60 protein-coding genes (1 of these 60 running past the window's edge) are annotated in these 56,318 nt (G+C 38.6%); 30 read left to right on the top strand and 30 right to left on the bottom strand.

Features of this window, described 5'->3' with window-relative positions:
* Positions 1-252, bottom strand: partial view of a flavin reductase family protein gene (locus LEP1GSC203_RS07000; RefSeq protein ID WP_002973351.1) — the beginning only. It extends 834 nt beyond the left edge of the window; 252 of the gene's 1,086 nt are visible here — the first part of the coding sequence; the start codon lies at positions 250-252; its stop codon lies beyond the left edge, outside the window.
* 150 nt (positions 253-402) lie between these two features.
* Between LEP1GSC203_RS07000 and LEP1GSC203_RS06995 the strand changes: the two genes are divergently transcribed.
* The gene (locus LEP1GSC203_RS06995) at positions 403-1,020 is read left to right on the top strand and encodes a TetR family transcriptional regulator (RefSeq protein ID WP_084764918.1); all 618 of its coding nucleotides are present in this window, start codon (positions 403-405) and stop codon (positions 1,018-1,020) included.
* Positions 1,021-1,058: 38 nt separating this feature from the next.
* Here the strand turns inward: LEP1GSC203_RS06995 and LEP1GSC203_RS06990 are convergent, their stop codons facing one another.
* Together LEP1GSC203_RS06990 and LEP1GSC203_RS06985 are read right to left on the bottom strand one after the other, a co-directional pair.
* Positions 1,059-2,873: a histidine kinase dimerization/phosphoacceptor domain -containing protein gene (locus LEP1GSC203_RS06990; protein ID WP_002973460.1), complete on the bottom strand. Its 1,815-nt coding sequence runs from the start codon at positions 2,871-2,873 to the stop codon at positions 1,059-1,061.
* A 324-nt stretch (positions 2,874-3,197) separates the two neighbouring features.
* The gene (locus LEP1GSC203_RS06985; protein ID WP_039937565.1) at positions 3,198-3,608 is read right to left on the bottom strand and encodes a 6-carboxytetrahydropterin synthase; all 411 of its coding nucleotides are present in this window, start codon (positions 3,606-3,608) and stop codon (positions 3,198-3,200) included.
* A 63-nt stretch (positions 3,609-3,671) separates the two neighbouring features.
* Between LEP1GSC203_RS06985 and LEP1GSC203_RS06980 the strand changes: the two genes are divergently transcribed.
* From LEP1GSC203_RS06980 to LEP1GSC203_RS06970, 3 genes are all read left to right on the top strand, one after another.
* Entirely contained in the window at positions 3,672-3,893 is a 222-nt protein-coding gene (locus LEP1GSC203_RS06980; RefSeq protein WP_002973441.1) for a DUF1858 domain-containing protein, read from the top strand.
* Between the two features lie 82 nt (positions 3,894-3,975).
* Positions 3,976-4,932, top strand: coding sequence for a fumarylacetoacetate hydrolase family protein (locus LEP1GSC203_RS06975; protein WP_002973377.1), 957 nt, complete (start codon positions 3,976-3,978; stop codon positions 4,930-4,932).
* 7 nt (positions 4,933-4,939) lie between these two features.
* A complete protein-coding gene (locus LEP1GSC203_RS06970; protein WP_002973304.1) occupies positions 4,940-5,341 on the top strand; it encodes a DUF2721 domain-containing protein in 402 nt (133 codons plus the stop codon).
* Between the two features lie 41 nt (positions 5,342-5,382).
* Here LEP1GSC203_RS06970 and LEP1GSC203_RS06965 read toward each other — a convergent pair whose 3' ends face one another.
* The 8 genes from LEP1GSC203_RS06965 to LEP1GSC203_RS19745 all read right to left on the bottom strand — a co-directional run bounded on the left by LEP1GSC203_RS06965 (position 5,383) and on the right by LEP1GSC203_RS19745 (position 12,832).
* Positions 5,383-6,393, bottom strand: coding sequence for a zinc-dependent alcohol dehydrogenase family protein (locus LEP1GSC203_RS06965; protein WP_002973206.1), 1,011 nt, complete (start codon positions 6,391-6,393; stop codon positions 5,383-5,385).
* 55 nt (positions 6,394-6,448) lie between these two features.
* Positions 6,449-6,880: a VOC family protein gene (locus LEP1GSC203_RS06960; RefSeq protein ID WP_002973542.1), complete on the bottom strand. Its 432-nt coding sequence runs from the start codon at positions 6,878-6,880 to the stop codon at positions 6,449-6,451.
* A gap of 176 nt (positions 6,881-7,056) precedes the next feature.
* A complete protein-coding gene (ccrA, locus tag LEP1GSC203_RS06955; protein WP_039937459.1) occupies positions 7,057-8,304 on the bottom strand; it encodes a crotonyl-CoA carboxylase/reductase in 1,248 nt (415 codons plus the stop codon).
* 64 nt (positions 8,305-8,368) lie between these two features.
* Positions 8,369-9,280 (bottom strand): LIC11086 family outer membrane transporter, encoded by a 912-nt coding sequence (locus LEP1GSC203_RS06950; RefSeq protein WP_002973477.1) that lies wholly within the window; start codon positions 9,278-9,280, stop codon positions 8,369-8,371.
* Positions 9,277-10,173, bottom strand: a complete 897-nt coding sequence (locus tag LEP1GSC203_RS06945; protein ID WP_039937458.1) for a hypothetical protein — start codon at positions 10,171-10,173, stop codon at positions 9,277-9,279. The genes LEP1GSC203_RS06950 and LEP1GSC203_RS06945 overlap by 4 nt, the downstream gene beginning before the upstream one ends.
* The gene (locus LEP1GSC203_RS06940; RefSeq protein WP_002973421.1) at positions 10,173-11,378 is read right to left on the bottom strand and encodes an MbnH family di-heme enzyme; all 1,206 of its coding nucleotides are present in this window, start codon (positions 11,376-11,378) and stop codon (positions 10,173-10,175) included. Before LEP1GSC203_RS06940 ends, LEP1GSC203_RS06945 begins: the two co-directional genes overlap by 1 nt.
* A 60-nt stretch (positions 11,379-11,438) precedes the next feature.
* On the bottom strand, positions 11,439-12,275 hold the full coding sequence (locus LEP1GSC203_RS06935; protein ID WP_002973471.1) for an MbnP family copper-binding protein: 837 nt from the start codon (positions 12,273-12,275) through the stop codon (positions 11,439-11,441).
* An 89-nt stretch (positions 12,276-12,364) separates the two neighbouring features.
* Positions 12,365-12,832 carry an LIC_11090 family protein gene (locus LEP1GSC203_RS19745; RefSeq protein ID WP_039937564.1) on the bottom strand — a complete coding sequence of 156 codons (468 nt, stop codon included), beginning with the start codon at positions 12,830-12,832 and terminating at the stop codon, positions 12,365-12,367.
* A gap of 124 nt (positions 12,833-12,956) precedes the next feature.
* Between LEP1GSC203_RS19745 and LEP1GSC203_RS06925 the strand changes: the two genes are divergently transcribed.
* Both LEP1GSC203_RS06925 and LEP1GSC203_RS06920 read left to right on the top strand, forming a co-directional pair.
* A complete protein-coding gene (locus LEP1GSC203_RS06925) occupies positions 12,957-13,283 on the top strand; it encodes an LB_289 family protein (RefSeq protein ID WP_002973354.1) in 327 nt (108 codons plus the stop codon).
* A 68-nt stretch (positions 13,284-13,351) separates the two neighbouring features.
* Positions 13,352-15,328, top strand: a complete 1,977-nt coding sequence (locus LEP1GSC203_RS06920) for a 7TM diverse intracellular signaling domain-containing protein (protein WP_002973393.1) — start codon at positions 13,352-13,354, stop codon at positions 15,326-15,328.
* Between the two features lie 13 nt (positions 15,329-15,341).
* Here the strand turns inward: LEP1GSC203_RS06920 and LEP1GSC203_RS06915 are convergent, their stop codons facing one another.
* Positions 15,342-17,018 carry a Na/Pi cotransporter family protein gene (locus LEP1GSC203_RS06915; protein ID WP_002973537.1) on the bottom strand — a complete coding sequence of 559 codons (1,677 nt, stop codon included), beginning with the start codon at positions 17,016-17,018 and terminating at the stop codon, positions 15,342-15,344.
* A 93-nt stretch (positions 17,019-17,111) separates the two neighbouring features.
* On the opposite strand from LEP1GSC203_RS06915, the gene LEP1GSC203_RS06910 reads away from it, so the two are divergent.
* Complete coding sequence (locus LEP1GSC203_RS06910; protein WP_002973280.1) at positions 17,112-17,603, top strand: FKBP-type peptidyl-prolyl cis-trans isomerase; 492 nt, start codon at positions 17,112-17,114, stop codon at positions 17,601-17,603.
* 256 nt (positions 17,604-17,859) lie between these two features.
* Positions 17,860-18,123 (top strand): RNA recognition motif domain-containing protein, encoded by a 264-nt coding sequence (locus LEP1GSC203_RS06905; RefSeq protein ID WP_012390051.1) that lies wholly within the window; start codon positions 17,860-17,862, stop codon positions 18,121-18,123.
* A 165-nt stretch (positions 18,124-18,288) separates the two neighbouring features.
* Here the strand turns inward: LEP1GSC203_RS06905 and LEP1GSC203_RS06900 are convergent, their stop codons facing one another.
* The 3 genes from LEP1GSC203_RS06900 to LEP1GSC203_RS06890 all read right to left on the bottom strand — a co-directional run bounded on the left by LEP1GSC203_RS06900 (position 18,289) and on the right by LEP1GSC203_RS06890 (position 20,435).
* The gene (locus LEP1GSC203_RS06900) at positions 18,289-19,275 is read right to left on the bottom strand and encodes a hypothetical protein (RefSeq protein WP_002973346.1); all 987 of its coding nucleotides are present in this window, start codon (positions 19,273-19,275) and stop codon (positions 18,289-18,291) included.
* Positions 19,265-19,768 (bottom strand): hypothetical protein, encoded by a 504-nt coding sequence (locus LEP1GSC203_RS06895; RefSeq protein WP_002973279.1) that lies wholly within the window; start codon positions 19,766-19,768, stop codon positions 19,265-19,267. Before LEP1GSC203_RS06895 ends, LEP1GSC203_RS06900 begins: the two co-directional genes overlap by 11 nt.
* A 214-nt stretch (positions 19,769-19,982) precedes the next feature.
* Entirely contained in the window at positions 19,983-20,435 is a 453-nt protein-coding gene (locus LEP1GSC203_RS06890; RefSeq protein WP_198008567.1) for an AAA family ATPase, read from the bottom strand.
* 136 nt (positions 20,436-20,571) lie between these two features.
* Here LEP1GSC203_RS06890 and LEP1GSC203_RS06885 point away from each other — a divergent pair, with 136 nt between their 5' ends.
* The gene (locus tag LEP1GSC203_RS06885; protein WP_051064148.1) at positions 20,572-20,904 is read left to right on the top strand and encodes a hypothetical protein; all 333 of its coding nucleotides are present in this window, start codon (positions 20,572-20,574) and stop codon (positions 20,902-20,904) included.
* A 126-nt stretch (positions 20,905-21,030) separates the two neighbouring features.
* Positions 21,031-22,410, top strand: coding sequence for a class II fumarate hydratase (gene fumC / locus LEP1GSC203_RS06880; RefSeq protein ID WP_002973328.1), 1,380 nt, complete (start codon positions 21,031-21,033; stop codon positions 22,408-22,410).
* Positions 22,411-22,447: 37 nt separating this feature from the next.
* Here fumC and LEP1GSC203_RS06875 read toward each other — a convergent pair whose 3' ends face one another.
* Both LEP1GSC203_RS06875 and LEP1GSC203_RS06870 read right to left on the bottom strand, forming a co-directional pair.
* Positions 22,448-22,870, bottom strand: a complete 423-nt coding sequence (locus LEP1GSC203_RS06875; protein ID WP_002973484.1) for an SRPBCC domain-containing protein — start codon at positions 22,868-22,870, stop codon at positions 22,448-22,450.
* A complete protein-coding gene (locus LEP1GSC203_RS06870; RefSeq protein WP_002973437.1) occupies positions 22,871-24,484 on the bottom strand; it encodes a fumarate hydratase in 1,614 nt (537 codons plus the stop codon). It abuts the gene before it with no gap.
* A 152-nt stretch (positions 24,485-24,636) separates the two neighbouring features.
* On the opposite strand from LEP1GSC203_RS06870, the gene LEP1GSC203_RS06865 reads away from it, so the two are divergent.
* From LEP1GSC203_RS06865 to LEP1GSC203_RS06855, 3 genes are all read left to right on the top strand, one after another.
* The gene (locus LEP1GSC203_RS06865) at positions 24,637-25,599 is read left to right on the top strand and encodes an LA_2444/LA_4059 family outer membrane protein (protein ID WP_002973498.1); all 963 of its coding nucleotides are present in this window, start codon (positions 24,637-24,639) and stop codon (positions 25,597-25,599) included.
* A 142-nt stretch (positions 25,600-25,741) separates the two neighbouring features.
* A complete protein-coding gene (locus tag LEP1GSC203_RS06860; RefSeq protein WP_002973450.1) occupies positions 25,742-26,221 on the top strand; it encodes a hypothetical protein in 480 nt (159 codons plus the stop codon).
* 144 nt (positions 26,222-26,365) lie between these two features.
* Positions 26,366-26,962, top strand: coding sequence for a class I SAM-dependent DNA methyltransferase (locus tag LEP1GSC203_RS06855; protein WP_002973400.1), 597 nt, complete (start codon positions 26,366-26,368; stop codon positions 26,960-26,962).
* 42 nt (positions 26,963-27,004) lie between these two features.
* Here LEP1GSC203_RS06855 and LEP1GSC203_RS06850 read toward each other — a convergent pair whose 3' ends face one another.
* The 3 genes from LEP1GSC203_RS06850 to loa22 form a co-directional block, all read right to left on the bottom strand.
* Positions 27,005-27,343 (bottom strand): DUF3147 family protein, encoded by a 339-nt coding sequence (locus LEP1GSC203_RS06850; protein WP_002973285.1) that lies wholly within the window; start codon positions 27,341-27,343, stop codon positions 27,005-27,007.
* Positions 27,344-27,391: 48 nt separating this feature from the next.
* The gene (locus LEP1GSC203_RS06845) at positions 27,392-27,886 is read right to left on the bottom strand and encodes a DUF1801 domain-containing protein (RefSeq protein WP_232225821.1); all 495 of its coding nucleotides are present in this window, start codon (positions 27,884-27,886) and stop codon (positions 27,392-27,394) included.
* A 320-nt stretch (positions 27,887-28,206) separates the two neighbouring features.
* Positions 28,207-28,776 (bottom strand): OmpA family outer membrane lipoprotein Loa22, encoded by a 570-nt coding sequence (loa22, locus tag LEP1GSC203_RS06840; protein ID WP_196795748.1) that lies wholly within the window; start codon positions 28,774-28,776, stop codon positions 28,207-28,209.
* A gap of 56 nt (positions 28,777-28,832) precedes the next feature.
* Between loa22 and LEP1GSC203_RS06835 the strand changes: the two genes are divergently transcribed.
* From LEP1GSC203_RS06835 to LEP1GSC203_RS06820, 4 genes are read left to right on the top strand one after another with little or no spacing between them, the layout of a single operon-like run.
* Positions 28,833-29,771: an RluA family pseudouridine synthase gene (locus LEP1GSC203_RS06835; protein WP_002973267.1), complete on the top strand. Its 939-nt coding sequence runs from the start codon at positions 28,833-28,835 to the stop codon at positions 29,769-29,771.
* Positions 29,772-29,808: 37 nt separating this feature from the next.
* A complete protein-coding gene (locus LEP1GSC203_RS06830) occupies positions 29,809-31,257 on the top strand; it encodes a hypothetical protein (RefSeq protein ID WP_002973295.1) in 1,449 nt (482 codons plus the stop codon).
* A gap of 55 nt (positions 31,258-31,312) precedes the next feature.
* Positions 31,313-32,032 carry a TerC family protein gene (locus LEP1GSC203_RS06825; protein WP_198008569.1) on the top strand — a complete coding sequence of 240 codons (720 nt, stop codon included), beginning with the start codon at positions 31,313-31,315 and terminating at the stop codon, positions 32,030-32,032.
* A gap of 13 nt (positions 32,033-32,045) precedes the next feature.
* A complete protein-coding gene (locus LEP1GSC203_RS06820; RefSeq protein ID WP_002973252.1) occupies positions 32,046-32,609 on the top strand; it encodes a DUF1569 domain-containing protein in 564 nt (187 codons plus the stop codon).
* Here the strand turns inward: LEP1GSC203_RS06820 and LEP1GSC203_RS06815 are convergent.
* Positions 32,601-35,033 carry a hybrid sensor histidine kinase/response regulator gene (locus LEP1GSC203_RS06815; RefSeq protein WP_002973539.1) on the bottom strand — a complete coding sequence of 811 codons (2,433 nt, stop codon included), beginning with the start codon at positions 35,031-35,033 and terminating at the stop codon, positions 32,601-32,603. The two genes, LEP1GSC203_RS06820 and LEP1GSC203_RS06815, sit on opposite strands and share 9 nt — an antisense overlap.
* 6 nt (positions 35,034-35,039) lie before the next feature.
* Between LEP1GSC203_RS06815 and LEP1GSC203_RS06810 the strand changes: the two genes are divergently transcribed.
* The 6 genes from LEP1GSC203_RS06810 (at position 35,040) to LEP1GSC203_RS06785 (ending at position 41,429) form a co-directional block, all read left to right on the top strand.
* The gene (locus LEP1GSC203_RS06810) at positions 35,040-35,636 is read left to right on the top strand and encodes a response regulator transcription factor (protein ID WP_002973494.1); all 597 of its coding nucleotides are present in this window, start codon (positions 35,040-35,042) and stop codon (positions 35,634-35,636) included.
* A 45-nt stretch (positions 35,637-35,681) separates the two neighbouring features.
* Complete coding sequence (locus LEP1GSC203_RS06805) at positions 35,682-36,194, top strand: SixA phosphatase family protein (RefSeq protein WP_002973413.1); 513 nt, start codon at positions 35,682-35,684, stop codon at positions 36,192-36,194.
* Complete coding sequence (hpt, locus tag LEP1GSC203_RS06800; RefSeq protein ID WP_002973293.1) at positions 36,191-36,703, top strand: hypoxanthine phosphoribosyltransferase; 513 nt, start codon at positions 36,191-36,193, stop codon at positions 36,701-36,703. Before LEP1GSC203_RS06805 ends, hpt begins: the two co-directional genes overlap by 4 nt.
* A complete protein-coding gene (locus tag LEP1GSC203_RS06795; RefSeq protein WP_002973217.1) occupies positions 36,700-38,190 on the top strand; it encodes an adenylate/guanylate cyclase domain-containing protein in 1,491 nt (496 codons plus the stop codon). The genes hpt and LEP1GSC203_RS06795 overlap by 4 nt, the downstream gene beginning before the upstream one ends.
* Positions 38,191-38,411: 221 nt before the next feature.
* Positions 38,412-39,857 carry an NHL repeat-containing protein gene (locus LEP1GSC203_RS06790; RefSeq protein WP_039937558.1) on the top strand — a complete coding sequence of 482 codons (1,446 nt, stop codon included), beginning with the start codon at positions 38,412-38,414 and terminating at the stop codon, positions 39,855-39,857.
* A gap of 54 nt (positions 39,858-39,911) precedes the next feature.
* Positions 39,912-41,429 (top strand): NHL repeat-containing protein, encoded by a 1,518-nt coding sequence (locus LEP1GSC203_RS06785; protein WP_002973396.1) that lies wholly within the window; start codon positions 39,912-39,914, stop codon positions 41,427-41,429.
* A 22-nt stretch (positions 41,430-41,451) separates the two neighbouring features.
* Here the strand turns inward: LEP1GSC203_RS06785 and LEP1GSC203_RS06780 are convergent, their stop codons facing one another.
* Entirely contained in the window at positions 41,452-42,363 is a 912-nt protein-coding gene (locus tag LEP1GSC203_RS06780; RefSeq protein ID WP_002973534.1) for a phosphate ABC transporter substrate-binding protein, read from the bottom strand.
* On the opposite strand from LEP1GSC203_RS06780, the gene LEP1GSC203_RS06775 reads away from it, so the two are divergent.
* Entirely contained in the window at positions 42,362-43,822 is a 1,461-nt protein-coding gene (locus LEP1GSC203_RS06775; RefSeq protein ID WP_002973401.1) for an OmpA family protein, read from the top strand. The genes LEP1GSC203_RS06780 and LEP1GSC203_RS06775 overlap by 2 nt on opposite strands.
* A 3-nt stretch (positions 43,823-43,825) precedes the next feature.
* Here the strand turns inward: LEP1GSC203_RS06775 and LEP1GSC203_RS06770 are convergent, their stop codons facing one another.
* Together LEP1GSC203_RS06770 and LEP1GSC203_RS06765 are read right to left on the bottom strand one after the other, a co-directional pair.
* Positions 43,826-45,094: a lysophospholipid acyltransferase family protein gene (locus tag LEP1GSC203_RS06770; RefSeq protein ID WP_002973333.1), complete on the bottom strand. Its 1,269-nt coding sequence runs from the start codon at positions 45,092-45,094 to the stop codon at positions 43,826-43,828.
* Between the two features lie 48 nt (positions 45,095-45,142).
* Positions 45,143-47,548 (bottom strand): sulfatase, encoded by a 2,406-nt coding sequence (locus LEP1GSC203_RS06765; RefSeq protein ID WP_039937555.1) that lies wholly within the window; start codon positions 47,546-47,548, stop codon positions 45,143-45,145.
* An 11-nt stretch (positions 47,549-47,559) separates the two neighbouring features.
* On the opposite strand from LEP1GSC203_RS06765, the gene LEP1GSC203_RS06760 reads away from it, so the two are divergent.
* The 4 genes from LEP1GSC203_RS06760 to LEP1GSC203_RS06745 all read left to right on the top strand — a co-directional run bounded on the left by LEP1GSC203_RS06760 (position 47,560) and on the right by LEP1GSC203_RS06745 (position 49,813).
* Positions 47,560-48,426 carry an alpha/beta hydrolase gene (locus LEP1GSC203_RS06760; protein WP_002973514.1) on the top strand — a complete coding sequence of 289 codons (867 nt, stop codon included), beginning with the start codon at positions 47,560-47,562 and terminating at the stop codon, positions 48,424-48,426.
* Positions 48,427-48,439: 13 nt separating this feature from the next.
* Complete coding sequence (locus tag LEP1GSC203_RS06755; protein WP_002973325.1) at positions 48,440-48,877, top strand: FAS1-like dehydratase domain-containing protein; 438 nt, start codon at positions 48,440-48,442, stop codon at positions 48,875-48,877.
* A 15-nt stretch (positions 48,878-48,892) separates the two neighbouring features.
* Positions 48,893-49,312 (top strand): MaoC/PaaZ C-terminal domain-containing protein, encoded by a 420-nt coding sequence (locus LEP1GSC203_RS06750; protein WP_002973246.1) that lies wholly within the window; start codon positions 48,893-48,895, stop codon positions 49,310-49,312.
* A 75-nt stretch (positions 49,313-49,387) separates the two neighbouring features.
* Positions 49,388-49,813 carry a PH domain-containing protein gene (locus LEP1GSC203_RS06745; protein WP_002973229.1) on the top strand — a complete coding sequence of 142 codons (426 nt, stop codon included), beginning with the start codon at positions 49,388-49,390 and terminating at the stop codon, positions 49,811-49,813.
* An 87-nt stretch (positions 49,814-49,900) separates the two neighbouring features.
* On the opposite strand, the gene LEP1GSC203_RS06740 is transcribed toward LEP1GSC203_RS06745, so the two are convergent.
* From LEP1GSC203_RS06740 to trxA, 5 genes are all read right to left on the bottom strand, one after another.
* Entirely contained in the window at positions 49,901-50,578 is a 678-nt protein-coding gene (locus tag LEP1GSC203_RS06740; RefSeq protein WP_002973502.1) for a M15 family metallopeptidase, read from the bottom strand.
* A gap of 13 nt (positions 50,579-50,591) precedes the next feature.
* Entirely contained in the window at positions 50,592-51,449 is an 858-nt protein-coding gene (locus LEP1GSC203_RS06735) for a VanW family protein (RefSeq protein WP_002973382.1), read from the bottom strand.
* On the bottom strand, positions 51,439-52,842 hold the full coding sequence (locus LEP1GSC203_RS06730; RefSeq protein WP_002973221.1) for a hypothetical protein: 1,404 nt from the start codon (positions 52,840-52,842) through the stop codon (positions 51,439-51,441). Before LEP1GSC203_RS06730 ends, LEP1GSC203_RS06735 begins: the two co-directional genes overlap by 11 nt.
* Positions 52,843-52,847: 5 nt before the next feature.
* A complete protein-coding gene (locus tag LEP1GSC203_RS06725) occupies positions 52,848-54,140 on the bottom strand; it encodes a discoidin domain-containing protein (protein WP_002973265.1) in 1,293 nt (430 codons plus the stop codon).
* A 70-nt stretch (positions 54,141-54,210) separates the two neighbouring features.
* Positions 54,211-54,525, bottom strand: a complete 315-nt coding sequence (trxA, locus tag LEP1GSC203_RS06720) for a thioredoxin (protein ID WP_002973487.1) — start codon at positions 54,523-54,525, stop codon at positions 54,211-54,213.
* Positions 54,526-54,691: 166 nt separating this feature from the next.
* Between trxA and LEP1GSC203_RS06715 the strand changes: the two genes are divergently transcribed.
* Positions 54,692-55,261, top strand: a complete 570-nt coding sequence (locus LEP1GSC203_RS06715; RefSeq protein WP_002973355.1) for a Crp/Fnr family transcriptional regulator — start codon at positions 54,692-54,694, stop codon at positions 55,259-55,261.
* On the opposite strand, the gene LEP1GSC203_RS06710 is transcribed toward LEP1GSC203_RS06715, so the two are convergent.
* Positions 55,227-55,664, bottom strand: coding sequence for a type 1 glutamine amidotransferase family protein (locus LEP1GSC203_RS06710; RefSeq protein WP_232225820.1), 438 nt, complete (start codon positions 55,662-55,664; stop codon positions 55,227-55,229). The two genes, LEP1GSC203_RS06715 and LEP1GSC203_RS06710, sit on opposite strands and share 35 nt — an antisense overlap.
* An 87-nt stretch (positions 55,665-55,751) precedes the next feature.
* On the opposite strand from LEP1GSC203_RS06710, the gene LEP1GSC203_RS06705 reads away from it, so the two are divergent.
* A partial coding sequence (locus LEP1GSC203_RS06705; protein WP_002973255.1) for a helix-turn-helix domain-containing protein occupies positions 55,752-56,318 on the top strand: 567 nt, incomplete at its 3' end.

Below are 56,318 nucleotides of genomic sequence, written 5' to 3'. Positions count from 1 at the left end.
TCGCCTTCCCGCAATTTCTACGGTGACAGGAACATGTTGACCTGCACTAAAACCCTTCCAAAGCCAATTGGGTTTCAATACTAACGTTTTTGCATCGGCCGTTTCTTCACAGACTGCGACAACCTTTGCCTTTATGGCAGTGACCGAGAATCTAGGATTGAATTCCCCCAGTAGAAAATCGGCCCAATCTTTGAGTTGCAGGAAACTCAGGAATTCCTTGGGTTCGTTAAAGATAAAAGGAAATGTTTTCATTTTCGCCTCGTATTTCGCATTTAAGTGAACACTTGTTCACGGAGATATTTAATAGTGTTAATTTACGTTGTTAGATACGTCAACCCCAAAACGGCATTTTAGTCCTTGCATTTCCAAAAAAAGTGAACAATCGTTTACTGAATTCATCCTATGAAGCTCAACAAACGGTATGCCCAGAAACTTCGTACCCACAGCAATCTGCTTGAGGGTGCATTACGCCTGATGGGAGAGGAAAAGGGACTGGGAGACCTCAGCCTTCGAGAAGTGGCTGGGGAGGCCGGAATTGTTCCTGCTGCCTTTTATCGGCATTTCAAGAATATGGAGGAGCTGGGTTTGTCCTTGGTGGATGACTGCGGAGGAAGAATCCAGGCCATTGTGGGTGATGCGAGAAACAAAGGGGCTTATAAATCTGCCCTAAGACTCACTATTGGATTTTTTTTCGATTACGTGGCAAACAACCGCTCCCTGTTTCGCTTCATTGCTCGGGAACGGACAGGGGGCAATCAGAAGATCCGAGAAAAAATCAGGGAATCCATGAAAGCCATTGCTACAGAACTGGCAAAAGACATGCGAATGCCAAAGATGATTCCTGTGGCCGATATCCAATTTGCGTCAGAACTCATAGTTAGCCTCTGTTTTCAAATGGCTTCTGATTTTTTAGATCTAGCAACGGATGCTCATACCGAAATGCGAAAATTAAAATTACAAACGATCAAACAAGTGCGGTTGGTTTTTATTGGAACCATTCGAGGTAGAAAACGAAGATAAAAAAATAAAAGAGATAAAAACTTAGCGAATAAAACTCTTTAAGTGCCTTTGTCATTGTTCTTTTGAGGAAAAGATATCATAATATTCAATCCCTCGCCTTTCTTAGAAACAGAAGAGAATACTCCTTTTAATTGGGATGTCAAACTGCGGATTAACTCATAACCGAAATGATTTCCTTTTTCAATATTCACTGAATCCGGCAATCCTTCTCCATCATCTCCAACAGATAAAATAATATTTTCATTCGAACGAGACAAGTGAATACGAATATCTCCACCTTTATCATTGGGATAGGCATACTTTAAAGCGTTAGTTAACAATTCATTGAGGATTAATCCAAGAGGCAATGTACGTTTTAAATCCAAACGAACATCCTCCAACTTCACATCAAAACGAATTTTTGTTGGATTGAGAACAAAGATATCGTGAAGGCTAAAAACCAAATCTTCGATGTATTTGCGGAGATCCACCGATTCCAAATCTTCTGATTGGTAAAGGTTTTCATAAACCTTAGACATTGACATGATACGAGATTGAGCATTCAAAAATGATTGTTTAGCAACTTCATTTTCAACCTTAAAAGATTCTAAATTCAAAAGACCAGAAATGATAGCGAGAGTATTTTTAACACGATGTTGTAATTCTTTTAGTAGCACATCTTTTTCTTCTAAAGACTTTGCCAATCGATCTTCCATATCTAAATTTTTAGTTATGTCTAAGTTGATCCACAAGATGAAACGTTCTCCTGCAATTTCAAAGGCTTGGCTAAACACAATTACATCGTATTTTTTTCCATCGGAATGAGCCACAGACATCCTTTCTCCAGACAATCTACCTTTTTCTTTATAGATTTTGTTTAGTCTTTCTATCTGTTCTGGGTTACTCCAAGCTTTAAATTCTTCTGTTTTTTTGCCGACTACCTTTGATTTATCAAATTGAAAGATAATTTCCATAGAAGAGTTTACATCCAAATAAGTACCATCTTTGACTGTTGAAATGGCCATTGCAATAGGACTGAGTTGGAAAACCTTTGCATAAAGACTTTCCCCATCTTTTGGAGGAACCATCACGGGAGTGTCTGGAGTTTCTCTAAAAACAATCACAACTCCGTTTAGATTTTTTTCTGTATCCAAAATGGGTGAAATTGTCTCAGTAACGTGCGTTTCACGACCTGTGCTAGAGACAACAATCAAATCGTTTTTTCTTTCAGTGTTTTTTAGAACATTGGAAGAATTTAAGAAAGGATAAGATACTCTTGTTCTTGTTTCTGCCTGAACTAAAAATAAATAAGAACTAAGATCCTTCTCTAATACTTCCGATTTTTGGTATCCCAACATATCTAATGCTTTATGATTAATTTCCCGAATTAAACCTTCTGGAGTGAGAACAATCACTCCGTCGCCCATTGCTTCAAAAGTAATCCGAAGTTCATTTTCGCGGAAAGCTAACTCTTGTTCTGCTTTGTAAAGTTGGAGTGCAGATCGAATCATACACTCGATAATATCTGGACTAGAAATTTTAGGAATAAAACCAAAGTGCTTCACTTTACAAACACGATCTAATATTTTATTATCTGAATATCCGCTAACAAAAAGTATTGGAATCTCACGATACAAAAGAATTTTTTCTGCAAGTTGGATCCCATCCATACCATCAGAAAGATTAATATCCATTAATATTAAATCAACTCTCTCGCCAGATGTTATATAGTCATAAGCATCACTTGTATTTGATACATACTGTACGGAATAACCTTTGTTTTTCAAAAATTCTGATTGCGAGATAGCCAATATAGCCTCATCTTCCACAAGTAGAATATGACCTAAACTATGTTTGATTTCCGTTAGTGGCATGGAGTGTTCTATCGATTTTCATAATTAGCCGGTAGAAAAGCAATCGATTAAGATGTAAAATTTTTATGAAAAAAAACTAAAACAAGTGCAATAAAAAAATAAGACAAATGTTGAACGTATGTCAGTCCATTATTTGTTGAGTACCATACGATTTTTGGATTATGTCGAATTTTAATCACAAACGTATGTTTGCTGACGTAATTTTCACGTCAGATTCTAAGCTACGGAATTAATCAGGACCCTTTGTTCTTTTTTGTATTTTTTTTTGCTCACTCACAAAAAAACTCAGGAGTAGTACCTAACCATTGTTACAAATTACTTAATTTACGGTTCTAAATTAGGTTCGAAGAAAGCAAGATTTTCGGGTCCTTCGTGGATGACAATACGGCGGATTCGCCCTTCTGAGGATTTTACATCCGCCTTCAAACCAAAGTAAAACCAACGAGCTACATTTTCTGACGTAGGATTGATCCCTTTAAAATCTGGATGGTCATTGATTAAAATATGGTCAATGGAATGCACCAGTTCTGTAAGGCGGGTCCGTGCTGTCAGGAAATCATAGGAAATGCCATCTGGCCGGAGGTTTGTATTCCCTTCCAAAAATACCTCTACCTTCCAGGAATGCCCGTGGATAGGCTCATCCGAGCCATCGGCAAAGTACTGGTAGAGGAAATGGGCCGATTCAAACCTTCCCTCAATCCTGACATAAAATTTCCCGTTTTCCTGGGTAAACATTCCATTGACGAATAGAGCATAGTCCAATATTTGTATAGTAATTTCCTTTCGAGGGTTCTCAAGATGACTGAAACGACAAAACCGCGCTTTTTTAAAGAAATGACTGTGGGCGAAGCAATCGCAATCCACCCAGAAGCAGGTCTAGTTTTCTCTAGCTACCACTTAGGTGGTTGTTCCCATTGTTCCATCAATGAAGTAGAAACCATTGAACAAGTTTGTATGGGTTACGGTGTAGAGGTAGACACTCTAATCGATTCACTCAACAACCTTTTCTCTGAAGAATAGACTTTTTACTTTCACTATCACAGGGCCTAATTTTGGCCCACGTGTTTTCAGCTCCCGCCCAAACTAATTTCGTAGGTCTACGATGGCAAAATACTTTGTACGTTTTCAGTATAAGAATCAAATCGATTGGGGTATGGTTGTAGGTGAAAACATCCTTCCTCTTCAATTTGGTGACAAAACCACCAAAGACGTATTAGCTGGTCTTCAGAAAAAAAGTATCAAACCAAATTCTAAATCGAAAAACTCAATCAGAAGAGAAGTGGTCAAAGTTCTATCACCAATTACTGCCCCCTGCCAAGTGATCTGCCAAGGTGCCAATTACAAAAAACATTCTTTGGAATCTGGACTCGATCCTAAATCCAAAACTTACAATTTATTTTTTACCAAATCCGACTTCTCCCTTACATCTGCAATCGGAGATGTAGTGCGACCAAAACATGTAGAACTTTTGGATTATGAAATTGAATTAGGTATTGTTTTTGGAAAGGATATTGCCACTCCTTTAAATGAAAAATCCTATAATCCAAGTGACTACATTGCAGCACTTTTTATTGCCAACGATATATCCGCAAGGGACATCCAACTTCCACAATTGCAATGGTATAAAGGAAAATCTTACCGCACCTTTTTCCCTACAGGTCCAATCCTTGCCGTTTTAGAACCTGAAGATTACAAATACATTGAATCCTTGGAGTTGAACCTTACTGTGAATGGAAAGATAAGACAATCCGCAAAGGCAAACCAAATGGTTTTCCCACCTAAGGAATCCATTGCTGAGTTATCTTCTTTTACAAATATTCGAGTGGGTGATGTTTTGTTGACCGGAACCCCCGCAGGCTGCGCACTCAAAGCACCAGGAAAACTAAAACAAATCTTTGCAAGTTTTTTCCCGGAACATAAAAAGTGGGAACTCTTTATCAAAGGACAAAAAAATCGAACTGAGTATTTACAACCAGGTGACACAATCAAAGCTACAATTCGTACATCCGATGGAAGGTTGGATTTAGGAGAACAAATTCTTCAGGTAAAACAGGGGTAAAAACCAATTGGACAACCTAACTTATAGTATACCGGGACTATTATTTCCTGCAATCTCTTTACTAATGTTAGCTTATACTAATCGCTTTTTTGGATTGGCAAAACTTTCGAGACAACTATTATCAGAATATGAAAATTCCAAATCGGCGATTTTAGAAAAACAAATTGGCAACTTAAGGTTTAGAATATCTTTGCTATTGTATTCTCAAAGTGCTGGAATCTTTAGTTTGATTTTATGCACATGCTCCATGGGTATGATCCCTTTTTACAACATAGTGGCTTGGGTTTTATTTGCTTCCTCGCTATTATTTATGGTGATCTCTCTCATCCTTGCTCTGATTGAAATCCATTTATCAGTGATTGCCTTGGATATCGAAAGAAAATCCATTTTGAATCCATCATCTAAATAAACTCAGTTCAATCGAATAGTAAACTTATTCAGATAAGTATCCTATATGCGAATGACGATTTTTCCAAAATGCGATCCTGATCGCAAGTATCGAATCGCCTCTGCAGATTCTCCCAAAGAAAAAACTTTATCAACTACGGGACGTAAACCAGAAACTTCGATTGCCTGGTTCATTTCCATAAAGGCTTTCCTTCCTCCAACTACAAGTCCTTGGATTTTTAAATGATTCATAACTGCGGGCAGTAAATTCAGTTCTCCCGATTTACCCGCAAGGATTCCAATCAAATGTATTACACCAAACGGACGACAGGCGGCAATGGATTGTTCTAATGTTCCTGCTCCCCCTACTTCAATGATATGGTCAGCTCCCACTTTTTCCGTGATTCTTCGGACTTCCTTTCCCCATTCCGGTGTTTCCTTATAGTTGAGCAAATAATCAGCACCTAACTCTTTTCCTCGTTCTAACTTTTCACTACTGGAAGAAGTAAGTATGACTTTGGCACCTACAAGTTTAGCAAACTGTAAAGCGAAGATAGATACACCGCCTGTTCCCTGTACAACGACAAATTCTCCAGGTTTTAGATTGCTAAATTGGAAAAGACCAGACCATGCAGTGAGTGCCGCACAAGGTAAGGTTGCCGCTTCTTCATAAGACAAATGGGAAGGAATTCGCACAAGGCCTGTTTCTGGAACTAAAGCTAACTCCCGTAAGGTACCAGGAAGTGGACCTCCAATGGTATGACGCATTTCAGCATGAGTTGCCTCTTTAGCGATCCACTTCGGTGCGAAGGTGAGAAGAACTCGATCTCCCACTGCCCATTCCGTCACTTGAGAGCCAATGTTTATCACTTCGCCTGCGCCATCACTACAAGGAACCAAAGGAAGGGGAAACTTTGGATTGTATTTACCTTCGACAACTAAAGAGTCACGGTAGTTTAAAGAAGCAGCTCGCAAACGAACCAACACTTCCGTTGGGCCTGGATCTTTAGGTTCGGGAACATCAACCACCTCTAGATGATCCAATCCAAAACGAGAGATCTGTGCTTGTTTCATAAATTTACCTTCGAGAATTTCATGGTTCTAAACAAAGCAACCATTCGATTTAAAATTATTTATTTAGGACGATTTCACCTTTTTGGTTTAAAGGGAAAAACGGGTTGTAAGCAACTTCAAAAATATGTCCGTCTGGATCCTGAAAATAAGCGCTATACCCTCCCCAAAAAACTTTTTGAGGTTCTTTGAGAATTTTTGCACCTAACTTACGAACTTTTTCAATCACCGAATCTACTTCAGCTTCACTTGTTAAATTTTGTGCCAAAGTAATTCCAGAAAACTCTTGGCGTTTTTGAAAGGGAATTCCAATGTCTTTAGCTAAATCCTCTTCACCAAACAAACCAAACACAACTGCACCAATTTGAAAAAAAGCAACGCTATCGTTACTTTCTTCTGAACGTTTCCAACCAAGGCCTTTTTCATAGAAGTCGATGGAACGTTGTAAATCGGAAACACCTAAGGTAATTAAATTGATTCTTGGAAACATATAGATTACTCCTTTGTCAAAACGTGAACTTTATAGAAAAAAAAATTAAGAAATCGAATACTTGGTTCACAAAACAAACGTTTCATGGTAGATGGAGCCATTGGGTGGCGGGTGGATAACCCCACCCAGTCTCAATAGGGCGGGGACATGTACTCTAAATACTCACCTGGAAAGAATTACTTCTTTCCAAGACCTGTAGTTTTTGCACCAACGAGGATTGACATGTTTCCTGATGGGTGTTTGTTTTCGCGCATCAACTGGTGGCATTCACCAGTTTGTTCGAAACTGTAAGTTTCTGCTAAAACTGGATCCACTTTTTTATCGATCACGAGTTGGTTTAGATCACGACAGTTGTCGTCATTTGCGAAGTGCGAACCTTGCAGACGTTTTTGTCTCATCCACAGATAACGTAAGTCAGCTGTTGCATTAAAACCTGTAGTTCCCGCACAAATCACAACCATACCACCTGTTTCACAAACAAATACGGAAGTAGGTAATGTTGTCTCGCCTGGATGTTCAAAAACGATTTGTGGGTTTTTGCCTTTCCCAGCAATGTCCCAAATGGCTTTTCCAAATTCGCGTGCTTGTTTGGTCCACTCCACAAAAGCTTCTGGTTTATTGATATCAGAAGTGAGTCCACCCCAGTGTTTGAACTTGTTACGGTTGATCACACCAGCAGCACCTAAGTTTTTACAAAAATCAATTTTGTCATCAGAGGAAACAACAGCGATTGGAATTCCACCAGCTGCTTTTACAATTTGGATTGCCATGGCACCAAGTCCACCGGCTCCACCCCAAATGAGCACTACATCACCAGGTTTTACATCATTTGGTTTCCAATGGTGTAACATTCTGTATGCGGTAGCGGCAACTAACATATAAGCAGCAGATGCTTCCCAAGTTAAGTGTTGTGGACGCGGAAGGCACTGATGGTCTTGTACTTTGCAGAACTGTGCAAAGGAACCCCAATTGGATTCATATCCCCAAATGATTTGGGAAGGTGCATACATTGGATCTTTTCCAGAAAGAATCCATGGATCTTTTGGATCCCACATCGCACAATGGACAACTACTTCATCACCCACTTTCACATTCTTAACTTCAGATCCAACTTTATAGACAATACCAGAGGCATCAGATCCACCGATGTGGAATTTTTCTGGTTCGCCTTTTTTATTACGAGCCGCAATCACATCCACAGGATACCCAAGTGCTGCCCAAACGTTGTTATAGTTGACTCCTGCAGCCATGGTCGCAACGAGAACTTCGTTCGGACCGATCTCCGGAACATCAATGACTTCTGATTGAAAAGAAGTTTTCGGTTCGCCGTAACGTTCCGGGCGAATGACCTGCGCGTGCATTTTTTTGGGCACAACTCCAATAGGTGGAAGTTCCCCTACTGGTACGATTTCTACGTTGCTCATAGATTACCTTTTACGAATAAAATTTATAGAGTTTCTTAGAACGTTTTAAAAAAGGCATCAATTGTCAATCGCTTCCCCACTCCATAGAGAAGGCAAATGTCCACGCAGATTGATAGAGTCGATACTCACGATCCCTTTGTAGTGGGTACCGATAGGCAAGACTCATATTATACTTCTCCGAAAAATTCCAAGAAAACCCAGCACTAGCTTCCGTAAAATATGAGGGATTGGCTTTATCTTTTTCTTTAGAATAATCCACGCCGTTATAAGGATTACGGTACAAGATACCCGTAAAAAGAGAAATCTCTGGCATTAAATAATACGTCACATAAGCGGATACAAGTGTGGTTTTTTTAAATTCATATTCTGGTTCTGGTGGTGAGGCCGAAGGTTTACGAAAGTAAAAAGGAATTCCATCATTGTCTTGTAAGTTGTTTGGTTGCGGACGAGAGAGTGGATTCAGTCCTCCCATTTTTGTGACAAAGGACCACTTCTCATACAAATAACCAAGTTTGATAAACCCGGTTCCAGTATAATAATTTCCACCGGTAAACCGGTCCGTGTCAGGACCACTCGGAAAACCAACTGAACCTTCAATCACAAAAAAGTAAGGTTTGTCCAAATCAAAGAACGGTTGGTATTTAAAACCAAGATAAGTTTTTCCAATCCTCGCTGCATCTTCTCTACTTCTCTGTTGGTAATAATTCCAAGGCACCGAAGCATTGAGTGCAAACCTTCCATCAAAAAAATTCATCTCTGCAAAGGCTGTGGTGGTAAACAGATGACTATTCTCCCGAGTGGATTGGTAATAATCTTGGGTCATTACCAAATAGTTCGTTGGTTTCTCTCGTTTCCCCGTAAAAGGATCTACAAATCTGGCCGTTGCATTGGGACTGTCCGACGAACCTGTGTGATGCGAATAGAGAGACTGAATGGAAAAGAGCAAAAAAATAAAAACTATAGAAATTTGTTTCATCGTTCCACTCCAGGAAAACATCCAGGGAAACTAAAAACGATATCTTCGGCTTGTAGATTTTGTTGGAGGATATTGTATAAAGGGATATTGGAAACTTTGGAGATGACAACTGTTCCAGGAAGTAATAAAGACAATTGCTGTAAAAATCGAACAGGTGTTCCAGAAACAGTTCTGTCTTTGAATAAAGAGGAAAGAGACATTAATATTTCAATATTACCACTACGTCCATTTTTGACTGGAATTTTACATTTAGGTGTAATCGACTTATTTCCTTGTGGAAGCAGGATCGTGATATCATTTCCCCCCACATCCATTCGAATATAAACCTCTTCCCAACTTACATTTGCCACCGCAACCACTCCCAGCGGCATATTAGAAATTCTAGTGCTAGGATAAAGGAAACTAGCTCCTGTTTCCATAGTACTATTGAATTGAGTTATGTTAGAAACAGTCGATGCTGATAAAAATGGATACGTTTTTCCATATAAATCATCTGCTGGTAAATCCAAGGGTACTGTATAGGGAGTATGTGTTTTCACTGTTGCCGTAGAACTCTTCTCCGAGGCAGTGGCAGAGACACCTAACGTCTGATTTGGTGGATTGATTCGATAGGTTCCCGTTTCCCATTGGATGTAGGAACTAGATTGGATTGTGATATTGTAACCTACGGCATTACTGGTTAAACTAAATTGGTTTAAGTTGTCATCCGCTTGGTCATCATAACTTCTAAGATTTGTTCCCACTGCTATGGTTTGGTTGTTATTAAAAAAAATTAAGTTCTGCAAGATCGTCAATTTATCCTTATTGCTATCACCCACCGAACCAAATGTGCAGTGGGAGAAAAGGAATGGGACAATAAGGATCAAAATCCATTTACGAATAGATTTTTTCATTAAAAGGGACTCGCAAACTTGGGATTGGTTAAGAACTCTTCATCCGTTAATGCCAAAAGAAAATTTACCATATCATCACGTTCTGAATTGGTAATCGCAAAAGCCCGGATCAGAGTTGCGTCTTTTGCTGAATGAGCTTGACCACCGGAACGGTAGTGGTCCACAACTTGTGTCAACGCATCTCTAGCACAATCCGCTTTTGTTTTCCCAGCACCAGCAGCTTTATCTGGATTGTTCGCATCCGCACACATAAATATCCCATCATGCATATAAGGATAGGTAACACCAATGTTTCGTAAGGAAGGTGCTCGAAATTTTCCAGTATCGGATGCAACACCAGTTAAATCAAATAATCCTCGTTTGTTACTTGGAACACCTGCATAGTATGCATCATCATGAATCCCATTACTATGATAAAAGAATTCTTCCTTTGCTCCACCATGAAAGGATGTATCAGTAAAATTGAACCCTCCATGACAATGAAAACATTCTGCATTTTCTCCATTAAATAAATTCAAGCCGCGAATTTCTGAAGCAGTTAAAGCGGATTTGTTATTTCTAAAAGTATACTGGTCATATCTTGAATTGCCCGATATCATCGATCTTTGAAAACTGGCAAGGGCAAATCGTACATTTTGTTCGGTAATTCCAGAACCACCGAAAGCCCGCTCAAACATTGGTGGGTAAATCGAATTAGATGCTAATTCATTTAAAAAATTATTATTTTGCAAACCAAGTTCGACAGGCGTTTCTCCAAACATGGGCGCACGTGCTTGAATCTCTAAACTAGACATTTTAGGATTACTCCAAGTAAGTCTTGGCATATAAGCAACATTTGAAAGATGTTGTGCATTTCTTGGATGTGGTTGGCTGGTAATCCCACTAGGAAAATCTTTTCCATCAGCAAAAGCTAAAGATTGGAAATGGCAACTGCTACATGCCATCGTACCATTGCCAGATAACTTTTTTTCATAAAACAAATGCCGACCAAGTTCCACCTTAGCTTTTGTCATTGGGTTGTCTGCCGGGACAGTTGGTATAGGAAATCCAGGAGGTAAATCCCAAACCCAGTCGGAAGCACTTGCCAAAATTCCAAGAGCTGCGAGTAACATATCCTGGTTGTTTTCTTTTTTCTGGAACGGCAACACATTACATCCCAAAAGAAAACTAAAAAGCGTGATGAGTGGAAAACTAAATGACTTCATAAAATATATCCTTAAAAAACTCGGCCGTTACGAAAAACGTAACAACCGATTATAAACAAATTATTTGAGACTAAACACTCGTTGTGTGATTGAATTATCAACTGACCCTGTAGTAATATTTAATCCAAAAGCTTGTACTAAGGTATCACAAGGTGCAGCAGTTCCAGGCATACACATTCCCATTGCCCCAAATGTATGTCCGTTCAACAACTTATCTACATCAAAAGAAACTTTTTGATTACTTGCAGAAATTTGCCCAGTAAGAGAAATCGAAGCGCGAAATTTTTTAGAACAATTACCGTAGTTAGGTGCACCACTACAAGTTGTAGAGCCAACATGTAAGCTAGTCCAATCCGTTCCATTATAAGTAAATTCAATTTTAGAATGTTTGTATCCACCTGTCCAAGACCAATACATAGCCCCATTGTTAAGCGGAGCAGTTTGCGAAGTTCGATCCAGATGATTTAATGCTTCAGGAACACCCACAGAAAACTGAACGCCAGTATAACTTCCTGCTGGTGCAGTACCTGTTACTTTTGTGTTTGTCTCTGAAGTTTGAGTCGTTTCTAAATCGACAAGAGCTACTCCATTGGATTGCCAAATATTATCAGTAGACAATGTCACATCTGCAGTGGAACCATCAGCTTTCACTAGTTTCACTTCAGAAATATACAAGCGAAAATCACGAAACTGGACTGTTCGACCATCCGCAGTAATATTAGAGCCAGTCACTAATGATTGCCCATTGGCGAGAGCCTCAAAATTTAGATTAACAGCCTGCGGCATTGCCAGAGCTAAAAGTGCTAATGTCTGATTGTCATCTGATTTGGAATTCGGATCACAGGAAACTATTCCTAATATCGAAAGAAAAATATAAAACTTCTTAAATATGTTCATAAATACCTAATATTCTAAAATACGATTGTTGTTCTGGATTGATAGATAAACGATTCGTCTACCAATATACAAGTTTGTAGTTTAAAAAACTAAATACGAGGTGGTCGGAGTAATGTGGGAATTCTTCCATCCTCTAAAGTGGATGGAGACTCATAAATAGTATAAAAAATAACGGAAGGAACAGCAAACCCAAAAGCAAAATTGGGTCTATCCATAGTTTGGTGGTGAGACCGTAAAGAAAGTGCGTCTTTTTTTTTCTTTTTGCAGGAACAAAGATGTGCTTCGCCATCTTTTGCTTCATGACAATTGGGCTTTAGGGCTAGTTCTTTAGTCGTTTGATGGTCAAACGAGTCTGCCGAAGTAACAGAAGTTCCATGGCCTTCGGCAAAAATTTTGTCTTCTGCATTCCCATGTTTTTCTTTTTTAGATCCATGGTTGCAATGGCAAATTTTGGAATTGGACTCCAGGCAATACCCAAGGAGCCCACTCCCCAAAAATAGGAATTGGGTGCAAAGGAATAAGGCCAAACTACCGGCAATCCACCGTTTGCAGAACATCTCCCCCATGGTTGGCCAACCCAAGCCAAAAATCGAGCCAATTTTTGGACAAATTTAGTGTCGCCCCTCCTGCCTTTTGAAAACATGGTCTTGGAACCAATGCAAACGAGCTAGAGGCCATCAGATGAAACGCACGGAACTAGAACGCAGGGAACGAGAACTGCGAAAAGCAGAAAAGAAAAAGATCCAACCTGGTGAAAAAGAAGCCATGAGCGTCGGCGACTATATCGATGCCCTTTTTGGAATGTTTCGCTATGATTCGGATGAGATTTTTAATGCTGCCGATGATGAAAACATTTTAGAACTTCTGGAAAACATGAAAATGGAACATCCGGAAAAACAGTGGGATGTAATCATCCGCAAAGCTGTGAACAAAACCAAAGTGGAACAAAAAGAAAAGGCTTACGACTCCCTTCGAATCCTTGCAGGAATTCCTGCCGTAACCGCTTAATTCCTTTTTTTCCTCTACAAACAGATTTACAAGGGAAGGTCTTCGTCTTATAGTTGTGACCTTCCTGTATGAAACAGACATTCACCTTCATCCTGTTATGTCTCCTTCATACCAATATATTTCCAAACTCTGAACCTTGCCCAAACACGCCAATCCTTCCGCTTTCCAGTACTTATGGAAGCACCTATGACCTTTCCCACCACTTAGCGTATTTCACGGCAAACCCTGCAATCCATTCAGTTGCTTCAGTTTCACACCAATTCCAAACAAATACGTTACAAAAATCAGAGGGAGTGATTCCCAATTTTGGAAACACAGAAAAACAATATTGGTTTTGTTTTGTCATTCATAACGATGAGAACCAATATAAACGAATCATAACTTATATCAAATACCCTTTGCTCGATGATGTTAAATTTTTCGCATTACGTGAGTCAGGTGAAATTAAAGAAAACCAACAAGGTAGACGTTTTCCTTTTGAAAATAGAGACCGAGACTACCGGGGATTTAGTTTTGCTTCAGATTTATTGCCGAGCGAAACGGTAACCTATTTTGTAGGTGTAAAAACAGATAGTTCCGTATCGGTTCCCTTAATGGTGGCAGAAGAAAAGAATTTTGACGCCTTTGCATCTTTGGATACCCTACTCCAAGGTATCTATTTTGGTATCGTCGGTGTTATGACAATATACAATCTATTTGTATATTTTATGGTTCGAGACAAAGCATATATATTTTATGTTTTGTATTTATTCATTTCAGCAATTTTATTCCAGTTTTCTCTCCAGGGTTTGTTGCCCGTTTTATTTTTTCCCAACTCACCTGAACTTGTATACAACGCACATAACTTCCTTTATTTTTTATTTTTAATCACTTGTTTCCCCATGAGTATCACCTTTATGAACTTAAAGGAAAATGCTCCCCGTATTTATAAATGGTTTTTGGGACTGACGATCATCCCTATCATTAGCATTTGCCTTCTTCCTTTTTTACCGTACCGGCTCATGAACCAAGCCGGAGATATTTTTTCCTTTTTACTCGCTTTCTTTGCATTATTTGTCTCTTATTACATTGCTTTCGTAATAAAATTTCCACCAGCAAGATTCTATTTTTCTGGATACTTGATGGTGATCGTGGGAGGGCTTGCCACCGTACTCAAATATATGGGTTTTTTTCCAGTCAACGCTTTCACAGAAAACGCCTTTCAAATTGGAATGGCGATCGAAGTTTTGCTAATGGCATTTGGATTGGGAGATAGAATTTCTGTTGTTCGTAAAGAAAAAGATAAAATCCAGATGAAAGCAGAAATCAACAAACAAAAGTTAATTGCTTATGGAAAAGAATTAAAACTAGCACAAAAGCTCCAAGAATCGACTCTCCCACAAATCCTTCCCAAATTTCCTGGTCTCATCATCAAAACTGGATACTTTCCTGCTTCGTTAGTAGGTGGTGATTTTTACGATTTAACTGTATATGGCAAACACCAGATTTGTGGTCTCATCGCTGACGTGACTGGACACGGTGTACCCGCAGCCATTGAAGCTGCTATGTTAAAGATAGCCTATATGCAAACCTTGGCTTTTGCAAACAAACCAGGGAAAGTTCTGGAAAGTATCAACGTTTCCCTTGCAGGAAATTACAAAAATCAATTTTTAACTGCCAGTGCTATTTTTATCGATTTGGAATTAAAACAACTAAAGGTCGCAAATGCAGGTCATCCCGCCTTATACAAGTTCAATGAACATTCAAAATCCATCGAAGTGATCCGCCCAAAAGGCAAACTCATTGGTTACTCAAAAGAAGTGTTATATCATGAAGAAGTTCATAAACTATCTCCTGGTGATAAGATTTTGCTATTTACTGATGGAATTTGGGACCTGTGGGAAAATGGTGATTCAGGCGAAGAAGAACTTCTGAACTGGTTACTCACTAGAAAAGCAGAGTCAGTAGAATCTTTATATGGTGGGATCGATGAACACATTCGTCTACGGAACAAAGAAGGTCCCGCAGACGATGACATAACATTGATTCTATTTGAAATTACGTAACAAAAAATGCGAACTAAACGTCCGCATAAATTGCCGCATTCAATAGTCTGGAAATATTGTCCAAGTTACGAGAAATATCTCGGTAAAGTAAAGCAGGCATCAAATTGTCTTTTTTCTGATACTTTTTCTTCTTCACTTTTGAATCGTTCTTTTTAACAGAACGAATCATTTGAAATCGATACTCACGGCTTTGGTTACGAATTTGCGGGTTACCAAGGATATCAAAAGTTTCACTTTGTTCCAAGTTCACAAGTAGTATGTCGTAGTGGTGTTTGAGTAAATCCATTTGTTCTTTTACGGAATTAGCAAAGGATTTATCCAATGATACTTTTTGGCGGTGTGATTTTCTCATCTTTCTTGCAATTGATGCAAAGTTATCACCCATCTCTTCCACAGCCTTCACTCTTTCCATAATTCCCAAAACATCTTTCGCATAGTTTCCAGTAATACCGGTCTCTTGAACTTGATTTAGGTAGGTAAGAACTTCGGATCGAACTTGGTCTAACTCTTCTTCTTTTTTTAATACCTGTAGGACACGAGAAGCATCGTACGGCTGTAACAAAATTTGTTCTGTCAAACGAAGGAAGTCATACGTATCTCGAATGATTTTTTTGGTGAACTCAATCAATTCTACCATAGCAAGTTCGGTAGTTTTCACTGCACCTGCTTGTAAAAGTCGAATGGAATCTTTATCTTTTCCAGTTTTGGAAGCAAGTCCATCTACAATGGCACTCACAACTTTGGTGATTGTATTCACAAACCAAATGAGGATGAGAGTGTTTGTGATGTTAAACATCGTATGGAAAAGAGAGATATGAAATCTTGTAGATTCTTTATCTGTCAGTGGATCTCCAGGAATCAAATCATCTACAATTCCTGTGAAAAACTTAAAGAAAAGAAGAGCCCATATCACACCAAACACATTGAATAGTGTGTGAGCAAGAGCTGCCTTTTTGGCATTTCGGTTCCCCGGAATGGCAGCAAGATTTGCAGTGATAGTAGTTCCAATGTTTTCCCCAAGAATCATACCATAAGCGGCATCAATTGGTATATAACCGGAGAATGCGAGTGTGATGGTAATCGTTGTGGAAGCAGAAGAAGATTGGATCACAATCGTTAACAAGGCTCCAATCAAAACGAACAACAATATGGTATTAAATCCCATATTTGTGTATTGTTGTAAGAAAAGAAAACTATCTGGATCCTTTGCACTGTCAGGAACGGATGTTTTTAAATAATCCAATCCTAAAAACAAAAATCCAAATCCGATTAGGAAACTTCCCCAACCGGATCTGCTTTCTTTTCTTGAAAAATTTAAGATCACACCTGCTGCAACCGCTGGCAAAGCAAACGATGCAATGTTAAACTTAAATCCTAAAAAAGATACAATCCATGCAGTGATGGTGGTACCAATATTGGCCCCCATGATGACACCGATGGCCTGGGCGAGTGAAATTAAACCAGCATTTACAAATCCAACCACAAGAACGGTGGTGGCCGAACTAGATTGTATTGTAGATGTAATAAAAAGTCCGCTAAAAACAGCGGACACTCTATTTCGCGTCATAGAAGAAAGAAAGGAACGAAGCCGATCTCCCGCTACACGTTGTAAGGACTCACTTAGTAATTTCATCCCGTAGATGAAAATCCCGAGTCCACCTAAAACTTGAATGAGTAGTGACCAATTCATAGATGTGATATTTCCAAGGTTCAATTTCTTCGATTACAATTTGGTACCAACCTTTTATTCGGTTGCAGTATTTTTTTCCATTGGTAAAGTGTAATGAATATGTCAAAAACCATCAGCAAAGGAATGGTTGTAGGATTTTCCTATCACCTAAAGAACGCCCAGGGAGAAACTCTGGACCAATCAGACGAACCGTTATTATACCTCCACGGCTGGCAAAATATCATTCCCGGTCTGGAAAAAGAACTAGAAGGATTAGTGAACGGCGATTCTAAAAATGTAACTGTACCACCTGAAGATGGTTATGGGACATATAACGAAGAACTTATTTTTCAGGTTCCCAAATCGGAACTTCCGCCAGAAGCCGAGTTAGAAGTAGGAATGGAATTCCAAACAGACACTCCCGAAGGTAGAATGGTTCTATACCTTCAAGAAGTTAGGGATGCAGAAGTCATATTGAACGGCAATCATCCGTTAGCTGGAGAAACCCTCCACTTTGCTGTAACAATTAAGTCCATTCGCGAAGCCACTGAAGAAGAATTACAACACGGTCACGTGCACGGTCCAGGCGGACACCACCACCACTAAGAATTTCTTTTTTCGTAATTTTCCCTCTGAGTCTTCTTTCCGATTGCTTTTTTTAGAAAGGGTAATTAGACTGACAGAAGATTCAGAGTATTGTTGATTTTCACCGCCGAAGTAGTCCTTTCAAGCTTGCACGCTGGTAGCTTTCCCAAGTTTTTCCCTGCATTTTTCTGGAGTTCTTACCCAAAATCCCGTTAAGGGTCCCGACGATTGTAAATCTAGAATTCCCGAGTCAACTTTAACAAACAGGACAAAAACTATGTCAGTAAACATTTACGTTGGCAACCTCTCTTACGATATGACTGAAGGTAAACTCAGTGAGCTTTTCGGAGCACACGGAGCAGTAACTTCTGCAAAAATCATCACTGACCAGTATTCTGGCCGTTCTAAAGGTTTCGGATTCATCGAAATGAAAGATGGAAAAGAAGCTGATAACGCGATCAAAGATCTTAACGGAAAAAACATCCTTAACCGTGAGATGAAAGTAAACATCGCAAAACCTAAAACTAACAACTGGAGATAATCTAGTTTGTCATAAATCCGTTGCTTAACATTCGTTTAAGTGACGGATTTTTTTTGCCTTTTTGGTTTTTGAATTAGACTATGATTTCCGGAGTCTGCCGGGAATTAAGTTATTCGATAAATAGAAAGATCCATTTAGAAATAAAAAAATCGTAAGATCAAAATTTTAATTCAAGATAAGCTTTAACTGCATGATGGCTAACTGTTCTTTTACTTTTTCTTTTAAGTAATAGTCGCTTGATTTGTTTTCATTCAGTTTTTTATGCAATTTCGCTAATTGGTTCCCAAAGTTGGCACTGCAGGAATGATCCCCAGGTTTCAACTGATTACAGTTATATTTTACTTCGCAAATGGAATCAAAATCTGACTCAACAGGACAATTCCTAAAAAGTGTTGGATCGGGATTCCTCCTACAAAAACAGCCGTGAGCAAAATTCTTTTCTTTGGTATTATATTTTTCTCTTAATTCCAATAGATCTGAGTTATGGTTATTTTTTTTCTTCTCTATTGGAATGGCAGCCTTTAACCTAAGTTGAATTGATTCATTCCTTCCACATTCATTTAGATCATATGAACATTCCCGGAAAACATTTCGAAACTTTTTTTCTAGAGGGATCGTTGGTTTGTTTTTTTCTATCGCATACAGTCTTTCCTGTTCTTCTACTTCCAGGATATGATTGAATACTTCTTCAAAAACTAAATCTTCATGGCTTGTACCAAAAAAATAATTAGGAATTAGAAAAATATACCAGGGTGAAATATTCTTACTGAGAACAATGGTTCCATAAGAGATAAATTTCTTTTTGACAACTTTAATTTGATAACCCGTGGATTCGGCAAGAGGTACAAGAAAAAGGCTGAAAACAAATGATCCATAATTTAAACTTTCATCGTCTTCAGTTCGTTCGATAGTAATATCAATTCGATCTTCCAAATGATTTTCACATTGGGTAATGGCGTCATTTACCCCTTTCTCTACACCAACACCTGCTCCTCCGTTCTTAGACTCAACATACTGCACGTTAAATCTTCCACCCCAACAAATGCTTTTTTTGAGTTGGCTTACTTTATAAGTATGGTCAGAACGAATCGTCATCAATTCGCAATTAAAAAAGAAGAAAGAGAATAAACTTAAAATAAAACTAATCTTCATAAATCTTTTCTCTATTTTCAAACTTCAAAATTGCATTTTTCATATGTTCATAGTAGATTGATTTTGCGTTTTCGGAATTTGCCTGAAAATTCCATCGAAATAAACTATAAAAAGGACTTCCGACTTTAAAAATTTTACGATGTACAACGAGGGACCGAAACTTATATAAATTATCAAATTTAATGTCTAATTCAGTATCAACAGCCAATGGCAAAACAAGAAATGTTCCAGTCACAAATGGTAATGATGTAAATACACGTGCCATCTGAGAGTTTTGGTTTGATTTATCTTCGAATGTTATCGTAACAATAACCGTTTTTTTACTTTTATCATCGGTGCATTCATCAATGGCTTCAAAAATTCCATCATTATAAATGTCAAATCTAGACTCTCTACCAATTCTAAAATCAGAATTATCTGAAAAAACGTATTTAAAATCCCCACATTTCTCTTGTTTTAATTTTTTTTTCGTTTCAATCCGGTTGGGTAGCATAACGATCCCGGCGCAGTGAATACTCATTATTGTAAGGATTAAGTAAAAAAATCTCATAGTCATTTAAAAATAACAATCTCGATACTGACACCTAACATATCCATGTAAATCAAATAACAGAAGTATGTCGGCATTTCAACAAAAAAGTTCTGCTTTTATTCTCACAACAAACTCCATCTAAAAATCAGATATATCGAACTAACTTTGTTAACCCCTACAAAAACACCTGATACTTCGCTTTCATCTTCTCGATTTGTTCTTCGGGAATCTGATGCACATTGTTTCCACCATGTCGGTTTTCCACTGTCACGATAAAGATCTTATATCCAAATTCTTTCGCTAAACTCACGTAAGGTTCCAACTCCCAATCCAGAGTAAATGTATTGTCCACGATAACAAACGGGATACCAAGTTCGAGAGCTTGTTTTGTTTTGGCCTCGCAGTCTTTGTAAGCTAAATGATTTTTTTGATAATCAAAATGATATTCACCGGCTTCATTTTCAAAATAGGAATCAATGGAAAAGATAGGTGCCCCATTAGTAACAGAAATAGCTTTTGCTAAACTTGTTTTTCCCGATCCAGGAATTCCTCTTAATGCCAGTAAAGTTTTTGTTGTTTCGTTTGCGGTGGAATTAGTTCCGAGGTCTTGCAATTTCTTCGATTCCATTCTCCAAATCCTAATTGTTTTTCCTCCCCTGAAAAGAGAAAAATCTCGCAAGGAATCGTTCTATCTGAAAGAATAGAGCAGAATCAAGGAGTCTTTTGTGTCATACGAAGCTTATAAACTCATCCATATTTTCGGAATGTATTTGTTATTTTTGTCCCTGGGAGGAGTTACCCTCTACACCATCAATGGTGGAAAAAAATCGGAAAACAAATTCAAAACTGTAGCAGCCATCACTCACGGTGTAGCTCTCATCCTTCTCTTAGTGGCAGGATTTGGACTCATGAAGTTTCGCGGAATCTCTCACTCGGCCCTGCCTGTTTGGGTCATTCTGAAAATTGTCATCTGGCTTGCGTTTGGTGGACTTTTGGCAATGGCCTCCAAAAAAGAGAAATTTGCAAAAATCCTATGGTTTGTGTTTCCTCTTTTGGGTCTTTTTGCGGCCTACCTCGCCTTCTATCAACCGTTCTAGTAAAAAAACTATCCTGTCCTCTTCCACTTCGGTAGGGGACAGGACAATTTCTTTTCTCCACTTTTTCTTTTTCTTTTCTATCAGCCTTTCAAAGTCTACATTAAGAAGAAGATTCTAGGGGGGATTGTGAAAACAAGAATTGAAACCGACTCTATGGGGGAAATCGAAGTGGAGGTATCTCGTTACTGGGGTGCACAAACGGAACGTTCTCTCCATCATTTCCACATTGGTACTGACAAGTTTCCCAGAGAAATGATTCGCGCACTTGGAATTTTAAAAAAATCGGCCGCGCTTACCAATCAAGAATTAGAAATCCTATCCTTAGAGAAAACCCAACTGATTGTCAAAGCGGCAGAAGAAGTCATTGCCGGATCTTTGGATGACCACTTTCCACTTGCTGTATGGCAAACGGGATCTGGGACTCAAACCAATATGAATGTAAATGAGGTCATATCCAACAGAGCCATCGAATTGGCTGGAGGTGTATTGGGATCGAAAATACCCATCCATCCGAATGACGATGTGAACAAGGCCCAAAGTTCCAATGATACATTTCCCACGGCCATGCACATTGCCTGTGCCGAACAATTAGTTCACAAACTCATTCCCGCCTTACAAACACTTCACGATTCTCTAAACAATAAATCCAAAGAGTTTGCAAAAATTATTAAAATAGGACGTACTCATTTACAAGACGCCACTCCACTCACACTCGGTCAGGAATTTTCTGGGTATGTCCAACAGCTAAAATATTCGATTGAGAGAATCGAACGGGTGTTACCTTCCGTGTATCGATTGGCACTTGGAGGAACCGCTGTGGGAACGGGACTGAATACCCATCCCGATTTTGCAGTGAAAGCTGCGGCAAAGATTGCTAAAGAAACCGGGCTCCCTTTTGTCACTGCGGAGAATAAATTTGAGGCATTGGCTGCACATGATTCACTTGTAGAAGTCAGTGGAGTTTTGAAAACCATTGCCTGCTCTCTCATGAAGATCGCAAATGATATCCGTTGGTTGGCCTCTGGTCCCCGCTCTGGAATTGGAGAAATTACCATTCCAGAAAACGAACCAGGTTCCTCCATTATGCCTGGAAAAGTCAATCCCACTCAGTCAGAAGCCATGACCATGGTGGCAGCTCAAGTGATTGGCAATGATGTGGCCGTAAATGTTGGTGGATCTTCGGGAAATTTTGAATTGAATGTTTTTAAACCACTGATCATTTTCAATGTGCTGAATTCCATACGGTTGTTAGCTGACGTTACAGTTTCCTTTGAAGAACATTGTGCACGGGGAATCGATGCAAACCAGGATACGATTAATCAAAATTTAAACCGTTCCCTCATGCTTGTGACAGCTCTGAACCCATACATTGGCTATGACAACGCAGCAAAGATTGCTAAACTCGCACACAAAGAAAAATCTACTTTAAAAGAAGCAGGAATTAAGTTAAGACTCTTAACCGCTGAACAGTTTGATGAGTGGGTGAAACCAGAAGAAATGATTTGAAATGTAACTAGATTCTAAAATAAAAACAGTGCGAAATTTATGATTTCGTTTGTTTGGGGTTATTTGGCAAAGTTCTGACAGCATTTCGAATCATTTCCCAATAGTTTCGGCGCCAACCTTCTTCTATATCAGGAATTAGTTCTTTAGGTACGCCACGGTGTGTTAATTTTAACTCAGTCCCACCTTCCGTGGTTTCTTTGAATGTAAAAGTAGCCATAGAAAAAATACCTTCTGGAAAATCAGACCTTCTCCACGCTTGTACAATTCGTTTCGAAGGTTCAAGGTCCACAATGATTCCCGATACCTTACCGGACATGGTGGAAAAGGTTCCACCAATCCGTTTGCTAATGATCGCAGTTTCCCCTGTGAGGGATGTGACATTCTTCGAATCAGCGATAAACTGATAGATTGTCTTTGGTGATGCTTTGAATTTTACTTTTTGATGAATTGTTTTACACATTCAATTCAACATCTGGAAAAAATCATTTCCTTTGTCATCGACTACTATAAAGGCAGGAAAGTTTTCTACCTCAATGGACCAAACAGCTTCCATACCTAACTCTGGAAAGTCGAGGACTTCTACTTTTTTGATATTTTCTTTCGCAAGTAAGGCGGCAGGACCACCAATAGATCCGAGATAGAATCCCCCATTTTTTTTGCAACTATCGGTGACCACTTTGGAACGATTCCCTTTCGCAAGAGAGATCATAGAGTAACCTTTTTCTTGGAAAAGAGGAACATAACTATCCATTCGACCTGCTGTTGTGGGTCCAAAGGAACCGGAAGGCATCCCTTCTGGAGTTTTGGCAGGGCCTGCATAATAAACCGGATGGTTTTTGAAATAATCAGGAAGTGGTTCACCCTTATCTAATTTTTCTTTGAGTTTGGCATGAGCAATATCACGAGCTACGACCAATCGTCCAGACAACATAACACGTGTTTTGACAGGGTATTTGTTTAGGATTCCCAAAATTTCTTTCATGGGTTGGTTTAAGTTGATATGGACGGTTTCACTTCCCGCATCTGATTCCGCAACGGTAGGTAAAAAACGAGCCGGATCATATTCGAGTTGTTCAAGATAAATTCCGTCTTTTGTAATTTTGGCTTTGATATTGCGATCCGCACTGCAACTAACACCAAGTCCGACTGGGCAAGAGGCACCATGCCTTGGCAAACGAATGATTCGAAAATCGTGAGCTAAGTACTTTCCACCAAACTGTGCTCCTATTCCCGATTTTTGTGCTGCCAGTAACATCTTCTCTTCTAGTTCGATATCACGGAAGGCAGTACCTTCTTTGGTTCCTTTGGTAGGCAAGTGGTCAAGATAACCAGCTGATGCTAGTTTTACGGTCTTTAGATTGGCCTCGGCAGAAGTTCCCCCAATTACTACCGCTATGTGGTAAGGTGGGCAAGCAGAAGTCCCAAGACTTGCCACTTTTTCTGAAATGAATTTTTCGAGTGAGGCCGGGTTGAGAAGAGCCTTTGTCTCTTGGTAGAGATAGGTTTTGTTCGCAGACCCACCGCCTTTTGCCATAAATAGAAAACTATACTTTTGTCCTGGAGTCGAATAAATATCCACTTGCGCAGGTAAGTTGGAGCCTGAGTTTGTTTCTTCATACATAGAAAGAGGAACTACTTGCGAATAACGCAAGTTACGCTGTACATATGTATTATAAATTCCTTTGGAGAGGGCTTCGGCGTCATCCCCACCGGTGATGACATATTCTCCCTTTTTAGCCATGACAATTCCTGTTCCCGTATCTTGGCAAGAAGGCAGTTGTTTGTCTGCGGCAATCACTGCATTTTTGAGAAGAGCCATCGCCACAAACCGATCATTTTTAGTGGCTTCTGGATCATCTAGAATTTTACGAACTTTTTCGAGATGGCCTGGACGGAGGTAGAAGGCAATGTCTTCCATGGCTTTTTCTGCAAGGAAGGTCAAACCTTCTGGTTCAATTTTTAATATTTCTTTATCACCGAATGGGACGGTGCTTACAAAGTCCTTAGTTAACAATTTGTAAGGAGTTGTATCTTCCCCGAGAGGGAAAGGATCGGAATAAAAGAATTCTGGCATGGAAACCTCTAAACTATCCTTCTATGTTGGGAAGAATCTCTTTCTAGTAAATGAATTTTTACAGAGACTTTGGGAAACGCTAGGCACAGAGTCCAATTCCAAGCGGGAAAATTTGTTTCTCTTTTTATAAAATCAGTCTATAACAAAAGAAAATGAAACAGAACCTCATTTATATTTTACTAGTGTTTTTCACTTCCATGTTATTTGCCGAGGAGACGGTAACAATCGAAAACGAGCCTAAAGAAAAAAGGAATCACTCAAGAACCAGTTTACTCTTAAAGAGACAAACCTACCAGTATCTGCCATACGAATACACAGCCCTAACCGATAAGAATGAAGCAATAGTCCCCACTCGTTCCAGTTCCGCATTGAAAGAAAATGGAAAAGTTCTTATTCCTTTTGTCTTCAATTATGAAAACCTAACCAAGGGTTTTAAATTGGAACTTTCCTACTTTGAAATTGAAATTGTCAATGCCAACACTCTTCTCTACCAACAAACAGCGCTCGGGGCAAATATCTCTCGGTTTTATCTATCACCAATGGCTCGTTCCGAGTTTGAATTCAATGTTTACAAAACTTTCACACCCGGTCTGGACTGGAAACTCTATCTAGGAGGAGGGATACGAAACATAAATCGTTACCAGTATGGAAATTATTTAGGGCAGGGAACTTTCAAAGAATATTTTTTCACTTACGGCCCGCAAGTTTCTCTCCAAAGTATTTACCAACTTCCCTTTGACTTAGCATTCCACCTAACGATGGATTTGTTCTACACACAAGGCACTCGTTTTTTCAAACAACCGAATCTTATGGAAGATCGGTTTCAGTATTCCTTATCTACCGCCGGAACGGAAGGAATCTTTCGAGGATACGAATTGGATGGTTCACTCTCCTACTCTTTTCATCCCAACATGAAATTCTTTGTGGGTTACAATCTGATTGTCTCAAAATTTTCCTACTACCATTATAACGAAATTCAATTGAGTCGCAGCACAGAAAATTTGGGATCCGCAAATCCCACCGTCACAGGAGCCTGGGAGATCAACCTTCCCAAAAAATCAGAAAACTTTGATAGTTTGCGAGGAATTTACGTAGGGGCGATGGTAAGTTTTTAAGATACCTTTAAGGGATGCAGACAAACTACCAGTGACCATATCCTGCCAAAGCCTCTATAAACCTGGCTTTGGATGTGACTAAAATAGATTGAGTATGACGGTTCACTAGTGTTGGTATAATTTACAAAAATATCGAAGAAATATGACAATTCCAAAAAGAACGGTAAAAACAATGGATCTGATTAAAAAAATAAAAGCATTATCAATTTTCTTAATCCTTATCTCTCTGAATTCAATATACAGTATCAACTTTCAAAAGCCAAAAACTAATTTAAATTGTAAGTTAAAGAACGGATATTACACTCAATCCATTGCGATTGGAGAAAATATTCTGATTATACATATTGAAATCACAGATGAATCTGCTAACTTCCATAGAGTGATTAATAAATATTATGTAAAAAATAAAATCAACTGGATATCTGATTGTCAATTTGAACTGATCACACAAGAAATTACAGATCCCATTCTTGTTGATGTTGACTGGATTGGAAACACAACATACTATAAAGTCGCAGCAATAGATAAGAATTTATATAGCTATATTAAAATAGAAAAGAATGAAACGCCGCAACAGTTAAAATACCAAGGAACTTCCTTTCCGCATGAAACGAATGATTGAAAATTAATTCTGGGATTTGAACTCTATGATTCAGTTTCCTTTGCAACTAAAGGCATTGACACAATAGAAACTTTGTGACTATAAATATTCGAATCCAAAAATTATCCTTTGAAGTTTTCCATCGCAGTCTAACATAAAACCAATATGGAACCAAATGTTTTTGACCAAATGGCAAATGTGTATGATACAACGGAACGAAAAGAATTAGCTCATATCATTTCGAACACAATCCAAACTGAATGTAAGGAAAGCCAATCAAAAACACTATTTGATTACGGTTGTGGCACGGGCCTTGTTGGTTTTAGCTTAGTTTCGTTAGTTGGTAGGATTGTCTTTATCGATTCTTCTGAACCAATGTTAGACATTGTTCGAGAAAAAATCAAAAAAATGAATGTATCCAATGCGGAAGTGATCCATTCCAACTTTCTCCAAAATACAAAAACCAAAAAAGCAGATTTAATCCTCGTCTCACTGGTTCTACTGCACATTCCTGATACAAAAAGAATTTTGAATTTTTTTTATGATATTCTAAATCCCAATGGGAAACTAATGGTTGTTGACTTCGATAAAAATGAAAAAGTAAACCACCCCAAAGTCCACAATGGATTTACAAATGAAGAAATTAGGACTTTATTTACCGAAGTTGGATTCAAAGATATAGAAATTAAAACGTTCCACCATGGAAAAAATATTTTTATGAAAGAAGATGCTTCTCTTTTTTTAGCAACAGGGGAAAAATAAATTTAATTTTTAATGATTAAATTCCTAAAGAGTGATTTTACTCTAGAACAATCGAATCAAAACTAGCTGATACAAATAAAACAATACAGTTGTAAAAGCGATACTACATAACATTGCAACCCAGAACCCGCAGGTGGCATTTAACTTTGGGAAAATCAAAAACATGGGAAGTGTAGGAATCACAAACCAAAATGTATAATAGGCATGGTTTGAAATTTTTTCTTCACCTGCATTTTCAAATTTTAACCAAAACAAAGTAAGAATGGTGACTAACGGAAGAGAAGCAATAAGACTACCCATCCGATCATTCCTTCTTGCGATTTCCGAAATGATGACAACAAGAGCTGCCGTGACTAAATATTTTAAGAGAAGATATACCATAATTGAATTATTATCTTTGATTGTGTTTTTTTTCTTCTATTCTTAAATTCACTTTTTGGAAGAATTCTTTTTATTTAATTTCGATTCTTGTAAATTTTTTTCATAAAGTGCAATCCAATCCTTAGGACTCATTTTTTTTGATAAATCACCAATCAAGGCCCAAGGAATCTCTTCTAGTTTTTTAAACCGAATACAACTTTTGCCCATATCCAATTTCGTTTTGCAATGTTTGGGATATTCTGTTTGGAACCATTTCAAAAGTTTTAGATCAGAATAGATTCCCATATGATAGAGTGCCAGTCCATTCTTTTGGGAAGCGATATGGATGAAGGGAAGTGCAAGTTCAGGAGTTACATGGTAACCGGCAGGATAGGTTTTTTTGGGTACAACATAACCAATCATGTTGTACTGAATGGTTTCTTCAAAACCTTTGGGGAGATTTTTTTTGACGGTTTCTCGTAGTTTCGAAAATGGTTCTTTTCGGTCTTTTGGTAACGATTGGATGTATTCTTCTACAGTGGTGGGCATAGACAAACGATTCAATCCTCACTTCAAAAAGAAAAGTTTTTTACAGAATTGTTGTTGGTTTCAAATTTGAAAACTTAACTTCCTTTCATTCTGTCATTGTTAGGCAAAAACCCCGCGCCAGCGATAGAAGCGGAAATCCTTTCCGTTAGGAAAGATTGGAGCGGATAGCGCGGTCGTTATAGAATCAAATTTTGATTCGCATAACCAATGCGAGGTGTCCAAATCGATCCAAAAAGAACACATCTATTTATAAAAAATGGAATGGGTATAAAAAAACCCACCAAAGGGTGGGTTTTCATTTAGAGAAAAATCTCTAGTTAAGAAAGCAAACTTTCTTATTTAGAAACGACTTGGAAAGTCACTCGACGGTTGATCGCGTCTTTTTCATCAAAACCAGAAATTGGTTTAGAAGAACCAGAAGCTTTGGTTACGATTCTGTCTGCAGGGATCCCTTGTTTTACAAGAGCATCTTTCACTGCGTCAGAACGAATTTGTGAATAGTATCCGTTTCCTTTTTTAGCACCTTCTGCTTCTTCTGGACCGGAAGCGTCTGCGTGACCAGTCACTTCAAGTGCATAACCTTCAGGAAGTTTTGCAAGAGCATCTTTGATGTAAGATACATTGTCTTTTGCCCAAGTTTTAAAATCTTCTGCTTGGATGTCCGCTTGTTTGTAGCTAAAACCTCTGCGACGAACGCCGTCTGGATAACGGTAGTCTTTGAGTGCTACATTGATTTCGTCCAAAAGAGCTGCATTCAGATCTCTGGAAGAAACAGTGGATGTTGTTCCCGTTGTGGAAGTTGTGTCTTTGGGAGTTTCTTTTTCTTCAGAAGACGAACAATTCGTTAATGAAAGCGAAAGACCTGCGAGGAGGATGAGGCTTAAAAAAAATCCTTTTTTCATCAGTTGACCTACCTTAATGTTTCCATAGTTTAGTTCTTTTCATTAGATAACAACCGAAAATGCAAATATTTCTAACCGTTTCCGAAGATTATGACCAAAGTCGCCTGGATGTCTTTCTAAAAGACAATGCCGGAGACGATCTCAGCCGTTCTACCGTTCAAAAGTGGATTGATTCGGGATTTGTGACCAACAAAACCAAAGAACAATTGGCCCATAAAAACGGGTATAAGGTGACACTTGGTGAAGAGTACGTCGTGGATGTGATCGCAAGACCGCCTTCTCGTCTGGAACCCATCGCCATGGACATTCCTGTCCTCTATGACGAAGACGAATTTATGGTTATCCATAAGAAAGCAGGGATTGCCTGCCATAGTGGACCAGGGGATGACCAACCATCACTTGTCAATGGACTCCTCCACCAATTCAAAAACCTATCAGCCACAGGCGGTGAACGTCGTCCAGGGATTGTGCATCGATTGGACAAACCGACCGAAGGGGTTCTCATCATTGCCAAAACTGACAGAGCCCATGCGGCCCTTTCCAAAATGTTCCAAGAGAGACAGGTAGAAAAAACTTACTATGCCTGGGTACTCCAAGCCCCAGTGGAAGGGGAAGGCACTGTGAACTTACCCATTGGACGCCATCCCGTGGAACGGGTGAAGATGTGTGTCAGAGAAGATGGTAGAATGGCCATCACTCATTACAAAACTGAAAAAATTGTCCAAACACAAACAGGTCGTAAATTTAGTTTGATGAAACTAGGTTTGGAAACCGGTCGTACCCACCAAATCCGTGTTCATATGGCAAAGTTGGGATGTCCCGTTGTGGGGGACAGTTTGTACTCTCGTTCGGCAAAGGATTACACCCAATACGGCCTACTTCTTTTTGCTAAACGATTGGAGTTTCCTCATCCTTTTATTCCCGACAAACGGATCTTAGTGGAGCTAGAATTTCCAGAGAGGTTCAAAACCTTTGAAAGAAAATGCCCTAGTTACTAGGGTATTGGTACTCAAAACTTAGATTTTTGATTTTGTGATGAAATTTCGAAACCTAAAACCGATACTGATCCTTCTCGTTCTATTTGGCACCTTTCATTTGTTCTACGATGCCATTTATGAAAATCATTTAGGTGAGGGAACTGATAGTGATGTTTTGTATCCCTATTTGTTTGCCAGGGATTTTTGGACTGGGGTTGGAATTCGTGGTTGGAACCTCCCCCCGAGTTCTAGTCTATTTCCAGAAGTAGTCCTTGCGATCCTTGTTTATCCTATATTTTCCTCTGTAGGTTCGTTTCATTTTGCCTTTGGATTTTTCTTTTTTACCATTCCATTTTATCTGGCAAAGGCTCTCGGGATCAAAAACCAAAAAGCCTATCTCTTTTCCTTAGGTTTTTTATCAATGGCAGGGGTTTTGCCCAATAGTCTCGGACAGTTTTTTTACCCAAGTTTTCACGCGATCACCTTATTATTTGCAGCTTACATTCTCTATGAAATCCACCGATGGGATTCCAAAAATCGATTCCAAATCGTTCGTTTTCTATTGGTTTTTTCTTTTCTTTGGATTTCTGAATATTGGTTCTTTGTAAACATAGCACCTTTCCTTCTCGTGTATGCGGTGGTTCGTTTACAACGAAAATCAATTGAACCGATAGGTCTTGTCCTTCTAGGGTTTGGTTTGGGAAAGGTTTGGCAATTGGGTTTAAAAAACTTAGGGATAGGAATTTTTACCCCCAAAGAACTTCCTACGATGGACCGAATCCATTCTGCTTTCGATTTGTTTTCTAAAGATGCAAACGTTTGGATTGCTGGAGTGATTGAATCTATCACCAAACATCCATTACTTGCGGACTGGTTTTATATATATTTAGTATTATGTATGCTCTATATTTTATTTTTATTTCTTCGTTTAGAATTAAAAAACCGATTCTTGGATTTGGCGTTACTGATCTCGCCTTTTCTTTCCGTAATAGCTTTATTTATTTTTCAGATAGAACCTAACTTTCGCTATTTATACTTTTTACCGTTTTGTATTTTGTTTCTTATCTTCCGAATGGTAGCGATGTTTCCTTTACTTCGATCGGTTGCCACCTTGGTGTTTTTTTTGGGGATTGTCTTCTATTATAATGAAAGGTATCCCCTCTTGGCAAAGGCCATTCAAGAGGGCCAGGCCAAACGAGCCCATAGAATGGAATGCCTTTCCGAATTTGACTCTGCCATTCCTGGATCTTCCACTTACTGGCCGGTCAAATACAGTTATGCCTATTCAGACAAAAAATGGACCTTGGTTCCCTTTACAAAAGAAGGAATTTATTACCCTTGGGTATCCAATCGCACTTGGGATAAGGGACTCGGACAAAAACCTTTCGAAACGTTTCCATGGGGAATTACAGAAACGAAAGAACATTTGGATCTATGGAAGGATGTCCATTTAGTCAAAGAATGTGAAGGTTGGTATTTTTACCGGCGCCAATCCCAGGCTTTTTGAAACAAAGATTTGGATTGATTCCTTTTTTCTTTTTACGACTTTAGGATACGATATGATAGAAATTCTCTCCGATCCCTCGGTATGGCTTGCCCTCTTTACATTGACTGCTTTGGAAATTGTCCTAGGTATTGACAACATCATCTTTATTTCCATACTTTCTTCTCGGTTGCCAAAAACAAAACAAAAGTCTGCTCGCCAAATCGGACTGATGTTAGCCATGGTCACGCGGATTCTTTTGTTATTCTCTCTTTCATTAATCATGAAACTCACAGCACCAATTTTTACAATTATAGACCATTCCATCAGTGGCCGTGATATTATTTTGATTATCGGGGGACTCTTTCTCATCGCCAAGTCAACCACAGAGATCCATCATAAACTAGAAGGAGAATCTGAGTTAGGTGAAGAATCCTCAAAAAGAGTTTCTTTTACCAAAACCATCATTCAAATCATGATTTTGGATATAGTCTTTTCTTTAGATTCAGTTATCACTGCAGTGGGAATGACAGACCAGTTAGGTGTTATGGTTACTGCAGTTGTTTTGTCAGTTGGATTTATGTTGCTATCAAGTGGGAGTATTTCCGATTTCGTAGATAGACACCCTACTATCAAAATTTTAGCTCTTAGTTTTTTGATTTTGATTGGAGTGGCCTTACTTGGAGAAGGATTAGAATTACACATTCCGAAAGGTTACATTTACTTTGCGATGTGTTTCTCTGTGATTGTTGAGTTCTTAAATATGAAACTTCGTTCCAAACCAGAAACCAAACATTAAAAGGAGAATTCTAATGAAACGAAAAGAGTTCTTACAAAAAACAGCTTTGTCTTATGGAATTTTGAATTTACCCCTTCGCAGTGAAGGGAAAGTAGAAGAAGAAACAAAAACAGAAATCGAATCCCCTTGGTTAGAAGCCGAAGATCTTACTGACCTTAGGACACTACTTGTTCAATTACAATCCGATTCCAAAGAATTTAAACTTACTGGCAACTGGAGTCCAGGAAAGGTATTTGCTCATTGTGCACAAAGCATAGAGTATTCTTTGAAAGGATATCCAGAAATGAAATCATCTTTCTTTCGAGGTTCTGTTGGGAAGGTTGCCTTTTCTATTTTTGCTTTCAAAAATAAAATGAATCATGGATTGGAAGAACCCATTCCTGGTGCCGAAGACATTTCCAATGAAACCGAACTCAAAGTCGGAATCAAAAAACTCATCCAAGCCATTGATGATTTTTCCAAAGCCAAAGAATCTTCACTTAGACCTCATTTTGCTTATGGAGAGCTCACCAAGGAAGAATACGATGTGGCCCATAGCCTACACATAAAAAATCACATGGAACGAGTGTTAGTCTAAAGTTGACTCTATTTGTTGGCAGAGATCCTCTGCCTTATACATTTTAGAAAAATAAGCAGATACAATGGTTTCCAGACCTTCGTCTTCCAAAAATTTATCACCACCAGAAAGAGGAGCGTCCGAACTAATCAGAATGATGGGGATTTTTTGGTTTTGGTGTCGACGACCCTCCCATTCATGAACTAAAGAAATTCCATTCATTCCTGGCATATGTAAATCAGTAATAATTAGAGTTGGTGTAATCCGAGATAAATGAGATAATGCTTCTTCTCCATTTCCTGCTTCAATCACAATCCATTGATTTCTTCGCATAACTTCCGCTAAATCCGATCTGAAGTTTCCAGAATCATCTACAAGAAGTACTGACTTTGTACTCTTAGATAAAGAAATTTCAAAAGAGGAACCAACTCCGAGTACAGATTTGATTCTTAGTTTTCCGAAGTGGGCTTCCAGAATATTTGTACATAATTGTAATCCGAGCCCCGTTCCTCTTTCTCCAGCCGTTCCTGGCATACTTTTTATATTTTCTTCGCCGCTTAGTTTGTGGATTTGTTCTTCGCTCATTCCCAATCCGCGATCACGAATTTCCACAGAAAGCCATTTCCCCTTATAGGAAACGCTGACCCATACTTCAGAATTGAGATAAGAATATTTGATAGAATTGGTGAGGATATTTTTAAACACTTCTCCAATCAAAGTACGGTCTGCAATGATTTCTGCTTGTATAGGAGTATCTTTTTCAATTCGAATTCCTTTGAGTGTTGCAAGAGGTTCTACTGATTCAATAATTTCATTGAGAAGATCATTCACTGAAAATCTCGTTTGAATGAGTTTCGTTCCAAAGGCATCAAACCGACTCACATCGAGTAACTGTTCTAACATCCGAAGAGATTGCGTGACCCCAGTTTTACAAATTTCTAAAAACTTCTTTTTTTCATCCTCGGTGGTTTCACTAAAACTAAAATCAATCACATCTAAAATTTGATTCACACTATTAAGAGGAGATCGTAAGTCATGTGAGATAAGAGAAACAAAGTTTGCCTTCCAGCGATTTGCTTTTTCTAATTCCAATGTACGAGCTTTGACTTTTTTTTCTAGAGCTTCTTTTCTTTTGTACAATTCTTTAGATAAAGATTCGGACCTTTTGTAAACACGAACCAGTCCCAAAGTAACACCTAAGGTCTGAGGGAAAATAAACAAATACAAGGATATTAAACCCATTGGTCTATAACCAAAATTTGGATTGGCGACTAAAAATAAATCGATAAGCCCACCGATGATTGCCATAAACAAACTAAAGAAATACAATCTACTTTCTTTTCTTTGAAAGTATAAAGCAAGTGAGACAGACAAAAGTCCCAAAGCCACAAAAATAACAGACATAAATTCGAAGTAAAATAATATCTTAGATAAATAAGGAACCGGTGTAAATAGAGATACAAAAAGAAAACTGAAAGCATATAGTTTCAATAAAAACAAAATTCTTTTAAAGAAACGCATTTGGGCCATATTGAGTACAATATAACCTCCAAAGTATAAAACCAAAACAAACCCCACTCGGGAAAATCGAAACAATGGGATACAATAATCATCGGAAAAAAGGTTAAAGAGAATTCTTGTCTCTATTAACGTAGAGGATAAAATCAGAATTCCTAAATAAACAAATGCCATTCGAAGTGCATTTCGTTCAGAGCGATTAATAAAATAAACTAACGCATGATATATTGCCAAAAATATCATAAAGATCATAATGATCCAAGAGACCGTAAAATTTACATTCCATGTATGGATGATATTTTGAAGTTTCCCAAACCGGATGAGCCCATGAATGCCGGCATATTTATGTGAAAAATTAGAAATATGTACAACTAAATCTAATTTTTTGGAATCTGATTTCAGTGGAATGATTTTGGAATGAAAGGAAGGCCGGTGTTTTTCTGCGGTTTTTGCTAAAGTTCCATTTTCTGCAACCAACTCACCATTCGCATAAATTCTATAGGCACTATGCAAAACAGGAACCAAAAGAGCATATGATTCTTTCTCATAAGTAGATTCTGGCAAAAGAACCGTTAGGCGGTAAGTCCCGAATCCAAAACTAGGGTATCCTTCCCCATCCTCATTTTCCTGAGAAAACCAAGGAACTCCCACTTTTAGGTAAGATTTGTGTTCAGGAGACTCTCCCCTTGGATCCAAAAACTCATTCCAATAGAATTCCCATTTCCCAGTGAGGTTTATGGTTTCCCCTGAGAAATCAACGTTCTGGACATCCAAAACACCATCTTTCGCGAGTAAGGTTGGGTAGGCATCAAACCGGCAGGAGGTGGTGCCGAGTAGGATGAAGATCAAAATTAAGGGATAACTACAAAAAATAAGTAAGTCTGAAAAATATTTTTGGATGGATGAGAAGAATACTCTGAGAATCATAAGGCTGTGGAATCCGTTAAAATTGCCATCTTAGAAGACCATTCCGTTGTCACTGAAGGAATCATATCTATCCTGAAATCCAATCCTTTCTTTTCTCTTGCCGGAGAATTTCGAACTGCAGCCGATTTGTTTCATTTTTTAGAATCTAGTCCCATCGATCTTTTGGTTTTGGACATCGACTTGCCGGATAGAAATGGCATCGATGTATTGCGTGAGATTAAAGAAAAACACCAACCCACAAAAGTCATTATCTTTTCCTTACATGGAAGTCGAGTGTATGTGGAAGATGCTCTCAAAGCTAAGGCCGATGGGTACATGTTAAAATCAGATCCTATTTCCAAACTTCCCGAAGTCATCGAACTTGTGATGAAAGGTGGGTCTTTTGTCTCGGACGGAGTGAGTAAAGTACAACTTCCTTTTTCTGCTTTCCAAATGGAAATTCTGAATTTACTCGTGCAAGGGTTGTCTCAAAACGAAGTGGCGGATCGAATTCAAAAATCAAGAAAAACAGTGGAATACCACCTCAACCAAATGAGGACTAAATTTTCTTGTAAGAACAACAACGAACTCATTTCCAAGTACGAAAAAGAAATACAAAAATAGCAGTTTCGTGATTTCCTATTCGTTTGTTTCGACTAATCTATTAGTATGAAACAAATTTATCTACTTCGCCATGCCAAATCAGAATGGGATGAACCTTATGACACTGATTTGGAACGGTCTCTTTCTCGTCGAGGGAAGGAACAATCCAAAGCACTACGCGATTATCTAAAAGAAAGCCGTTTTGAATTTGACCAATGTTATGTTTCGCCTGCCGAACGAACTTTAAAAACCTATGCCACTCTTCGTAAAGAGATCTTACGGTTCCCAAAACCTGAATTAAGAGAATCAATTTACGACTCGGATAAAGAAGATCTCCTCTTTTTATTGCAGGGACTCTCGCCAAGTGTTCGTTCTGTCTGCCTAGTCGGCCACAATCCTGGGTTAGAAGATTTGGCAAGTTCCCTCCTCTTTGGAGAAACGGAGTTTTCCCGCTTTCAGAAATTTCCCACGGCCTCATTTCTCGGCTTGAGTTTTTCGGAAGATTCGTGGAAAAATCTTAGCTGGGGAAGTTGCCAACTGGCAGTATTCTGGATCCCTGGGCAAATAGGAAAAGAATGAAACCTTTATATTCAGAAGAACGAATCCACCACCGTGTAGAAGAACTGGCAAGGGAGATCTCTCGAGATTTCCTTAGCAAAGACTTAGTTGTGATTGGGATCCTCAATGGTGGGTTTATCTTCACTGCAGATCTTTGTCGTAGCATTGCCATCCCACACGAGGTGGACTTTATGGCTGCCTCTTCTTATGGAGACGGAACCACTTCTGGAAATTTAAAAATCACGAAAGAACTTAAAAAATCTGTGAAAAACAAATCGGTTCTCCTTGTGGAAGACATTGTTGATACAGGAAAAACGTTAGAATACCTTTTAGAGGAAGTGGGAAAACAAAATCCCAAAGATTTAAGAGTGGCTGCACTATTTTGGAAACAAAACAAAGCAAATCCACATATACCTGTTCATTATCCAGGTTTCATTATCGAAGATGAATTTTTAGTAGGTTATGGTTTAGATTACAAAGGACAGTATCGTAACTTGCCTTATGTGGCAAAATTGGAAGGTACGGAGTGAAAGATTCCATACTCAAACAAAAATTTGAAACCCTTCGATCATTTCCAATTTTAAAACCAGAAGTAATTCAAATTGCGGAAGGTTTCATAAAAAAATCAGATGATTGGAAACTACTTCGTGTTAATCCACTAAAATTTGCAGAGGAATATTTGTTAGATGAAAATCACTCTGTAGATTTTTTTGTCCATGCGACAAAGGTTGGATTATTCGATTTTGCTTATAATCTGATTTGTCCCATGTGCGGCGGAATTGTTCGAAGCCACCATAAATTAGATGAAATACAAGGAAACGAATTTCATTGTGTATCTTGTAATATTGTAGTGCCAACCTTACTGGATGACCAAGTCGAAGTTGCCTTTCAAATTCATCCTTCTTTGCAAACTAATTCTTTGGAACCTTTTAAAGACGTAGAAAATTACTTTCGATTCTTTTTTTCTGAAAATTTCAATAAATCACCGGAACTTAAATCTTGGATCCAATCCACCATTCGAGGATATTCCCAACTCCTGCCGGATGAATCTTATGAAATCGAACTCATTGCAAAAACCGGTGATTTACAAGGCGATCTCATTCAATTTGTTAGTATCGATCGTAATACAATGAGTCTTTTTTCTGTAGATCCTACACTACCTCCATCAAACCAAGTATATACGATTGATTTTATGGAAAATGGGATGATGCCTTTAGAATTAAAAATTCCCAGCGGAAAACATAAATTTTTTATACACAATCGAACACGGTTTCGAGTGGGAATTAATGTCCTTACTCCCAATCCATTAGAAATTGAACGAATTGTTGGCAATCATCCAACCATTCGAAGTGCTTTTTTGACTGCAAAGATGTTACTTAATAACCAATCCTTTCGTGATTTATTTCGAATTCAAAAATTATCTCCTGATTTAAATCTGAATGTAAAATCACTAACCATTATGTTTACCGACTTAAAAGGTTCTACGGAAATGTATGACACGGCAGGAGATATATTTGCTTATCGTTTGGTACAAGAACACTTTCGTATCCTAACAGAGATTGTGCGAAAATACAAAGGAGCCATAGTGAAAACAATGGGTGACGCCATCATGGCTACCTTTTCGACTCCCACTGAGGGTTTACTTGCTTCCTTAGAAATGATGGATCGCATTGATTCCATGAATCTGGATTGGAAAAAAGAAGGTTACCAAATTGGATTAAAAGTTGGGTTGAATGAAGGTTCTGCATTGGCCGTTGTGAATGATGAAAGGCTGGATTATTTTGGACAATCAGTGAACATTGCAGCGCGTGTCCAAGGACTTGCAAAATCAGGCGAAGTATGGCTCAGTGAAACAGTTTGGAATGCCACAGGTTCCGAAGACCTAGTGAAAAACCATGGTTATTTTTTTCGTAAACAACATGCGACTCTAAAAGGAGTAGGAAGACCAGTTCCAGTTTTTCAACTAAGTAGAAAAAAAATTAAAGATATTTCTAAGTGGAGAAAAATGTTCTCCTGAAATTTTTCCACTGTTGACAAAAGACAATATATCTTTTTTGAACATAATACTTGTTTGGAGGTAAATTAGGGGCGGCTAGAAAATCCTTTGAAAGCTATTTCCAATAGCACTCGGTAAAAAACATATTGCCAAAATCCTTCCTTTTGAATCCTTTTCTTATATAGATGAATGTTCGTTTGATTTTCGTTTCATTGGTTTTGTTTTTTTCACAAAACTGCCAAATGGCATCTTTATCCAATCCTTGCGACAGTAAGTCAAAAGACTTCTTCCCCCAACTAATTGTTTCAGCAAGTATCGAAAGTGGTTTTTGCCAATTCCAAGTTATCAATACTGGTGATTTATACCGTTTCACTGAATTTACTTTTTATAAATCTATTCCCATTTCCGTATTACCAAAATTAGGTTCTAAATCGGATGTGATGATTCGCCCAAACCTTCCTGAAGGATTGTATATTGATCCGAATACAGGAGCCCTTTTAGGAATGCCGACATCTGCTGTTGAACGTCAAAATTATACAGTTTTTCGAAAGGGTGTGGCACTCGGCCAAATATCGATTCAAGTTCGTGATTTGGCAGCCACTATGGTATATGGACAACTTGGAAATCTGAACTGTGGCCTTCCCTATTTAACTGCAAGCGATTGTTCCTCTGGAGGACCTGTCACGGCCGACAATTTGTCTGGACCCAATGCAGTCATCACTGACAATGCAGGTGGAGTTTACATCTCCAGTGGGAGTCGAATTTTGTATTATCCATCAGGCCAAACAACTGCTACGCGAGTGTATGGACAACATGGTTTGTTTACTTGCGACATTGCCAACGCTAATACAAATCAATCTTGTAATCCACTTGGAGCTCTTGCAGCAACCACTTTGAATAATCCTCGAGGAATTGTACTTGATGCTGCAAACAATCTTTTTGTCGCAGATACAAATGTGAATCGTAGATTGTTAGTTTATGCAAATCAAAACACAGTTCCCTTTCGTGCCATCGGAGTTCCTGACTTTGTCACACCTGGTGGTGGTGTTGCTTCGGAATCAAATTTCTATTCTCCAATTGGTTTGAATTTAGATAGTAAAGGAGGTATCTATGTTTCTGATTCCGGGAATAGTCGTGTGCTTTATTTTCCAAAAGATTCAAACATAGCTACGGAAGTATATGGACAACCAGATTTTGTAAGTAATGGTGCTACTACCTCGGCCAGTGGACTCAATTCAAACCAGGGAGTGGTTTCCGATTCCGAAGGTGGAATTTATATAGCGGATACTTCAAACAATCGAGTGGTGTATTATCCCAAAGGTTCTAACGTAGCTACAAAAGTTTATGGCCAACCAAACTTTACTTCGAATACAGCTGCCACTACAAGTAACGGCCTAAACAATCCTGTTGCAGTGGCATTAGACCAAAGTGAAAATCTATTTGTGGCAGACCTCAATGGGCACCGTGTCCTTATTTATCCCAAAACAAATATAACTTCAGGAATGACAGCCACTGCAGTTGTTGGCCAATTCGGAAATCTAAATTGTGGTGCAGACAACAATAACGGCTCGTGTGGGATTGGAACACCCACAGCTCAAAATTTATATAGACCGACCTATACTCATTTTGACAAACAAGGTCGGTTGTACATTACCGATTATAGTAATAATCGGGTTTTAGTTTATTAACTAAACATAACTGAAAACACTTTAGGCATTGGCTTTGAAGGTAAAAAACCAAGTATGAAACTAAACTTTAGTAACCTAACTATAATTCTTCTCTTCCTACTTTTGTTTTTTATCAATTGCAAACCTGAATTTCTAAACAACCAATGCGACATTAAATCCGATTCTTTTTATCCCACGTTAATTTTTCAATCGGTAACGACAGCTGTATCTCAACACTGCGGATACAATCTAGTGAACATTCCGCCCTTTGGTTATAAATTCCCAAGTTACCGATTGTATTTGAATTTTCCGGTTTCCATCATTCCTCGTAACCCAATGAACTCTAGTTATTCGATCCAAGGTAATCTTCCGCAAGGATTGACATTTGATGGAGCTACTGGAGAAATCCGAGGAATTCCAACAACGATCTCACCTGCAAGCCAAGTCACGATTACAAAAAGTAGCCCAGGTTTTGGAATCACTTCTATTTTAATTCAAGTGGTTGACACAAGTCCCACTACTGTTTATGGACAGTATGGGTTTTATACCTGTTCGAATACTTACAATAATGGATCTTGCACTCCAGGATCTGCTACTAACCAAAACTTTAGTTTTCCTTATGGAGTCATTGCCGATTCTTCGGGAGGAGTTTATATTTCGGGAGTCAATCGAATCCAATACTATCCACCTAATACCACAGCTTCGACGAAGGTATATGGTCAATTTGGAGTTTTTACATGCGATATTGCCAATGTGGTATCCGCAGGGTCCTGCGCAGGAACTGCGGTAACAGCAAATTCCTTAAATGGTGTTCGTGGATTGGCATTAGATTCCAATGATGGACTTTATGCAGTAGATACGGCGAACCATCGTGTCTTACATTATCCAAAGGATAGTTTTGTTCCTACTGTTGCATATGGTCAAACTGGATTTTCTAGTGCTTTGACTGGAGCTCCGACTGCAACTTCAATGAATACTCCGCTTGCAACTGCTTACGCAGCTGACGGCGGAATTTATGTTTCAGAATCCGCCAACCACCGAATTCTATACTTTCCACCAGGTTCTACAACAGCCAGTCGTGTCTACGGGCAAACTAACTTTGTTTCCAATTCCACCGGAATCGCAGCAGATAAAATGAGTAGTCCTTATGGAATCAGTCTGGATTCAGAAGGTGGGATGTATGTTGCTGATTCTGGAAATAGTCGTGTACTCTATTTTCCTGCAGGATCTACTTCTGCTACGAGGGTTTATGGCCAACCTGATTTTGGCACTAATGGAGGTGGACCCGGTGCCACTGGTCTGTCTGGAGCAACTTGGGTAGCTCTTGACCAAAGTGATAACTTATTTGTAGCTGATACAGGTAACAACCGTGTGGTGATGTATCCAAGAACCACTCAAACAGCGGGGATTGCCGCCATTGCAGTTTTTGGTCAGTTTAATGATTTGAATTGTTCCGTGACTAACAATGGCGGAACCTGTAATGCCGGAGTTCTTGGACCAAAAAGTCTATCTACACCAACGGGAATTTTTTTCAACCAACTCGGCCAACTATACATTGCTGACCGAGGAAATAACCGAGTGTTAATGTATTAATCAAACAAAATTGCGAAAGCCCCTACTTCACAGGCTCTGCAGACACTTCCACTTCAGGAAGAGATGCTCTTAAATAACCCGATTGTAGCACAGCCACCTGCCCCTGTTCGCTGGTTAAATAAGTTACAAAAGCATCGATTTTATCACCTTGGTCTGTTTTGTAGATCATAAAGAGTTCCCGAGCTAATCTATACTTTCTATCATAAACATTTCTAACTGATGGAGATACATAAGGATCTTTATCGGTTCTAGCATAATCTAGCGCTTTTAGTTTATCTTTGTTTTCCACAAGGGCAGAACCCATTCCCATATAACCGATGCTATTCGGATTTCCCTGGATGAATTTTGACATCTCTGAATTGTCTTTAACAATTTTAGCGTCTGCAGCAAATGCATTTGCCTTGTATTGGTTAAACTCATTTAGACCCAAATCCTTTCTTTTGAGGATGTGGTTTTGAAAGTAGTCTTGAGTTCCTGATTTATCATTGCGAATGACAATGGAGATAGGAGCATCCACTCCCCCAACTTCGTTCCAGTTTTTAATTTTACCAGAAAAGATATCTGAAGTTTGGGCCAAGTTGAGTTTTGAAACAGTGTTCTTTTGATTTACTACGAGAGCCACACCATCATAGGCGAGTCTTACTTTTTCTAAGTTACCAGTTTTTCGAAGGTCATCAAATTCTGCCTGGTTTAAGTCACGAGAAGAAACTGCCATATCAATTTCGCCTTTTCTTAACCTGTCAATTCCTGATTCAGAACCTCCACCTTCGACTGTTACACGAACATTAGAATTTACCTTTTCGTATTCGGCCCCTAAGTATCGCATCATACTGTTCATGGTTTCAGAACCCGCCACTTTCAGGGTTTGTTTGTCCTTACAAGCGACAAAGTTAATTGTAATCAAAATGTAAAAAAGCAGGGAAAGGTTTTTCATGGTAATTCAGGTAAAGCCAAAAATCCATCCTTCGTCAATCGCAAAAACCGCTAGTTTTTTCCATTTCCCCTATCAGTTTTTCAAAAAAATCCCCGATCTTTGCAATGTGAAGACTCTCCCCCGATTGCTACTATTTTGTTTTGTAACAATTCTTCCCTTGGTCGGTTCTACCTCAGTTCCCCCAGGAAAAACCACTTTCCAATGGAAATGGAAAGAAAACCAAGTTTTAGAACTAAACGAATACCATGATGTTTTCTTTCGGGTCGGTGCCAAAACGGTCGAAAGAGAAGACAAAAACAGAGTGGTGATGAAACCAAAAAAGTGCTCAACTGATTCTTGTTTGGTGAACGCTTGGTTTGATACGTACATTCGGTATGGAAAAACATCAGGTCCTTTTTGGAAGGACAAAGAGTTTGTATCAGATTTTACACTCTTTCGCAATGGAAGGTATGAGGTTCCAAATGAATTCGTTATGCCTAACCTACGCAGTTTTCCAAGTTTTCCTGAGGAAGCAGTTTCTGTTTCCGATGTATGGAAACTTCCAGCGGAAGAGTCCTTTGATTTTAGTGCAGAACGAATTCGTGTGAAAGTAGTTCCTGAATATACCTTCCAAGGCATTGCCCCTTGGTCAGAAGGAAATTATAAAGGAAATTGTGAAAAGATTACTTACACCTATCCTATTTTTTACAACAAACCAGAAGGGGAAAAGATGGTACCGAATGTACCTTATAAAATTTTTGGGTTTGCATCGGGCACTGTCTTCTTTAATGCAATAAAAGGGGTTCCCGAGTTCAAAGAAGTAAAACTATCCTATACCTTTATTTATCCCAATGGAACAGTTCAGGAAGCAAACTTCCATATCAAAGGAATTTATTTTCTTCGGAACCAAGTGAATGCCAAAGACAAAGAATCGATTCGTGAAGATATCCTTGGTGACTTGATTGTGGGTTATACGGGAGATCCTAAAACTTTAAAAATGGGAGAACCAACCAAAGGAAAAGAACCAACGGGAGAAAACTTAGGACGAATTACTGATACCGGGGACGTTCCTTCGCCAGAAAAAAATTCTCTTCCTGAAAAACTTCCCATCACGGTTCGGACTTCCGAAGATGGAATCGTATTTTCTTTAGATTCAATTCTTTTCGATTTTAACGACAGCAAACTAAAACCAGATGCCGAAACCGCAGTGGCAAAAATTGCAGAGATCTTAAAAAAATATCCGGATAGAGAAATTCGAGTCTCTGGACATACAGACAATATTGGAAAAAAAGAATACAACCAAAAACTCTCAGAAGACAGAGCTAAATCAGTATTACATTCATTAGTTGATAATTACAAAATGGATGAAAAACATATTTCCTTTAAAGGTTATGCAGACGAGGCTCCCATTGCCCCCAATGATAGCGAAGAAAACCGACACAAAAACCGTAGGGTGGAAATTACTTTAGTTTTGGATTAAACATTAACCAATTTGTAAATCGAGTCCTACCGAATACGGCGGAACAATAGGTTCACTTTCCTTTTTTCCACGTTCCAATAGGATTTCCATTTCTTTACGCATTTCGGTAAGCAAACTTTGTATGGCTTCTTTTTTGTTGGAACCATAGGTTTTATAATAAGGTGCAACAGAAAAAGCAGGTGCTACCACCACATGGGCTTTCCTTGCTCTTGCTTCTGTTTTTCCAAAAATATGTTTTTCAAAACTGCAAATCCATTCCATCAAACGTTCCGCAGACGGCCATTGGATTAGGTTCTTTGGTTTCGTAATGATAAAAGCATAGGCAGTATCCACTAATTGTTTGGCACGGCGAATATTTTGATCCGTGAGATTCTTAGGTGTGGAAGAAAGGGGAGAACCTGCTTCTAAACTATCCAAGGACATAAAAAGAAGTCTAAGTTTTTGAATGGCATTGTCTGATTCATGAAACTTTACATTGAGAATCGAAGCAGCTAAATTAAGAGCTGTGTGCCTTGCTCTTCCCAAACGATAGTCAAAATCTTTTCCTTCGGTTTCCGATCTGGGGATACCCAATTCAAATTCCGTTTCTTCCAACATCACACGCCCTACAGTTAGGAATCTTCGTAATAAGGTGCGCCCACCGGGATAAAGTTTGAGTTTATGTTCAATTCTTGAAAGAGAGGTTTCAATGTCGGCAAGGATCGAGTCACGAGACCCAGATATTTTATATTTCACAAAACTAGGTTGGATCCACAATTCCGCATTGGAATCCTTTTCTAAAGCTGCTTCTAATCCCCAAAAAGAAACCTGTGCCACACCTGGCATAAACGATGCTAAATTATCATTTTCCCCAGACACCATCCCTTCTGGATACATGACTAATTTTCCATCTTTTTCAGCTAATATTTGTTTTGCGGTTTTGATTGCTTTTCGGTTTAACCTTCCAGTGATCACTGAAAATGCACCCACTCGTTTGATCACTTCCCCAACCAAACCAAATCCCCAATTAAAAATACTTCGGGAGGCCATAAAATGAAACCTAGTTCCAATTTTATTTGCTACATAATAGGCAATGATGGGTTCCAAATCACTTGGTTGGTTGGATAAATACAAAACTCTTTTGTTTTTAATTTCTTTTAAACGAAGTTCATCTTCTTTTGAAATCTCCACTCCATCGATGTTGAAAAGGAGTTTGGAAAGAATGGGAAAACTTAAATCCAATCCTATGGCAAAGGGGATTTCAAAACGTGGCGCAATAAACAAATCTTTCATACAATAGTCTAGTTAGAATAAGACGAATCCTATTGCCAATACGAGCAATTATTCGTGGATGTATCCCCAGGTTTCTAATATTTTTTTCACTTCTTTGCCCATCTCACGTTGTACTTCTGATTCCCTGGTTCCACTGAAGGCTCCATCGTTATACACCCAAGGTAAGGAAGAAGATGGAAATCCTTCGGGTTGTCTTTCGGATACAATTAAGTCTTCTGAGTTTGTAAAGGACCTCTGGAATTCCAATCCATACCTACCAAAACGAACAGGAATCGTTTTTCCATTCCGCGTAAAACTAAAGAAGGCACCCAGTTCTGGATTGACTGTTTTGAGGATCACTTCTTCCCCAAGAGTTCTGTTTGTCGCTTTAGATTCCTTTAGTAAAGAAACTGTTTTTGCTGAACCAGAACTGAGTTGGATAGAATCAGAAACCTCCCAATCATAAATGGACCCTTGCACATTTAAGGAAAGAAAGTCTCGGCAAATGGATTCCGAACAAGGGGGAATCAAAATTCGTAGGTGATTGCGTTTCAAAAAATTTTCCCGACGAAAATCCCCCCTGGCCATTTGCAAAAGGTTTTCGCCTTCAGGTAAAGGGCTTAGATTATTTTTTTCTTCCGTGTCTTTTTTTAGGTCATACAATTCTTCTGCCATTGTATGCGGCTCACCTGCTGCAGTTCGCCTAACTGTAGTAAAACCAGGATATCTTCGAATGTATTTATAATTTTCTGTCCGAACTGATTCAGACATCCTTCCTTCCGTATAAATAAAATTTTCAGTCGGGCAAACATTAGTTTGGCGAATACAAGTAGAATAATCGACACCTTTGTATGTGGACTCTTTGGGTAACAAATCTAAAAACCCGAGGATAGTTGGTGCCAGAGATAACAAAGAAGATTGGCCAGGAATTCGAATGGGACCACCATTCGCCTTTTTGGCAAGTTCAGACTTTAAATTGTTTTGGATAGATTTTGGAAGTTTGATCCAGTAAGGAACGTTGATTTCTTCATCATAATGGGTTTCTCCATGACCAAACCGAGTTTGCATAATGAAATGATAACTATAATCATGGTGAGAACTAAAAAGTTCCCCATGGTCACCCGTCACAATGATCATCGTATCGTCATAGGTTCCTTGTTTTTTCAGAGCCTCTACAAGCCTTCCAATTTCCCGATCCGTATAATGCATCTCACCTAAGTAACGCTGCACAGGGGATTCATAGCGGTAAAAAACTTCTGCGGGAACCACGGAACGAACAGCCGCCATATCTTCTGGTGGTGGGGAGTAGGATGCATGAGGAGTGTTCAAATTAAAATGTAAAAAATAAGGTTTGTCCTTGTATTCGTTTACAAATTGGATCGCGTGGTTTGTCAAAACTTCTGTATCCACAATGTCCATTCCCACTTGGAATGAATTGTGAAATCCTAAATCCAAACCTACTGTTGTATAATCCAAAAAGAATACATTATTCATGATGGTTTTGGAAAAATAACCTGCTTCCCGAAATGTTTTGGCAAGGTTGTCTCTTTTTTTTCCATAATATACTTTTCTCTGGTAGGGTTTTGTGGAAAACCATGAATTCCCCAAACCAAGGTTAGACGAATATTCAGAATGAAAAAAAGACATCATGGATGGTTTGGTCCAATTCCCATTGGCAAATGGATTTTCAAAGAATACAGATTCTTTTGCCATTTGGTCCATCACTGGTGTGACAGAATACGGGTAACCATAGGATCCAAAAAAATCTTTTCTTGCCGAATCAATGACTATAAGAATTACGGACTTAGGTTTCCCTGCACTTACAAACGAAGATAATGTTTCTTTTGAGTATAACAATGGTTCACCGACAAAAAGATAACTATCTTTACTTTCCCAAACCATCCGAAGAGACCCTGATTCTCCAATTTCCAAAGTTTCCTTTTTGGAGGCCCAACGTTCTTTTACTGATCCTGAAAGATTCCAGTCCCTAAGGAGAGAACTACCTGAATAGATTTTAAAATTTCCTGAAATTTGAGGCTGAAATTCTGTTCCACCTAACAATCCAATGAGTGAAGAAAATTCATACTGACCTTGCGGAATTTTGAATTCATACTCTTGCCCTGGTGGAAAAAAAAGGGAATCAAGAGAATGATTTAAAAAAATTTCTTTATCTGTATTAAATGTGATCTGTGTATTTTCCCATTTGCGAGAAAGAGGAAGGCCACTTTGGCGCCCTGGATTTTTTTTCCAATGGTAAGAGAGTAAATCTCTGGAAATCGAAATTTTAGATTTGGCATTTCGTAACTCCAATACCAAGTCCACGGGGAAACGTCTTTCCGATTTGTTCAAACAGCTTAAGAGACAAAAACAGATCGTTAGGGCGAAAGGAACAGTCGCTCGCATATGGAACCAGTTTGGAAAACAGGTTTCCGACGAACAGGAAAAGTTCTTTCTTTTTAGGTTTCCATCGTCCATCGTTGACATCTATGAGTACCTGGGAACAAGCCTACTCCCGTGAGGAGTCTACCTTTCAAAACAAAGACGGCGGAAAGATTTATTATCAAATCTACCGACCTAAGTCTGGTGTAAAACGTGTGCTCGTTGTCCACCACGGCATCGGAGAACATGGTGGTCGATACAACTTTTTGTTGGAAGCCATGGCGGAACGCAATTACGCCATTTACCTCATTGACTGCCGCGGTCATGGCAAATCGGATGGTAGGCGTGGAGTCATCACACACTTCTCCGATTTTTTTGCTGACCTCAAAGAACTCATCGATATCGCCAAACGCAATGAAGGTGTAAGTAAGGTTACCTTACTTGGTCATTCCATGGGAGCTGCTATTACCTTTTTGTATACTGCTACTGACAACTACCAAAACGATTTGGATGCATACATTTGTAGTGCTCTTCCAATCAAAGTTAAAACGGACATCGTGATGGATATCAAAAAAGGTGCTGGTGGTTTTTTAGCAAAATTTGTTCCTACTCTTACTGTTCCAACGGGACTCGATGTCAATATGATTTCTCATGATAAGTCAGTTGTCGAAGCCTACGTAAAAGATCCGTTAGTGCATGGTAACGTAGGAGCTTACTTAGGAGATTATTTGTTAAACTGTTATGCTCTCGCATTAGAATCGGCAACAAAAATCAATGTACCAATTTATATGTTCCATGGAAAGGAAGACCAGATCGCCCTTGTCCAAGGAACTTTGGAAGCCTTCGAAAAGGTAAATTCCAAAGACAAAACAATGAAAATTTTTGACGGATTATACCACGAGACCATGAACGAACTTCCTAAAGACAGAGCGATCGTCTTTAAAGAATTAGTTTCTTGGATCGATAAACACTAAGGAGACAATGCCAATGGCAATAACAAAGGATATAGTTGGAAAAAAACTAGATCGTTTTGATTTCACAGTGGAACGAGGAAAGATCAAAGAATTCTGCCTCGCCATCAACGAAAAAAACCCAATCTATTTTGATGTAGAAGAAGCAAAGAAAGCAGGATACTCTGATGTTCCCGCTCCCCCTACTTTCCCTACGGTCATTATGTTTTGGGGATACCCAAAGATTTGGAACGATATGGCTGAACTCGGTATCGACCTTTCCAAAATCCTTCATTTAAAAGAAGAGTATACGTACCACAAAATTCTGTATCCGGGCAAAGTGTACGCACAGTCCGAAATTGCCGATGTAAAAGTGGGTAGAGCAGAAATCGTAACTTTCAGAACAACCATCTATGATGAAAAAAATGATCCTATCCTCTCTGCAGAGATGGCGATCTTCATTCGTAAGGATTAATTAAGGAGGCAAACAATGGCAAAAATCGAATTTGATAAAGTAGAAGTTGGTCAAACTCTTCCTCCACTAGACGTTCCAGTCATCGAACATGCAAATTTAGTTCGTTATGCGGGAGCATCTGGAGATTTTAACCCCATCCACAACGATCCTGATTTCGCAAGAAAAGCAGGACTTGATGGAACAATATCTCACGGTATGTATGTAATGGCACAAGTAGGAAGACTTTGTACTTCTTGGGCTGAACAAAAAGACATCGCTTACTTTGGTGTGACTTTCAAAGCCATGACAAAGTTAGGTGAAAAACTTACCATCGTTGGAACCATCAAAAAGAAATTTGAAAAAGATGGGAAAAAAACGGTAACTGTTCTAGTAGAAGCCAAAAACGAAGCCGGCGAAGTGAAAGCTGGTGGAGATTTAGTCGTCAACGCAGTATAAAATAAAATCCCTCTCCCTTTAAATGAGATCGTTCCATCATTTGAAGGGAGATACCCACCAAACAAGGAACAAACCATGTTATCCAATGAAACTATCGTTTCCCAAATCAAAGCCCTACTTTCCAATCATCCTCATATAAACTTAGATATTTTATTTCTATATGTACCCGAATTTCAAATCCTTCATGACCTCATCGAAGATGATGAAATCATCCAAGGGTATTGTATCGGATTACTCGAAGGATCCAAAGAAAAACTGAGCCCTGCCAAATGGCTTGTTGTGTTAACGAACAAAAGATTTCACTTTGTTCAGAATTCAATCTTGAGGTCTAGTTTCGAACATATCCCATTAGAATTTTCGAATATTACAAAAATTACCACAAAACTAGGTTGGTTCTTTGGACAAATTCAATTTATTTCAAAAGACCAAACACTCAAACTATTACAGATCGGAAGAAAAGATTATGGTTTCTTTTTGCCGTGTTTGAAAAAATATTTATAGAGAAAGAAAACAAGAAGTCGAGAAACCATTTCCACTTTTATTTTCCAAAACAGATGTTATCTGTGTAGAAGTATAATACTTTCCTATTTATTCTAACTCCTCAAAGGGAATATCCAAAACTTCAAAACCAGCACATCCTTGGTAATCGAAATGCCACCATTCTGATTTGTTAACTTTAAATCCAGAATTACTCAGGACTTGAATCAAAGTGGTTCGGTTCTTTAAAATTTCGGGATCTGAAACTGGCGCTTCTGCCCATGCCTCTTTACGAAAGGAATCATATTCCGTTGGCATAGGAAGTTCCTTCTTTGTTTTTGTATCCACCAATGTTAGGTCAATCGCACAACCTTTGTTATGCCTTGATCCTGTTTTGGGAGATGCCACATACCGAGTATCTCCAATGATTTCAAAAAATTTGACTGTGGCAGAATAGGGTCTGTAGGCATCAAAGATCTTGATGGAATATCCTAGTTTCAAAAATTCATTTTGGGCTCGAGTTAATGCTTCCGCAACAGGTATTCTTGCAAACGCTTTGGCTTCCTGATAGATTACTTGTTTAGTAAAGTTTTTCGGAGTGGCATACTTGATATCTAAAATAACACTCGGAATATTCTGTTCTAAGTTAATCAGTTTTTTATTCGGTACTTTTTTTACGGAAAGTTCATAAGCCGTGCGATCTAATACATTCAGTTTATTTTCAATCGTTTGGGAAACTAAAGCAAAAAGTGGGATTCCGAGTATCATTGCAAATTTGATTTGTTTCATAAGGTTCCCCTCGTTATCTCGATTCTAAAAGAGGTTCGTACATCATCCAAGCGACATTTTCCGTCACCAGTTGGTCTTCCAAAATTTCCTTTGTGGATTTTAAGATTTTTTTTCTGCGGATGGTGTTTCTTCTGGTATATCCCCCCCAAGGTTCCGCATGAAATCCGTGATAGGATTCATAAACTTGGTAGAGGAAAGGTATTTCTACTTCGGAGCGCCATTCCCCTTTTAGAAATCCTTCTTCAATCCATAGATGTAATACAAACGGTTGTTTGGTTGTATTTTTTATTTGTAAGTCGATGTAATTGTAGGACAAAGTAGCACCTGAACCAAAAGGTAGGGTTCTTTCAGAATCAGGAAAGATATCGAAACTATGCCGCCACCGTTCTTTGACTTCTAAGGGAGAATGTAAAGTCATCCAATAGATGAGATTTGCCATTTGGCAAAGACCGCCTCCCGTGCGTTCCACAAACCCTCCATTTCGCAGTTGCATTCCAGGTAAATATCCTTTGCTTTTTGTTGGTTTGCCCACAAGATACCAAAACGAAAATACTTGGCATGGATTTAAAACAATCCCATCTAACTGAGAAATGGCGATTTCCAAGTTTACTTTTTTATTCTCTTGGAGGTACATAGGTACATCTTTGAGTTTACGATAGATCGGTGAATTATGTTGGAAAATTGAAACAGGAAAATTTTGGCTTAACTCTTTTAAGGAAACTCTTTCTGTGGCAAAAGTTTTTTTTTCCAGAAACCAAACCAAGTAACGTTTCCATTGGAAATAAATCTTTCCTAGAAATAAACGAAGATTTCCTCGATTGACCTTTCGATTCATTCCTGGAACGGATTTTTTTTTGAAACTAAATCCCATAGGTTTGTTTTCTCTTTAAAAAGTTTGGCCGTTTACGGTAAGGATTTTTCCATGATTTGGCCACAGTAAGTAATTTTGAATTTTTGTTTTCTAACCACAAGCAGTAACGAATCCAATCACTTTCCAATACCAATTGGTATTCTCCTAAAGGTTCTAAGAAAGTAAATAGCGGAGATTTTGAATCATCTTTACTTCTTTGAAGGGTTTCATAACTAATTCCATAAACCAATCGATAGATTTTGGTTCCATTCGGAAGTTCAGCGATCGCTTTTTCATCTGGTTCCCAGGATAAACAATCCTTTCGGAATTGAAAATGGTAAAATTCGCAAAATCCGTGGTGAGCGACAAGTAATCCATTGTTAGGAATAAGTGCGGCCTTTTCACCTGGATCCCACATTTGTTCATAAGGGTATCGAAATAAATTCGAATGATTGTACAAAGTGTACGTCCATAAAAGAATACTGACTCCAGTAATTAGAGATTGTTTAAAATTTGTTTTGGAAAAAATTTCCTTTAAAAGAAGGACCGAAAGAAGAATCCGGTATTGGATATCTGCAAAATGAAACAAAGGTAATGCGAGTAACAAACCGAGAAAGGCTATCGTTTTTCGAATGGGTAAAAAGGATTTCGGAACATTCTTTCCAAATACTAAAAAAAACCAATCCCATAGAATTCCCATACCAGCGATCCCCCAAGCAGCGCTTATGGGAAAAACTTGCGTATCAATAGAAAATCTTCCCCCAAGATTTGTGGGAAGGAACAAAGGAATGAAGAACACCAAAAGAAAAAGAACAGGATAAAACTTTTTTGGCAATTGGTAGACCATCCAAAGCCCAAGTCCTAAACAACCCACCATCGTATGGAACCAAATGGCAAAACTAAAACTGATTCCTATAAAAATCCATTTCCATCGAAAGAGCTTTGTAAAATAGAAACTGATAGAGAGAAGTAGAAAACCCAAGGCCCAACTTTGTTTTGGATAAAGAAAACTCAATACAAAGACGATGACACCTGGAATGGCAAATGTTTGTAATGGAAAATACCAACGCGGATTTGTCTTGGTATCGGCAATTGTCGTTGTGGCTAAGTAACTATTCGCATCAAGATTACTTTTTGCATCGAGTGCGGTTGTGCTTATCGTATCAGAATATAAACTTAAGTTTTGTTTTAACAAAGATCCAAAAAGGATACTTCTGGCAACGAATAGACAAAAAAGTAACCAAACAGACGTTAATACTTGAAATACAAATAAAGATTCATCACTAATTCCCAAAATTTGGAAGAGAAAGGCAACGATATAAAAAACGGGAGAATGGTCAGGTGAATGCAATTTCCCTGTTTCTAAAAGGGAAATTGCTTGGACACCATACCAATAGATATCCTTACCAAACAAGGGAATCAGTTGGAGATTTGGACTTTTTTACCAATCATCTGCAATCCATTTCCAGATTTTTTAACTGTGAGTGTATCACTAAAGATCAGGGTAGATTTTTCTTCTGTGGTTTCTGCATAAGGGCTATTTGAATCCAAACTTTGTGTGACCACTTTGTGATCTCTTCCAAAAATTTTGATTTTAGCTTCTGTGGGAGTTGCTTCTACAAAAACCCAGTTACCATCTAATACTCGTTTTTCTGCTGGATCTTCTTTCCAAATGACAAAGGAACCATTGGAACGAAATACATAATCCAAACGACCATCGGAAACATCCCCGAAAACTGCTTTGTTAACAACGCTGGAGAGGATTGTATTTTTTGCTTTGGAAAGAATGGATTTTTTGAATTCATCAGCATTTTTATCGACTACTGTAAACCGTTTCCCTTTTTCTCCGAGCAAAATGATTTCTGCAATGACTGTATCTTTCCAAGTTTTTCCAGGACGAACTTTCTGAATTGTAAAAGTAAATTTTTTTCCTGTTAGCGTTTTTGGGAAAAAAATCCTTTGTCCCCCTTGTTTGTCTGCAACTTGGATAACAAATGAGTCAGAATCATTCGATACAAGTAATTCGGTCACCGATCCATTTTTATGAAACAAGGCATCTAACCTTTGGTAACCATTGAAAATCTCTATACCGGAAAAATCGATTTCGTCTTCTAATTCAATTTGGAATGATTCCCCTACTCCATCGGATTTATTTCCTTCTACCCAAGCGAAATCAATACTTCCATCAAACAATCCATAAGCGGGATAATTGGGGAGTGTGCTACTTGCAGTGACTTGTCCCAAAACTGGTTCAGGGTATAACACATCCAATTTTTTTCCATTTTGAGAAAAAGAAACAGTTTTGATTCCATTCCCGGAGTCTGGCAATAAATAGATGACATGCACTCCATTGGACCTTATTTTTTGTGGCGTTTCCTTCGCACAATCAAAGTTAGTCGCATAACTTCCATCTTTGTAGAAGGCAACATAACCCTTTTTCTCTTGGCATTCGATAGAAATTTCATTAAAAAAAGCGCGGCCGTCTGTTTTTCCTTTTTGATTCCATTTTGAGGCATTGGAGAAAAAAATCGTAATCCCATCCAAGCTGGTTTCTGGCTTCCAATATTTACCTGCAATGAATACATTGATTGGGCTCGTGCCATCAGCAGAAGACGCCGCTTGGATTCGTTCGACCACAATGGAATTTTCTATTGAAGTATTTTTACAAAACAGGACAAGGAAAGTCAAAAGAGTTAGGATAATTTTTTTCAAACGTTGTACCTCGAGCAGAAACAAAGAATCCTACCCTCTTTGTGCAAAGACAAGTAAAAAATGAACTAGTTTAGATCAAACTTCCAAATACTTTTTTTAATTCCTCACTTCGCATAGCACCGGAAATACGATGAACTTCCTTTCCGTTTTTAAAAAGAATCATTGTAGGGATTCCTGTGATACCGTATTTACCTGCTATCTCCTGTTTTTCATCGGTATTGATTTTAATAATGGAAACTTTTCCTTTCCAGTCTTTGGCAAGTTTTTCCAATTCTGGAGCCACCATTTTGCATGGCCCACACCAAGGAGCCCAAAAATCCACAAGGATCGGTTTGTCATGTGTTTGCACTAGTTCTTCAAAACTTTTCGGTAAATTTTCAGTCATTTCCTTTCTCCTAAACATTAGACATATATACCCATAGGGGTATAAAAGAATTTTTAATTTGATCAGACTTTTTTCCTTTTTTTATTTTTCAATAAATCTCATTGGCGATTCTAAAGAATCGATAGACAAAGAAAAAAGGAAACCAATGCTCTGAGTGAGTCACCCGATGAAATTTTCAAATACAAGTTCTCCACTCAACCAAGGAATTCGTGACCTTTTTATCTCTCATGGAAAAAAAATCAAACTCGGGAAAAAAGAAATTTTTGCAAAACAAGGATTTCCACTATTTAGCGTTGGTTTGGTGGAAACAGGCGGATTTAAACTAGTTTATAAACAAGGGAAAAAAGAATGGATCAAATCGTTTATCTTTGAAGGAGGGGTTTTAGGAAGTTTGCCCAGTGTATTCAACCAAAAACCAAGCACCTATTCCATATTAGCTTTGGAACCAAGTGAAGTGTTTGTCTTACCTGTATCTGAATTTAAATCAAAACTGGAGAAAAAAAACCAATACAAAGAATTTCTAATCCAATTTCTATCGACTTTGTATTTGAAAAAAGAAGAACGAGTTACCGACTTTTTACTCCTCGAACCTGATAAACGATATAAAAAGTTTATTCAAGAATACCAATCTGTTCTAGGTAGGATTTCCCAAATAGACCAAGCTGCCTATTTGGGAATTACCAATGTAGCTCTCAGTCGGATCAAAAAGAGAACTTTTTTAGATAATCAGAAATAGCATCTAAATAGAGTTTGGTGAACTCCTTACCAGAAAATGGATTTTGTGAAGTGATTAAATTTCGATCTCGAGTAGCATATCCACTGCCTGGCAAAAATGAAGATTCATAAACCATTCCTCTTTCTTTCAATAACGCCGAAATATTACGAACTTTAGGACTTCCTTTCATCACAAAAGTTTCAATAAACCATTCTTCTGTTTTTGTGACTGAATTTACCCGGTATCCTTGAAATAAAAATCCTTCACCCTTCGGACCCGAAGGGAGAGTGGTTAACAAGGCAGGGGCATGGCAAATGAGACCAATGGTTTTTCCCCTGTATTGAAAAGATGATAATAATAGAGGAAGATGTTTATCATAAAACAAATCAGTCATTAACCCTTGTCCGGTCTGTACTAGTTTCATCCCTTACAAATTGATCTCACAACATCCTTTACAAACAAGAATTTAATTCTTCGATTCAGAACACGATGTACACACCAGGAGTGTGTCATGGCTTGGAAGGAGACAAACGTGTTTGAAGAAAGAATGAAATTTGTTGTCGCTTGGAAACGTGGTGGGTGGTCTCTCACTGACCTTTGTCATGAATTCAATATCAGTAGAGTGACGGGGTATAAATATTTAAAGCAATACAAACTATATGGGATCGATGGGTTAAAAGACAAAAGCCGAAGACCGAAATACCATCCACACCAAACTCGAAAGAAAATCATTGAACTAATTTTACAAGAGAGAAAAGACCATCCCAGGTGGGGAGCAAGAAAACTCCTAGCATCACTCTCAGCTCGGTTTCATATGATTAGAAAATGGCCACATCCAAGTACTGTAGGTCGTATTCTCAAACAAAACAACCTTATCAAACCTCCCAAAAGAAGGATCCGTAAACAATCCATCGAACAACCATTCTCGCATGCACTCGGACCCAATGATATTTGGTGCGCTGATTTTAAAGGTCATTTCACTGTTGGGGATGGAAAAAGATGCACTCCTTTGACTGTCACAGATGCCTATAGCCGGTTTTTACTCTGTTGTGAGATTGTTCCTAAGGCAGATACTACC

This window comes from Leptospira terpstrae serovar Hualin str. LT 11-33 = ATCC 700639 (assembly GCF_000332495.1).
Taxonomy (GTDB): domain Bacteria; phylum Spirochaetota; class Leptospiria; order Leptospirales; family Leptospiraceae; genus Leptospira_A; species Leptospira_A terpstrae.
This window is presented reverse-complemented; position numbering and strand designations above follow the sequence as displayed.

Excerpts from the sequence above, each read along its gene's own strand:
- LEP1GSC203_RS06995 (WP_084764918.1), top strand. The coding sequence starts at position 403 with ATGAAGCTCAACAAACGGTATGCCCAGAAACTTCGTACCCACAGCAAT.
- LEP1GSC203_RS06990 (WP_002973460.1), bottom strand. The coding sequence starts at position 2,873 with ATGCCACTAACGGAAATCAAACATAGTTTAGGTCATATTCTACTTGTG.
- LEP1GSC203_RS06985 (WP_039937565.1), bottom strand. The coding sequence starts at position 3,608 with ATGTTTACCCAGGAAAACGGGAAATTTTATGTCAGGATTGAGGGAAGG.
- LEP1GSC203_RS06980 (WP_002973441.1), top strand. The coding sequence starts at position 3,672 with ATGACTGAAACGACAAAACCGCGCTTTTTTAAAGAAATGACTGTGGGC.
- LEP1GSC203_RS06975 (WP_002973377.1), top strand. The coding sequence starts at position 3,976 with ATGGCAAAATACTTTGTACGTTTTCAGTATAAGAATCAAATCGATTGG.
- LEP1GSC203_RS06965 (WP_002973206.1), bottom strand. The coding sequence starts at position 6,393 with ATGAAACAAGCACAGATCTCTCGTTTTGGATTGGATCATCTAGAGGTG.
- LEP1GSC203_RS06960 (WP_002973542.1), bottom strand. The coding sequence starts at position 6,880 with ATGTTTCCAAGAATCAATTTAATTACCTTAGGTGTTTCCGATTTACAA.
- ccrA (WP_039937459.1), bottom strand. The coding sequence starts at position 8,304 with ATGAGCAACGTAGAAATCGTACCAGTAGGGGAACTTCCACCTATTGGA.
- LEP1GSC203_RS06950 (WP_002973477.1), bottom strand. The coding sequence starts at position 9,280 with ATGAAACAAATTTCTATAGTTTTTATTTTTTTGCTCTTTTCCATTCAG.
- LEP1GSC203_RS06945 (WP_039937458.1), bottom strand. The coding sequence starts at position 10,173 with ATGAAAAAATCTATTCGTAAATGGATTTTGATCCTTATTGTCCCATTC.
- LEP1GSC203_RS06940 (WP_002973421.1), bottom strand. The coding sequence starts at position 11,378 with ATGAAGTCATTTAGTTTTCCACTCATCACGCTTTTTAGTTTTCTTTTG.
- LEP1GSC203_RS06935 (WP_002973471.1), bottom strand. The coding sequence starts at position 12,275 with ATGAACATATTTAAGAAGTTTTATATTTTTCTTTCGATATTAGGAATA.
- LEP1GSC203_RS19745 (WP_039937564.1), bottom strand. The coding sequence starts at position 12,832 with ATGTTCTGCAAACGGTGGATTGCCGGTAGTTTGGCCTTATTCCTTTGC.
- LEP1GSC203_RS06925 (WP_002973354.1), top strand. The coding sequence starts at position 12,957 with ATGAAACGCACGGAACTAGAACGCAGGGAACGAGAACTGCGAAAAGCA.
- LEP1GSC203_RS06920 (WP_002973393.1), top strand. The coding sequence starts at position 13,352 with ATGAAACAGACATTCACCTTCATCCTGTTATGTCTCCTTCATACCAAT.
- LEP1GSC203_RS06915 (WP_002973537.1), bottom strand. The coding sequence starts at position 17,018 with ATGAATTGGTCACTACTCATTCAAGTTTTAGGTGGACTCGGGATTTTC.
- LEP1GSC203_RS06910 (WP_002973280.1), top strand. The coding sequence starts at position 17,112 with ATGAATATGTCAAAAACCATCAGCAAAGGAATGGTTGTAGGATTTTCC.
- LEP1GSC203_RS06905 (WP_012390051.1), top strand. The coding sequence starts at position 17,860 with ATGTCAGTAAACATTTACGTTGGCAACCTCTCTTACGATATGACTGAA.
- LEP1GSC203_RS06900 (WP_002973346.1), bottom strand. The coding sequence starts at position 19,275 with ATGAAGATTAGTTTTATTTTAAGTTTATTCTCTTTCTTCTTTTTTAAT.
- LEP1GSC203_RS06895 (WP_002973279.1), bottom strand. The coding sequence starts at position 19,768 with ATGCTACCCAACCGGATTGAAACGAAAAAAAAATTAAAACAAGAGAAA.
- LEP1GSC203_RS06890 (WP_198008567.1), bottom strand. The coding sequence starts at position 20,435 with ATGGAATCGAAGAAATTGCAAGACCTCGGAACTAATTCCACCGCAAAC.
- LEP1GSC203_RS06885 (WP_051064148.1), top strand. The coding sequence starts at position 20,572 with ATGTATTTGTTATTTTTGTCCCTGGGAGGAGTTACCCTCTACACCATC.
- LEP1GSC203_RS06875 (WP_002973484.1), bottom strand. The coding sequence starts at position 22,870 with ATGTGTAAAACAATTCATCAAAAAGTAAAATTCAAAGCATCACCAAAG.
- LEP1GSC203_RS06870 (WP_002973437.1), bottom strand. The coding sequence starts at position 24,484 with ATGCCAGAATTCTTTTATTCCGATCCTTTCCCTCTCGGGGAAGATACA.
- LEP1GSC203_RS06865 (WP_002973498.1), top strand. The coding sequence starts at position 24,637 with ATGAAACAGAACCTCATTTATATTTTACTAGTGTTTTTCACTTCCATG.
- LEP1GSC203_RS06860 (WP_002973450.1), top strand. The coding sequence starts at position 25,742 with ATGACAATTCCAAAAAGAACGGTAAAAACAATGGATCTGATTAAAAAA.
- LEP1GSC203_RS06855 (WP_002973400.1), top strand. The coding sequence starts at position 26,366 with ATGGAACCAAATGTTTTTGACCAAATGGCAAATGTGTATGATACAACG.
- LEP1GSC203_RS06850 (WP_002973285.1), bottom strand. The coding sequence starts at position 27,343 with ATGGTATATCTTCTCTTAAAATATTTAGTCACGGCAGCTCTTGTTGTC.
- LEP1GSC203_RS06835 (WP_002973267.1), top strand. The coding sequence starts at position 28,833 with ATGCAAATATTTCTAACCGTTTCCGAAGATTATGACCAAAGTCGCCTG.
- LEP1GSC203_RS06830 (WP_002973295.1), top strand. The coding sequence starts at position 29,809 with ATGAAATTTCGAAACCTAAAACCGATACTGATCCTTCTCGTTCTATTT.
- LEP1GSC203_RS06820 (WP_002973252.1), top strand. The coding sequence starts at position 32,046 with ATGAAACGAAAAGAGTTCTTACAAAAAACAGCTTTGTCTTATGGAATT.
- LEP1GSC203_RS06815 (WP_002973539.1), bottom strand. The coding sequence starts at position 35,033 with ATGATTCTCAGAGTATTCTTCTCATCCATCCAAAAATATTTTTCAGAC.
- LEP1GSC203_RS06805 (WP_002973413.1), top strand. The coding sequence starts at position 35,682 with ATGAAACAAATTTATCTACTTCGCCATGCCAAATCAGAATGGGATGAA.
- hpt (WP_002973293.1), top strand. The coding sequence starts at position 36,191 with ATGAAACCTTTATATTCAGAAGAACGAATCCACCACCGTGTAGAAGAA.
- LEP1GSC203_RS06790 (WP_039937558.1), top strand. The coding sequence starts at position 38,412 with ATGGCATCTTTATCCAATCCTTGCGACAGTAAGTCAAAAGACTTCTTC.
- LEP1GSC203_RS06785 (WP_002973396.1), top strand. The coding sequence starts at position 39,912 with ATGAAACTAAACTTTAGTAACCTAACTATAATTCTTCTCTTCCTACTT.
- LEP1GSC203_RS06775 (WP_002973401.1), top strand. The coding sequence starts at position 42,362 with ATGGTAATTCAGGTAAAGCCAAAAATCCATCCTTCGTCAATCGCAAAA.
- LEP1GSC203_RS06780 (WP_002973534.1), bottom strand. The coding sequence starts at position 42,363 with ATGAAAAACCTTTCCCTGCTTTTTTACATTTTGATTACAATTAACTTT.
- LEP1GSC203_RS06770 (WP_002973333.1), bottom strand. The coding sequence starts at position 45,094 with ATGAAAGATTTGTTTATTGCGCCACGTTTTGAAATCCCCTTTGCCATA.
- LEP1GSC203_RS06765 (WP_039937555.1), bottom strand. The coding sequence starts at position 47,548 with ATGGACGATGGAAACCTAAAAAGAAAGAACTTTTCCTGTTCGTCGGAA.
- LEP1GSC203_RS06760 (WP_002973514.1), top strand. The coding sequence starts at position 47,560 with ATGAGTACCTGGGAACAAGCCTACTCCCGTGAGGAGTCTACCTTTCAA.
- LEP1GSC203_RS06755 (WP_002973325.1), top strand. The coding sequence starts at position 48,440 with ATGGCAATAACAAAGGATATAGTTGGAAAAAAACTAGATCGTTTTGAT.
- LEP1GSC203_RS06750 (WP_002973246.1), top strand. The coding sequence starts at position 48,893 with ATGGCAAAAATCGAATTTGATAAAGTAGAAGTTGGTCAAACTCTTCCT.
- LEP1GSC203_RS06745 (WP_002973229.1), top strand. The coding sequence starts at position 49,388 with ATGTTATCCAATGAAACTATCGTTTCCCAAATCAAAGCCCTACTTTCC.
- LEP1GSC203_RS06740 (WP_002973502.1), bottom strand. The coding sequence starts at position 50,578 with ATGAAACAAATCAAATTTGCAATGATACTCGGAATCCCACTTTTTGCT.
- LEP1GSC203_RS06735 (WP_002973382.1), bottom strand. The coding sequence starts at position 51,449 with ATGGGATTTAGTTTCAAAAAAAAATCCGTTCCAGGAATGAATCGAAAG.
- trxA (WP_002973487.1), bottom strand. The coding sequence starts at position 54,525 with ATGACTGAAAATTTACCGAAAAGTTTTGAAGAACTAGTGCAAACACAT.
- LEP1GSC203_RS06715 (WP_002973355.1), top strand. The coding sequence starts at position 54,692 with ATGAAATTTTCAAATACAAGTTCTCCACTCAACCAAGGAATTCGTGAC.
- LEP1GSC203_RS06710 (WP_232225820.1), bottom strand. The coding sequence starts at position 55,664 with ATGAAACTAGTACAGACCGGACAAGGGTTAATGACTGATTTGTTTTAT.